At 62.6% G+C, this 57,671-nt stretch carries 50 protein-coding genes and 1 pseudogene (2 of these 51 running past the window's edge); 7 read left to right on the top strand and 44 right to left on the bottom strand.

What is annotated here, in order from left to right:
* The 28 genes and pseudogenes from J2X56_RS20020 to J2X56_RS19885 form a co-directional block, all read right to left on the bottom strand.
* Positions 1-656, bottom strand: the 5' portion of a protein-coding gene (locus J2X56_RS20020) for a lysylphosphatidylglycerol synthase transmembrane domain-containing protein (protein ID WP_034337895.1). It extends 340 nt beyond the left edge of the window; the window shows 656 of its 996 coding nt (coding positions 1-656); it begins with the start codon at positions 654-656; its stop codon lies beyond the left edge, outside the window.
* Between the two features lie 16 nt (positions 657-672).
* Positions 673-1,662 (bottom strand): glycosyltransferase family 2 protein, encoded by a 990-nt coding sequence (locus J2X56_RS20015; protein ID WP_121042775.1) that lies wholly within the window; start codon positions 1,660-1,662, stop codon positions 673-675.
* Positions 1,663-1,882: 220 nt separating this feature from the next.
* Entirely contained in the window at positions 1,883-2,656 is a 774-nt protein-coding gene (locus J2X56_RS20010) for a glycosyltransferase (RefSeq protein ID WP_310162001.1), read from the bottom strand.
* A gap of 46 nt (positions 2,657-2,702) precedes the next feature.
* On the bottom strand, positions 2,703-3,710 hold the full coding sequence (locus J2X56_RS20005) for a glycosyltransferase family 2 protein (RefSeq protein WP_310162000.1): 1,008 nt from the start codon (positions 3,708-3,710) through the stop codon (positions 2,703-2,705).
* On the bottom strand, positions 3,710-4,624 hold the full coding sequence (locus J2X56_RS20000; RefSeq protein ID WP_371925497.1) for an NAD-dependent epimerase/dehydratase family protein: 915 nt from the start codon (positions 4,622-4,624) through the stop codon (positions 3,710-3,712). Before J2X56_RS20000 ends, J2X56_RS20005 begins: the two co-directional genes overlap by 1 nt.
* On the bottom strand, positions 4,567-5,601 hold the full coding sequence (gene gmd, locus J2X56_RS19995) for a GDP-mannose 4,6-dehydratase (protein WP_039789353.1): 1,035 nt from the start codon (positions 5,599-5,601) through the stop codon (positions 4,567-4,569). The genes J2X56_RS20000 and gmd overlap by 58 nt, the downstream gene beginning before the upstream one ends.
* Before the next feature lie 37 nt (positions 5,602-5,638).
* Positions 5,639-8,125 carry a hypothetical protein gene (locus tag J2X56_RS19990; RefSeq protein WP_310161997.1) on the bottom strand — a complete coding sequence of 829 codons (2,487 nt, stop codon included), beginning with the start codon at positions 8,123-8,125 and terminating at the stop codon, positions 5,639-5,641.
* A 5-nt stretch (positions 8,126-8,130) separates the two neighbouring features.
* A complete protein-coding gene (locus tag J2X56_RS19985; RefSeq protein ID WP_134135602.1) occupies positions 8,131-9,720 on the bottom strand; it encodes an FAD-dependent oxidoreductase in 1,590 nt (529 codons plus the stop codon).
* Positions 9,717-10,991, bottom strand: a complete 1,275-nt coding sequence (locus J2X56_RS19980) for an NAD-dependent epimerase/dehydratase family protein (protein ID WP_310161996.1) — start codon at positions 10,989-10,991, stop codon at positions 9,717-9,719. The genes J2X56_RS19985 and J2X56_RS19980 overlap by 4 nt, the downstream gene beginning before the upstream one ends.
* Positions 10,988-11,779, bottom strand: coding sequence for a PIG-L deacetylase family protein (locus tag J2X56_RS19975; protein ID WP_121042761.1), 792 nt, complete (start codon positions 11,777-11,779; stop codon positions 10,988-10,990). Before J2X56_RS19975 ends, J2X56_RS19980 begins: the two co-directional genes overlap by 4 nt.
* Positions 11,769-12,629: a GNAT family N-acetyltransferase gene (locus tag J2X56_RS19970; protein WP_121042759.1), complete on the bottom strand. Its 861-nt coding sequence runs from the start codon at positions 12,627-12,629 to the stop codon at positions 11,769-11,771. Before J2X56_RS19970 ends, J2X56_RS19975 begins: the two co-directional genes overlap by 11 nt.
* Positions 12,630-12,641: 12 nt before the next feature.
* Positions 12,642-13,064, bottom strand: coding sequence for a GtrA family protein (locus J2X56_RS19965; RefSeq protein ID WP_134135605.1), 423 nt, complete (start codon positions 13,062-13,064; stop codon positions 12,642-12,644).
* An 8-nt stretch (positions 13,065-13,072) separates the two neighbouring features.
* Positions 13,073-13,231, bottom strand: a pseudogene (locus tag J2X56_RS27050) (DapH/DapD/GlmU-related protein); the annotation flags it as partial.
* A gap of 397 nt (positions 13,232-13,628) precedes the next feature.
* A complete protein-coding gene (locus J2X56_RS19955; protein WP_121042753.1) occupies positions 13,629-14,699 on the bottom strand; it encodes a glycosyltransferase family 2 protein in 1,071 nt (356 codons plus the stop codon).
* Entirely contained in the window at positions 14,696-15,679 is a 984-nt protein-coding gene (locus J2X56_RS19950) for an acyltransferase (protein ID WP_039789341.1), read from the bottom strand. The genes J2X56_RS19955 and J2X56_RS19950 overlap by 4 nt, the downstream gene beginning before the upstream one ends.
* A gap of 23 nt (positions 15,680-15,702) precedes the next feature.
* Positions 15,703-18,870, bottom strand: coding sequence for a glycosyltransferase (locus tag J2X56_RS19945; protein ID WP_134135606.1), 3,168 nt, complete (start codon positions 18,868-18,870; stop codon positions 15,703-15,705).
* 94 nt (positions 18,871-18,964) lie between these two features.
* Positions 18,965-20,341, bottom strand: a complete 1,377-nt coding sequence (locus J2X56_RS19940) for an ABC transporter ATP-binding protein (RefSeq protein WP_134135608.1) — start codon at positions 20,339-20,341, stop codon at positions 18,965-18,967.
* The gene (locus tag J2X56_RS19935) at positions 20,331-21,152 is read right to left on the bottom strand and encodes an ABC transporter permease (protein WP_121043076.1); all 822 of its coding nucleotides are present in this window, start codon (positions 21,150-21,152) and stop codon (positions 20,331-20,333) included. The genes J2X56_RS19940 and J2X56_RS19935 overlap by 11 nt, the downstream gene beginning before the upstream one ends.
* A complete protein-coding gene (gene rfbD / locus J2X56_RS19930) occupies positions 21,139-22,053 on the bottom strand; it encodes a dTDP-4-dehydrorhamnose reductase (protein WP_121042747.1) in 915 nt (304 codons plus the stop codon). The genes J2X56_RS19935 and rfbD overlap by 14 nt, the downstream gene beginning before the upstream one ends.
* The gene (rfbC, locus tag J2X56_RS19925; RefSeq protein ID WP_310161972.1) at positions 22,050-22,595 is read right to left on the bottom strand and encodes a dTDP-4-dehydrorhamnose 3,5-epimerase; all 546 of its coding nucleotides are present in this window, start codon (positions 22,593-22,595) and stop codon (positions 22,050-22,052) included. The genes rfbD and rfbC overlap by 4 nt, the downstream gene beginning before the upstream one ends.
* Positions 22,596-22,671: 76 nt before the next feature.
* Complete coding sequence (gene rfbA, locus J2X56_RS19920; RefSeq protein ID WP_039789334.1) at positions 22,672-23,577, bottom strand: glucose-1-phosphate thymidylyltransferase RfbA; 906 nt, start codon at positions 23,575-23,577, stop codon at positions 22,672-22,674.
* A complete protein-coding gene (gene rfbB / locus J2X56_RS19915) occupies positions 23,577-24,656 on the bottom strand; it encodes a dTDP-glucose 4,6-dehydratase (protein WP_034337994.1) in 1,080 nt (359 codons plus the stop codon). The genes rfbA and rfbB overlap by 1 nt, the downstream gene beginning before the upstream one ends.
* A gap of 197 nt (positions 24,657-24,853) precedes the next feature.
* The gene (waaA, locus tag J2X56_RS19910; RefSeq protein ID WP_209568135.1) at positions 24,854-26,134 is read right to left on the bottom strand and encodes a lipid IV(A) 3-deoxy-D-manno-octulosonic acid transferase; all 1,281 of its coding nucleotides are present in this window, start codon (positions 26,132-26,134) and stop codon (positions 24,854-24,856) included.
* Position 26,135: 1 nt separating this feature from the next.
* Positions 26,136-27,005, bottom strand: a complete 870-nt coding sequence (locus J2X56_RS19905) for a Kdo hydroxylase family protein (protein WP_134135615.1) — start codon at positions 27,003-27,005, stop codon at positions 26,136-26,138.
* A 166-nt stretch (positions 27,006-27,171) separates the two neighbouring features.
* Positions 27,172-28,149, bottom strand: coding sequence for a lipopolysaccharide heptosyltransferase I (gene waaC / locus J2X56_RS19900; protein WP_134135617.1), 978 nt, complete (start codon positions 28,147-28,149; stop codon positions 27,172-27,174).
* Between the two features lie 58 nt (positions 28,150-28,207).
* On the bottom strand, positions 28,208-29,578 hold the full coding sequence (locus J2X56_RS19895; RefSeq protein ID WP_209568137.1) for a phosphomannomutase/phosphoglucomutase: 1,371 nt from the start codon (positions 29,576-29,578) through the stop codon (positions 28,208-28,210).
* A 60-nt stretch (positions 29,579-29,638) separates the two neighbouring features.
* Complete coding sequence (locus J2X56_RS19890; protein WP_204726143.1) at positions 29,639-31,639, bottom strand: nucleoside-diphosphate sugar epimerase/dehydratase; 2,001 nt, start codon at positions 31,637-31,639, stop codon at positions 29,639-29,641.
* A gap of 41 nt (positions 31,640-31,680) precedes the next feature.
* Positions 31,681-32,241 carry a sugar transferase gene (locus J2X56_RS19885; protein WP_039789887.1) on the bottom strand — a complete coding sequence of 187 codons (561 nt, stop codon included), beginning with the start codon at positions 32,239-32,241 and terminating at the stop codon, positions 31,681-31,683.
* A 111-nt stretch (positions 32,242-32,352) separates the two neighbouring features.
* Between J2X56_RS19885 and J2X56_RS19880 the strand changes: the two genes are divergently transcribed.
* Positions 32,353-33,177 carry a symmetrical bis(5'-nucleosyl)-tetraphosphatase gene (locus J2X56_RS19880; RefSeq protein WP_310161965.1) on the top strand — a complete coding sequence of 275 codons (825 nt, stop codon included), beginning with the start codon at positions 32,353-32,355 and terminating at the stop codon, positions 33,175-33,177.
* Here J2X56_RS19880 and J2X56_RS19875 read toward each other — a convergent pair.
* The 16 genes from J2X56_RS19875 to polA all read right to left on the bottom strand — a co-directional run bounded on the left by J2X56_RS19875 (position 33,107) and on the right by polA (position 51,828).
* Positions 33,107-33,907, bottom strand: coding sequence for a lysophospholipid acyltransferase family protein (locus tag J2X56_RS19875; protein WP_310161962.1), 801 nt, complete (start codon positions 33,905-33,907; stop codon positions 33,107-33,109). The two genes, J2X56_RS19880 and J2X56_RS19875, sit on opposite strands and share 71 nt — an antisense overlap.
* A 136-nt stretch (positions 33,908-34,043) precedes the next feature.
* Positions 34,044-35,330 (bottom strand): dihydroorotase, encoded by a 1,287-nt coding sequence (locus J2X56_RS19870; protein WP_039789323.1) that lies wholly within the window; start codon positions 35,328-35,330, stop codon positions 34,044-34,046.
* 62 nt (positions 35,331-35,392) lie between these two features.
* Positions 35,393-36,352 (bottom strand): aspartate carbamoyltransferase catalytic subunit, encoded by a 960-nt coding sequence (locus J2X56_RS19865; protein ID WP_008334861.1) that lies wholly within the window; start codon positions 36,350-36,352, stop codon positions 35,393-35,395.
* On the bottom strand, positions 36,345-36,857 hold the full coding sequence (gene pyrR / locus J2X56_RS19860) for a bifunctional pyr operon transcriptional regulator/uracil phosphoribosyltransferase PyrR (protein ID WP_121042729.1): 513 nt from the start codon (positions 36,855-36,857) through the stop codon (positions 36,345-36,347). The genes J2X56_RS19865 and pyrR overlap by 8 nt, the downstream gene beginning before the upstream one ends.
* Entirely contained in the window at positions 36,854-37,240 is a 387-nt protein-coding gene (gene ruvX / locus J2X56_RS19855; RefSeq protein ID WP_008334858.1) for a Holliday junction resolvase RuvX, read from the bottom strand. Before ruvX ends, pyrR begins: the two co-directional genes overlap by 4 nt.
* Positions 37,241-37,254: 14 nt before the next feature.
* A complete protein-coding gene (locus J2X56_RS19850) occupies positions 37,255-38,013 on the bottom strand; it encodes a YqgE/AlgH family protein (RefSeq protein WP_198516533.1) in 759 nt (252 codons plus the stop codon).
* A gap of 90 nt (positions 38,014-38,103) precedes the next feature.
* Positions 38,104-39,519, bottom strand: coding sequence for an amidohydrolase family protein (locus tag J2X56_RS19845; protein WP_310161952.1), 1,416 nt, complete (start codon positions 39,517-39,519; stop codon positions 38,104-38,106).
* 28 nt (positions 39,520-39,547) lie between these two features.
* The gene (locus J2X56_RS19840; RefSeq protein WP_039789316.1) at positions 39,548-40,351 is read right to left on the bottom strand and encodes an ABC transporter permease; all 804 of its coding nucleotides are present in this window, start codon (positions 40,349-40,351) and stop codon (positions 39,548-39,550) included.
* Entirely contained in the window at positions 40,335-41,207 is an 873-nt protein-coding gene (locus J2X56_RS19835; RefSeq protein ID WP_034330925.1) for an ABC transporter ATP-binding protein, read from the bottom strand. The genes J2X56_RS19840 and J2X56_RS19835 overlap by 17 nt, the downstream gene beginning before the upstream one ends.
* 17 nt (positions 41,208-41,224) lie before the next feature.
* The gene (locus J2X56_RS19830; RefSeq protein ID WP_039789311.1) at positions 41,225-42,256 is read right to left on the bottom strand and encodes an aromatic ring-hydroxylating dioxygenase subunit alpha; all 1,032 of its coding nucleotides are present in this window, start codon (positions 42,254-42,256) and stop codon (positions 41,225-41,227) included.
* A gap of 114 nt (positions 42,257-42,370) precedes the next feature.
* The gene (locus J2X56_RS19825) at positions 42,371-43,357 is read right to left on the bottom strand and encodes a 2-oxoglutarate and iron-dependent oxygenase domain-containing protein (RefSeq protein ID WP_310161935.1); all 987 of its coding nucleotides are present in this window, start codon (positions 43,355-43,357) and stop codon (positions 42,371-42,373) included.
* Positions 43,358-43,426: 69 nt separating this feature from the next.
* The gene (locus tag J2X56_RS19820; protein ID WP_245202086.1) at positions 43,427-44,416 is read right to left on the bottom strand and encodes an ABC transporter substrate-binding protein; all 990 of its coding nucleotides are present in this window, start codon (positions 44,414-44,416) and stop codon (positions 43,427-43,429) included.
* Between the two features lie 61 nt (positions 44,417-44,477).
* Complete coding sequence (locus tag J2X56_RS19815; protein WP_209568146.1) at positions 44,478-45,497, bottom strand: PDR/VanB family oxidoreductase; 1,020 nt, start codon at positions 45,495-45,497, stop codon at positions 44,478-44,480.
* Between the two features lie 401 nt (positions 45,498-45,898).
* Positions 45,899-46,783 (bottom strand): dienelactone hydrolase family protein, encoded by an 885-nt coding sequence (locus J2X56_RS19810; protein WP_134135630.1) that lies wholly within the window; start codon positions 46,781-46,783, stop codon positions 45,899-45,901.
* Between the two features lie 211 nt (positions 46,784-46,994).
* Positions 46,995-48,692: a methyl-accepting chemotaxis protein gene (locus J2X56_RS19805; RefSeq protein WP_310161929.1), complete on the bottom strand. Its 1,698-nt coding sequence runs from the start codon at positions 48,690-48,692 to the stop codon at positions 46,995-46,997.
* 373 nt (positions 48,693-49,065) lie between these two features.
* Complete coding sequence (gene polA, locus J2X56_RS19800; protein ID WP_209568150.1) at positions 49,066-51,828, bottom strand: DNA polymerase I; 2,763 nt, start codon at positions 51,826-51,828, stop codon at positions 49,066-49,068.
* Between polA and J2X56_RS19795 the strand changes: the two genes are divergently transcribed.
* The 6 genes from J2X56_RS19795 to J2X56_RS19770 form a co-directional block, all read left to right on the top strand.
* The gene (locus J2X56_RS19795) at positions 51,829-52,575 is read left to right on the top strand and encodes a TIGR00730 family Rossman fold protein (protein ID WP_121042707.1); all 747 of its coding nucleotides are present in this window, start codon (positions 51,829-51,831) and stop codon (positions 52,573-52,575) included. It begins immediately after the preceding gene.
* A 210-nt stretch (positions 52,576-52,785) separates the two neighbouring features.
* Positions 52,786-53,481 carry a hypothetical protein gene (locus tag J2X56_RS19790; RefSeq protein ID WP_121042705.1) on the top strand — a complete coding sequence of 232 codons (696 nt, stop codon included), beginning with the start codon at positions 52,786-52,788 and terminating at the stop codon, positions 53,479-53,481.
* 147 nt (positions 53,482-53,628) lie between these two features.
* On the top strand, positions 53,629-54,066 hold the full coding sequence (locus J2X56_RS19785; RefSeq protein ID WP_134135634.1) for a hypothetical protein: 438 nt from the start codon (positions 53,629-53,631) through the stop codon (positions 54,064-54,066).
* Between the two features lie 185 nt (positions 54,067-54,251).
* A complete protein-coding gene (locus tag J2X56_RS19780; protein WP_310161922.1) occupies positions 54,252-55,205 on the top strand; it encodes a homoserine kinase in 954 nt (317 codons plus the stop codon).
* An 11-nt stretch (positions 55,206-55,216) separates the two neighbouring features.
* Entirely contained in the window at positions 55,217-56,020 is an 804-nt protein-coding gene (locus tag J2X56_RS19775; protein WP_121042703.1) for a BPSS1780 family membrane protein, read from the top strand.
* 159 nt (positions 56,021-56,179) lie between these two features.
* Positions 56,180-57,671 carry the 5' portion of a methyl-accepting chemotaxis protein gene (locus J2X56_RS19770; protein WP_310161919.1) on the top strand. 71 nt of this gene lie beyond the right edge of the window, so only the first 1,492 of its 1,563 coding nucleotides appear in the window; its start codon is at positions 56,180-56,182; its stop codon lies off the right edge, out of view.

Here is a 57,671-nt window from a genome sequence, read left to right as displayed (position 1 = left end):
ATGGTCGGGCCACGCGACATCGACTCCAGCGTGTCGAATGCCTTGCCGATTTCATCGCCAAGGCGCTTGGCCAGCCCCGGCAACACCTTGGCCAGCAAGGCCAGGAAGAAGCGCGCCAGCGGACGCATGGCGTGCGGAAACAGCAGCACCGCCATGATCGCCAGCGCCATCAGCAGCAAGGCACCGGCACCCAGATCGACATAGCTGTGCAGGCGCGCGCCCACCAGCAGGACCGCTGCACCCAGCATGACGATGACCATCAGCAGGTCCAGCAATCGCTCCACGAACAAAGTGGCCACCACCGTCGCCGCCGAGGTGCCCAGTTGCTGATTGAAGGCGACCATGCGCATCAGATCGCCGGCCCGGAACGGCAGGACGTTGTTGGCGGCAAAACTGGCGAGGAAGGGGCCAGCACAATCGGACCAGCGCAAGGCCGGTCGCGACACGCGCAGCATGGAGGTCCAGCGCGCGATGCGGCAGGCGTAACCGACCGCGAAGATCAGCAAACCAAGCAGGATCAGGCTCTTGTTGGCGGCCAGCAGCGTCGTGCTGAGCTGATTCCAGTCGGTGTGGCGCAAGGCCAGCCAGCCGAAGACCAGCGCAACGCCTACGCCGACGGCAAGGCGGATCAGCTGTTTGGCGGAAAATCGATTCATCAAGGGGGCATCCCGCTCAGGCCGATGCATCGACGACCGCCACCACCGGGCTGCGCGAGCCCTCGATGCGGGCCTCGGGTGCATATCCGATGTATTCCGACACCACGTACAGGGGCCGACGCTTGATCTCGCTGTAGATGCGGCCGATGTATTCGCCCAGGATGCCGATCGACACCAGTTGCACGCCGCCGATGAACAGGACCGCAATCATGAGCGCGGTCCAGCCCTCGACCCAGACCTGGGTGAAGATGCGCAGGAACAGGGCATAGAGGATGCCGAGAAATGCCAGGCCCGCAGCGCTCATGCCCAGTCCGATGGACATCTGCAGCGGCTTGCTGGAGAAGGACAGGATGCCGTCGGTGGCGAACTTGAGCATCTTCTTGAGGGGATACTTGGTCACGCCGGCCACCCGGCGCGCGCGCGCGTACGGCAGGGCCATCTGCTTGAAGCCGACCCAGCTCACCATGCCGCGCACGAAGCGGTCGCGCTCCGGCATGGCGCACAAGGTGTCGACCACACGGCGGCTCATCAGACGGAAATCGCCGGTATCCAGGGGAATGTCGACTTCCGACATCTTGTTGAGCAAGCGATAGAAAGCACGGGCAGTGGCAATCTTGAAGGCTGACTCGCCTTCGCGTTCGCTCCGCACGGCGTAGACGACGTCATAGCCTTCGCGCCAATGGGCCACCATCTGATGTACCACGGCCGGCGGATCTTGCAGGTCGGCATCCATGAGCACCACGGCGTCCCCGCGCGCAGCGTCGACGCCAGCCGTCACGGCGATCTGGTGACCGAAGTTGCGCGACAGGCAGACCACCCGCACCCGGGCATCTTCACGGGCGATGGCCTTGAGTTTTTCCAGCGTACGATCACGGCTGCCATCGTTGACGAAGATGAGTTCAGCATCGAGGCCGTCCAGCTCATCCATGAGCTTGAACAACTCCAGCTTGGTGAAGTCGATCACCTCTTCTTCGTTGTAGCATGGCACAACAATTGACAACAACATTTACTCCCCCCCTTGTGGGCTCCCGCCCTCTTCCAGCCATGCATCCCGCCCGGTATCCATGCGCAGATGCCTATCTTTTTGCAGAGTTTTCCCGCAAAACCCAGTATTTTAACCACGCCGGGTGAGAATTCCGAAAAATTCACGGCAAAAATGTCCCGCCGCACCGCTCTTTGCAACTGCGTGCAGAGAAGACCCGCCAGAAGCGCGTCGGAAGAGCTTTTCAACGAGTACGCTGTTGCCGCAAGGAACGATAGGCCGGGGAAGTGAAAAAGCGAATGACGCTGCTGATATGCCAGCGCAGGTAGCGCAGCTTGCGGTGACTGTCGCGCTGGGCGTTATGTTCGACCGGTACGGCGCGCGCCACGCGTACTTCGTGCCCGGCCAGCCTGGCGCGCGCGCACAGATCCACATCCTCGTAGTACATGCGATAACGCTCGTCGAGCCCGCCCAACTGCTCCATCATGGTTTTGGGCAGCATCATGAACATGCCTGCCACCCAGTCCGGATAGGCCACCTGACCACGCGTGGGAATACTGTCATTGGCAAGGTGGACGCCAAACAGCCGGGCGAGATAGCGTTTGAACGGTTGCAAGGGAGAGGGAAAGTGACGCGCACTGTCTTCTTCCTGTCCTTCAGCATTGACGATCAGCGGTGCGACGATGGCAGCCGGCACCATGCGCGAGACCTCCAGCAGGGCGTCAAAGGGATCGTCATGAAAGCGGATATCCGGATTGAGGATGACGAACCATTGCCCGCTTGCATGCGCCACGGCCGCATTCTGATTGGCGGCAAAACCCTTGGGTTCAGGATTGTTGGCCACGACCACCGGGAACGGGAGGTCCGCCAGCAAGTCGTCGAAGGATTCCGGCAAATTGACCGTCAGGATCACTTCGATATCCGTACGCCCCAATCGCGCCAGATCGGCCAGCAGCAAGGCAATGTGCGCGCGGTGACCGTGACTGACGACTGACAGGGAAATGAGAGCTGGGGACATGGAGCGGTCTCGCGTACGGACGGGCAAGGAGTGAAGGCGCAGACGCTCAGCGCATCAGCACGTCGCGCAACGCACTGAGCGGACCGCGGCCGAAACGACGGTAATCACTGGTAGACACGGCATGCCTGAGGACAGCCAGAATGCGCAACGGCAGATACCGCGACAGGCCGGCACGAAAACGGGCAAAGCGCAGCCAGTCAGCAAGCATCGCGGCCAGGTCCGGGGTCAGGCGGCCCTCGCGTTCGAGGCGTGCCTTGAGCTGTTCAACACGGGTCAGCCGCAGCAACTGGAACTTGCTTTCGGGGAGCGCCATCACGAACCTGAAGCGCTTGACCAATCTGGCCAGGCCTGGTGCTTCCATGCCGATGGCATTGCGTCCATGCTGACGATATTGGACCGTGCTGCTTGGTTCGGAGCGCATCTTGCCTGTGGCAGCTGCGAGAATGGCCAGCCATTCATCGTGCACCCAATCGGGTGAAAACGGCAGGGCCAGGGGCAGCAGATCGCGGCGGAACACTGCCGCGGCTCCGGTGACGATATTGCGCCGGCACAGCACGTCCAGTGCGCGGCCTTGCGCCACCCAGCCGCGCTCTTCCTCACTCAGACCGAGCGACTGGAACAGCGAAGCCTGCATGTCGACGCCTTGCGCATCGACCAGCCGGGCGTCGCTGTGCAGAAGGGTCAGCGCCGGATCCTGCTCGAATTGCTGGCTGAGCAGACTGATCTTGAACGGCAGCCACACGTCATCCTGATCACACAGGAAGATCAGGTCCGTCTGCAGCGACTGCACTGCAGCCTCAAAATTCTTGACCACCCCAAGGCGGGGCTCGTTCCTGACCAGCTTCACGTCGATGCTCTGGCGCGCAGCCCATTGCTGCAGGTATTCCCAGCTGCCGTCATCGGAGGCATCGTCATGAATGGCAATCTGATCGGGCAAGCGGTCCTGCTGAAGCAGGCTGTCGAGCTGCTGCGGCAGGTAAGGCATGCCGTTGCAGGTGCACATGGCAATTCCGCACGTCAGCCTTGCCGGACCTGCCAAGGACTTCGCCACCATCAATGCGCCACCGGGCTGGTGTCCAGCATCCATTGCAGCGTCGCGCGCAGGCCAGGATGATGCAGGGGGCCTATGGCCTGTTCCAGCAAAGCCGGGCTGCCGCACAGCGTGCGCACCTCGGAGGCACGGACGAAGGCCGGATTGACGCGCACTTCCAGACTGTGTCCCGTGATCTCTTGCAGCAAGGCGATGACGGCGCGCAACGTCACGGGCTGGCCCGAGCAGACGTTGTAGCACTGCCCTGGCGCGCCCTTGTCGAGCAGGGCCAGATAGGCGTCGCATACCGTACGCACATCATTGAATTCGCGCTCGACATCGAGGTTGCCCAGTTCCACCACGCTGGCCCGGCGGGCAAAGTGGTCGACCAGCTTGGGAATGACGAAGGACGCGTGCTGCCCTGCCCCGGTGTAATTGAAGGGACGCGCGAACACGATCGGCAAGCGGTCGAGGTAGTTGCGCGCCATGTATTCCATGGCCAGCTTGCTCATGGCGTAATGATTCGCAGGAGCCGGGGGCTGGCTCTCGCCAATCGGCGATACATCGCAATTGCCATAGATGTTGGCGCTGCTGGCCAGCAGCACTGCCGCCGGACGCTTCGGCACGCGCGCCAGAGCATCCAGCAGATTCATCGTGCCCAGCACGTTGACATCGTAAAACGCACCGGCATCCGCGTGGCCAACGAACGCAATGGCCGCCAGGTGGACCACCGCATCCGCCTGCGCTTGCGCAAGCTGATGCTCCAGTCCCGCCTTGTCATCCAGTTGCCCGGTCAGGGCGATCACTTCATGTCCGCGCGCAATGGCACTGGCAGTGAAATGCCTGCCAGTGAATCCATCACTCCCGGTAAGGAATATCTTCAAAACGAAGTCCCCGCCTGATTGCGACGCACATCGGCTTCCACCATCAGCGCGCACAGCTGCTCCAGCGTGGTCTGCGGCTGCCAGCCCAGGATTTCGCGGGCGCGGGTGGGGTCACCGATCAGCAGCTCGACTTCGGCCGGACGGTAGAACTTCGGATTGATGCGCATGACGGTCTTGCCGGTGGCCACGTCCACTGCAGTCTCCTGCTCGGCGGCACCGCGGAACTCAAGATTGATGCCCACACCCTTGAAGGCCATCTGCACGAAGTCGCGTACGGTCTCGGTACGGTTGGTGGCCAGCACGAAGGTATCGGGCTCGTCCACCTGCAGCATGCGCCACATGCCTTCCACGTATTCCTTGGCAAAGCCCCAGTCGCGCTTGGCGTCCAGGTTGCCCAGTTCCAGGCAGTCCAGCTGGCCCAGCTTGATCTTCGCCACCGAGTCAGTGATCTTGCGGGTCACGAATTCGCGGCCGCGCAGCGGGCTTTCATGGTTGAACAAAATGCCGCTGGTACCGAAGATGTTGTAGCTCTCACGATAGTTGATCGTCATCCAGTGCGCGTACAGCTTGGCCACGCCATACGGGCTACGCGGATAGAAAGGCGTGCTTTCGCGCTGGGGAATCTCCTGGACCTTGCCGAACATTTCCGACGTCGAGGCCTGGTAGAAGCGGATGCGCGGATTGACCAGGCGAATCGCTTCCAGAATGTTGAGCGCACCCAGACCGGTGATGTGGGCGGTGGTGGTCGGCTGTTCGAAGCTGACGCCGACGAAACTCTGGGCGGCCAGGTTGTAGATTTCGTCAGGCTGCACCTTTTGCACCAGGGACAGCGTGGTGCCCAGGTCGGTCAGGTCGAATTCCACCAGATGCAGGTTCGGATGATCCTGAATGCCCAGCTCGTTGATGCGCCAGAAGTTGACCGAACTGGTGCGTCGATAGGTGCCATAGACTACGTAGTTCTTTTCAAGCAGAAGTTGCGCCAGGTAAGCGCCGTCTTGTCCTGAGATGCCGGTAATGATTGCGGTTTTCATAGTCTGAGGGATAGCTGAGTCTGGATTGATAAAGGATTTATGAGGGGGTCTTGAAGGAGATCTCGCCTACGGTCACGGGACGCTCATCGTGCGAACTGCCGAACACGATGCCCTGAACCGTCCCGGCAGGAATCGCCACAGCGCGGTCAATTATAGTGTTTTCACCGTGACAAGAATGCACTTCGATGTCGGTGCTGCTCATTTCACCGCGGGAATTGATCCAGTTAACCTGGGATCGGAACTGTGTTCCCTCAGGGCAAGACACCTTCACGTGCAACAGGCCACGGCGCTGTCCTTTCACGTCGATGGTCTGATAGACCGGATGCGTGACGGTAGCGGTCACGCCGCCTTTGACCACGGCATTCCCGTTGAGATCCCACTTGGGACCAGGTTGATCGAGCACCGGTCCTGCGACGCGCTCGACCCGGAACAGGCCATCGGTCTTGACCAGACCGACGCGCATGCCATTGAGACGGAACAGCTCGGTGGTCACCGACATGATATCGGCCTCATGCGATTCGTTTTGCCCCACCGGGTGCACGATGACCTCGATGTCGAAATCGCGCAGCAATTTCTTGAAATTGGTGTCGCGCTCGGGCGAGGAGAAGAACGGCCACGAATGCCAAGAAAACGCGATGGTGCCTGCCGGGTAATGACTGTAGACCGGATCGGTGCCAACGATGAGAATCTGCTTGCTGCGGATACTGTCCATCTGCTGCAGGATGTCCCCGATGATCACCGCGGGCTTGCTGCGCTCGAGCATTGCACGATGGGCATCACGATCCACCAGCAAACGCGGAGAGAACTGCATCAGCGGCCAGTAGACCACCGGATAGCGCGCCAGGCTGACCAGGCACAACAGCAGCACCAGCGCGGATGCCGTCAGCGCTGCCTTGGACAGGCGTGCCAGAGCCCAGGCACCGAACACGATGAACCACGGAAGCATCTGGTACACATAGCGCAAATAGGCCTGCGTCTGGAACACCAGCGCGCAATAAAAGGTGGTGGCCAGCAAGCCGCCCAAGACCCACCAGTGACGCGTCAGGATGGCGGTGAGCAAGGCGAGCGGGATGAGCACCAGGAAAACGATGCCGATGGCACCATCCGCACCAAACTCGCCGTACCCCATGGACTTGATGCTCGCATCCCAGAACATGCCCGGTCCCAGCGGGTGCAAATAGAGCGGATTGGCAAACGCCTGCTCGTTCTTGAAGACGCTGCCGATGGTGAAGAACGGCGATTTGAAAATATTGTTGTAGAAGGGGAAGAGCGGATTGCCCGTCTTCAGATAGGCCACGACGTAGGGCTGGCAGCTGACAAGCAGGAACACGGCGACCGCCGCCGCCACCACGAGGAAGGTCGGCCGCTGGAACTTGCCCTGGCGTGCCAGCAGGCACACTGCCAGCAGCAGGATCGGCAGCAGCGGCGCGCCCAGCAGCTTGGAAGCACACAGGTAACCGGCAATGGCCCCCAGATACAGCCAGGCACCATGCGGCTTCTCGCTGGTGCCGGTCAGCTCGGCCAGACACAGCAGGAACAGGAAACCGATGACGGGCTCCACGAACATCGAGCCGGACACCAGCATGCTCAGCGGCAAGGTCAGCATCAGGGCCGGTGCGGCCAGCGCGGCGACCCCGCCAATGCGAGGGGCCAGGATGCGGAACGACAGCCAGGCCGTCGCCAGCACGAAGGAGGTATCCATCAACTTCGCCGCCTGTTGGCCATCCAGGAAGAAGGGCGGCAACGTCAACCAATTGGCACCGAACGGCATCACCGACCAGATGTACTGGGTCACATCAAAGTCCCAGCGCCTGGCCGCCAAAATACGTACCGGCAAGTTCAGGTGCATGGCCAGCGCATCGTGTCCCAGCTCGGGCAGCATGGTCACGAACAGCACCAGCGAAATGCCGGCCAGCACCAGGGACAGCAGCAGGGATTCCTGGAGACTACGCCGCCGGCGGACCAGCAGGTCGCGCAGGGGCGAGGGCCGGCCGGCGGTGCGCCACACGCCGAGACGCCAGCTGGCCAGCAGGGCCCAGCCGCTGAAGAGCAACAGATAGAGCGTCGGTGTATTGATCGGGAAATGCGCCATGAGACCGATGAGACTGCCGGTGATCACGAATCCGAAGCCGCTGTTGCGAACACTCCAGACGGTGGCCGAATCATCCTTCCACCACGACAAGGTCCAGGCACCGATCAGGGTGGCGCAAGTCCAATACCAGATCACGGCGACGAAGGGTCCGAGTCCCGCCAGTGCCACGAACAGCGACGCACATGCACCCAGCAGAAGCAGGAATGGCAAGCCTGCGGCCAGGCCCGCAAAGCACAGCACCAGCAGCGTGCCGACGGTGTTGTAGAAAGAAACACCAACGGCGGGGGAGACCCAGATCTTCTGCTGCCACCAGCCTTGGGAGAGCGTTCCCCAGAGTGCCACGGCCGCCAGAATGAATGCGACGATGGTCAGCAGCACGGGTTGTGCGACGCCCGGGGATCCCGGTTTGCGATCAGGAAGAGAGGGGTTCATGACGTTCATGCGGAGTGAAGACGCTGCAATGCGGCCCGGGCGATACGATCGGCGTTGGCCATGATGGTCAGCGTATGGGATTTTTCTGTCAGGTTGGGCAGGCTTGCGCCGTCGACCACGAACAGTCCGTCGAGCCCGGCGAGTTCCCCGATGGCCGAGGTCTCACCGGCTTGCGGCCGCTCACGCATCGGCAAGGTACCCGCGTAGTGAATGTCGCCGCCCGGCTGTCCGGCCGTGAAACTCATCGGCAACATGTAGGCCCCCAGGCGCGCGTAGGCGCGGCGCAGGCTTGCCGCGGCCTGCTTCAACAGGGTCGGAACGTCTTCATGGTAAGCGCCCCGGATGTGCAGGCGTCCGTCTGGCGTGAGATGTGCCTGGTTCGCGGAGAGATGCCCGGGAAGGAACATGTTGCCCACCACGCAGGAACTCATCAGCGAACGCAAGACGTCCACCGCCAGCCTGCGACGCAGCGGCAGATGGCGCGCGAACTCGGTCATGGGCAGGCCGACGGTCGAGAAAGTCGAACCGAGTGCGGTCACATCCTCCCGCAGGGTCTGGACAAATGCCAGCTGCCCGTAGCCGAAGGCGTCGGCGCGTGGCTTGCCCAGGAAAGACGGCATCCAGAGAATGAAGGCGGCCGTGGGGCAGGACAGCAGCCGCACCGGTGCTTCGTGCTTCAGGGCAGACAATGCCAGCCGGGTGGTGGCGACAGTGCCCGCAGCCAGGTGCACCTGACGCGCGCTGAAAGTCTTGCGCTGACGGTCCTGCGGATCCTCCCCGTACACCTGCCAGCCCTGCCCTGCATCCTGCCGGAGCGACTCCACCTGCAAGCGTGCATGGCGGAAGTTGGGGAATTGACGCAACGTCGCCAGATCTTCACTGGCGGAATACAGCGAGCGACGCTCACAACCAAACAGGCAGTTCCCGCTGCGATTGCATCCCTTGCGCGCACCACGGTCCTGGCTCAGCACGGCCACGGGAAAACGCCCGAGCCTGAAACCCTGCCGCAGCAGATCAGCACCATGTCGGCGATACTTCTGGTCCAGTGCCGTATGCAGCTTGTCGAGCGTGATCTCGGGCTGTGCTTCGCCCTGCATGCCGAAATAGTCAGTGAGTTCATCCTGTTGCGAACGGCTCACGCCAATGCGTTCCACCACGGTGCGATAGGAATCGTGCATGGCATCGCTCGGGCAGGGAAACGCCGCCAGCTCCTGGGGAGACAGTTGCGCCACACCGCAGCCCCAGGCATTGGACAAGCCGCCGGGAGCCAGCGACCCCAATGCAATGAATCCCTGTGAATCCACTCGATTGACCTGCGCAAAGTCTGCAAAGACGTGCGCATGGGTCGGCACGCGCAACTTGGGAGAGATGGCCTCGCGCATGCCGAGGGCATGGAAGCGCTCGCCGACCATCCACTCCCACTGCCGCGGATCGGTCGCACGTTCTTCCAGAAAGCTGCGTGTCGGGCGCCGCACGTCTTCCTGGCGTCCGCCATCGACCATCAGCACTTTCACGCCTGCCTCGACCAGCGGAAACGCCGCCGATACGCCGGCCGGGCCACTTCCCACGATGATGACGTCAAACTCCGGGCTCACGGGAAACTCCTGTTGATGGCGTCACGCAAGAACAGCGGCATGCTCACCGGGCGGGCAATCCGCCAGAACACTTCCGATGCGACGGCACACGCCAGGCCAAGACCATAGCGCAGCATTCCCGCCGGTTGCCGGATGCCGATGAAACGCTCTGCACCCGCCTGCGTTGCCTCTGCCAGCAAGGTGGCCGCGTCCAGTCGCCATGCCAGTTCCTGCCCGCGTTCGCTGGCCAGGAAGGCGCGATCATCGAGCAAGGCCAGCAGCGCCGGATGACGCAGCGTAAAGCCTGGCAGACCCAGAGCGCGCCCTTCCCGGAAGCGCCCGATGGCAGCGATGTAGCGTTCGACGAGATCACTGTCGGGACGGCGATTGAGTACGTAGCACAGCATTGCCGCGGCTTCGGCGGCGAGCTGGTCGCCGGGCGCGGCGGGCTGCATGCCGCTCTCCAGCGAACGCAGTTGCAAGCCGAGCAGCGCCAGGCTGCCACGGGTATCCATGACCGGTAGGGCAAACAGGGAATCCAGACGGGACAGACCGAGCCGATTGCTGCGCTCAGCGCCCAGCAGTCGCACGGCCAATCGGACCAGTGCGGTCGGCACTGGCACGAAAAATCGTGTCTTGCGCACATGGCTGGCGGCAATCGCGCGCAGGAAAGTTGTGAAACTCAGCGCTTGCGACTGCGCGATCAGATGCACTTCGGGTGTCGCATCCGGCAGCTGCGCGATGCGCAACAGCGCCAACGCGAGATCATCGACATGGACCGGTTGTATCAATGGCGCAGGCAGAAATGCGGGCAACATCGGGAGCCGGTCCACCAGATTGACCAGCAACCCGAACAGTCCCATCGCGGCGCCGCCGTACACCTGGCCGGGACGCACCACGCTGCCGCCACGCTGCAGCACGAGCTGCTCGATACGCCACTTGGTGCGTCCATAGGCGGTAGGCGCATCCTCGCGCGCCGTCTGGCTGGAAACGAACACGAAGTGCGCACCCACGGCGGCAGCGGCGTCGAGCAGGCGCAGGGCGGCCACCATCTCGGCGTCGCCATCGGCTTCGGTCGCCACGCGCGGATTGAAGGCAAGATGCACCACGGCCTGCACATCGCCCGGCAGGGTCAGGGCGTCCGTATCAAAAAGATCGTAACGAAGCCATGCGCCGGCATCGGCCGCCGGTGCGGTCCGTGTCAGCAGCAGCGGATGATGCCCTTGATGCAAGGCCAGAGCCGCCAGCTGCCGACCGATGTAGCCTGTGGCTCCGGTGATGGCGATCTTCATGGCCGCAGCTCCTTGACATGGCCAATGCTGGACGCGATGAAAGGGCGGGCCGCACGGAAAAAGTCTTCCTGACTGCAGAATCCGCGACGCTCATACAGGGGGGGCCCGTCATGTGCTGCCTCGTGGATGCGCGCGAGCGAACAGGGCTGCAGCAGCTGCGTACCACGGACCACATAATGAAGGAACAAAAATGGAAAAAGTCCCACCCAGGTCTTCGCCTGCGAGGGATACAGGAAACAGTAGCGCATGAAGCGCAGGCGCTCGGTCCACGACATGCGCCGCGCCATGACCTCGCCGTTGGCGGCCAAGGGCGCAAACAGCTTGAACCAGGGTCCGCTCAGCCCGGCCCCGGTGTAGAGCGTGAACTGGCGGGTCTGCGGCAGGCAATGCGAGGACTTTGCCAGCGCCAGGCCAATCAGATGGGCGGCGTCATGATCCTGATGACCGCCTTCCCAGGCCAGCAGGTAAAGCAGCTCCGGCTGGCCAATGCGATGGCACAGCGCAGCCAGCTCGGCCAGTACGGCCGGCATGTGCTCGACCAGTTTGCTGTCCGGCACGCCCAGCTTCTCTCCGATGAAATGCACGCTGCTGGCCGCTACGCCCAAGCGTCCGAGCACATCGAGGCTTTCGGCATTGCGATCGGGACGCGGCCCACCGTCGAGCGCACCTGAGGTCAGATAGACGACCGAGACGCGATCGCCGGCCGCCAGCAGTCTCGCGATTTCGGCGAAGACACCGAACTCGTCGTCCTGATGCGCGAACAGGAAAAGGGCGTGCTTAGAAGGCATCGAAGTCCAGGAACGTGATGTAACACTTGTCCAGGGACAGCTTGTCGGTATTGTCCACCAGATTCTTGTAGATCAGATTCAGCGGTGACGGCTTGAGACGCTCGGGGATAGGCTGGAAATTGACACCGAAGCGGTACCCCGGAATGTTGCCCACGAACACCTTGGCCGAGAGCAGCCCGGCACCCAGTCCATTGGGCTGGACCTTCTCGTGGGCCGCCGGCGGCAGCACCGCCAGCGCCGTCATGCCTGGCTTTCCTGCCGAGGCAAACACGCGCAACTGGCCATCGGCACCGCGCTGGAGCGCGACCGGATTGACCGGGCTCTTGCTGCGCCATTGCAGGGCGGCTTCGCCCCACTCCTGAAACAGGTCCGCCTGGGCCAGCCCTTCTTCGCAGGCTCGCGCGTTGAGCGCACCTAGTCCCACCCGGGCCTGCAGCGGGCCCACCAACTGGAAGCCCATCTGCCGCACCCAGCCTGGCGTCGCCGCCGCATTGGCCACACCGATGACAAACTCGAATCCGCGCAAGGCGCCGAATTCGCACATCTTCAGTCCCAATCGCTTGAACAGGTGCTTGCCCTGGAAATCCGGATGGACCGCAACGTTGACCGCCACCAGCCCGCGCACCTGCCTGCCACGTAGACGATAGCGGCCCGGCAGCGCAATCACCTGTCCGATCACCTTGCCATCGCAGACGGCATCGGCACCCAGTGCCCGGCCTTCCGGGTTATCGATGTAGAGCCAGTTCAGATACTGGCGGCGCAGCTTGTCTGCTTGCGGAAAACAGGCCTGGTACAGCGCGATGTAATCATCCATGCGCGCGGTATCGGATTCGATCAGTTCAATTTCCATGGTGTCTCGGGTTCAGTTCTTCTCGTTGGCATCGACACTGCCAACGGCGGCCGCAGCGCCGGATTTCTTGCGGGTAAAGGTAAAACTTGACGTCACCCAGAAGGTCACGATGAACAGCAGCACGTCAGCAATTGCTTTGGCATAGACCGGATGCGGAATGACCAGCATCAGAAGGTACAACACCACCGACGAGATCGGGGTATAGAGCAGCGCCAGCCCGAAATACTTGGTCGCATGGGCCATCTGTCCGTCGGCTTCCTTGATCTGGTAGGTGAAGCGGCGATGCATGAAGAAACCGCAGATGGCCGCCAGGATCTTGACTGCCACGTTGGCCCAGATAGGATCGACGCCCATCTTCAGCAGCACATAGTAGCCGCCCATGTCGATCACATAGGCCAGCACTGCCACGATCAGGTATCGCACCAGGGTGCTCATGCTGCATCCCTCTTGCGCAGCATGCGTGCGGGCGCGCCGACCATGACTGCATATTCTTCCGTATCCTTGGTTACTACGGCATTGGCACCGATCACGGTGCCCCTGGCAATGGTGACTCCGGGCATGATGACGGCACCGGCACCGATCCAGACATCGTCACCGATGACGATCTTCTTCGGAATGCTCTGGCGGGCAAACACCGGCGGCAGTGCACCTTCAATCGGATGCTGTCCCGAGGAGATGGTCACGTTGCTGCCGATCAGTACATAGGAACCGAATTCGATACCACCCACCCCGTTGATGTAACTACCCGAATTGACGCCGAAGTTGCTGCCCATGGTGATGCGGTCGGCATGCACGATGGTCACGCGCGGCTGAATCCAGGCAAAGCCGGCGCAGCGCTTGAAGAAGACCTTGCTCACCAGGGCGCGCAGGATCACGCCACCGGTGGTGGGCACCAGCGAAAAGATGCCGAAGAAAAGCGACTCGAACTCCAGCCTGAGCATGGTGCCGAGTGAATATCCCTTGGCTTTTTCTTTCAGGAATCGCAGATATTTCATGAGATCACTGCTCCGTGGCCGGGAGCTTGTCCTTGGCCGGCTTGCGCAGTCGTTTCAGACGCCCAAGGTGGCGCGCACGCTTGGGCACCGTCGAGATGTCGTGACCAAGAAAGGCCAGCAGCAACTGCAAGCCGGTCAGGATGGGCAGCGCGGCCATCATCACCACGCCGGCCGGCGTGGCGGTTCCGGAACCGGCCGCAACCAGCCAGTGATAACCGCCATAGATTACGCCGAAGCCGAGCAGCAGCAGGCCGATGGGCAATTCCAGCGAGGCCAGCGTCAGGTCGCGCAGGTAATAGTTGTAGAAGATGCGTTTGCCGAAGTTGCGTGCATGCTTGACGAGGAATTCGCCGACGATCTTTGAAATCTTGAGGCCACTGACCTCATCCCCATACTTGGCCGCCATGGGAATATCGATGACGGCCGCGCGCAGCGTATTGAGGCGGAACAGAATGTCGGTCTCAAAGAAGTAGCGCCGGCTGATCTTGTCATAAGGCAGATGGCGCGCCACATCCGCATGGATGGCAGTGAATCCGTTGGTGGGATCGAACAAGTCCCAGTAGCCGGTGGAGAATTTGGCCATGAGCGACAGCACCGTATTGCCAAACAGGCGCATCGGCGGCATCGCGCCGATCTCTTCGAGATCGTAGAAACGATTGCCCTTGGTGTAGTCGGCAATGCCATCGACGATGGGCTGGACGAAGTAGGGAATCAGCTCCGGATCCATCTGGCCATCACCATCAACCTTGACGATGACATCGGCCCCGCCCTCGACCGCAGCCTGGTAGCCGGTCATCACCGCACCGCCCACGCCCTGGTTCACTTCATGCCGCAGGATCCGCACGCGCGGGTCAGTGCAGTGCTGGGCGACGAAGTCACCTGAGCCGTCGGGGCACTTGTCGTCCACCACGTAGATCTGGGCGACATCCGGACCCATCGCCTCGATCACGCCCAGGATGTGGCGCGTCACACGGTAACTGGGAATGACGACGGCAACGACGGCATCGAAGCGGGCACCGTCACCGGCTTCGGTCACGGGTGTCACATCGCGCACGGTGGCTTGAACTTCGGTCATGCTTGTTTCATCCTTTCAATACGTTTCTTCTTCAAGCCCGCCAGGGGCCGATCGACCAGACGGATCACCAGCCAAGACACCAGCAGGGTGATCACGAAGGCTACGCAGAAGAAGGGGAACGAACGCATCTGCATGCCTGCGGCCACCAGCCAGATGGCGGCGGTGGTATGAAACAGGTAGACCGGATAGGAGAGGTCACCGAGGAACTGATCCAGCCATCCCGGCTTGCTGGGTGCCAGCGACAGGACCACCCACGCCGACAGCAGCAGGGATACATACAGGCCATAAGTCCACGGCCAATAAGGGAAACGCAGCCAGACCAGGCAATGCAGCCCCCAGGCCAGCAGGCTCAGCCAGGGCGCACGCAGGCGCGACAAGGGTTCACGATACTGCGACAACAAGGTGCCTGCGGCAAAGGCCATGAAACAGGTCAGGAAGCCCGAGTAGCGATCCCCGAAGGTCTCCAGGCCAAATCCGTATTTCACGTTCAGCGCAGCACTCAGAATGAATGCCAGCCAGGCTGCGGAACGGTTCATGGCCATCAGGGGCATCAAGACATAGGCCCCGATCTCCACCGCCAGCGCGCCAGCCACCGGCACGAACAGGCCCGGCGTCGGAATGGGCAGCAGGAAGGCGTTGGACAGCCACTCCAGCGCGCCGTGCGGGCGCACGAACTGCGGGTTCAGCGCCGAGGGCAGCACGCCGATGCGCGGCAGAATGTAGAGCGTGGCCGCACCGGCCACCACCGCAACCGCATAGGCCGGATAGATGCGCAGGAAGCGGTTGAACGCATAGTCGCGCAGGCCGCCTTCTTCGTGGCCGTACTTGAAGCACAGCACATGCGTCATCAGATAGCCGCTCAGGATGAAGAAACCCCATACCGCATAGGCGGCAGGACCGTGAATCATCCCTTCCCACAAGTGGGAGATGGCCACCAGCACGGCCAGCAAAAACCTCCAGGTACCCAGTCCGACTTTCACGTATTCCCCCTATCCGCTTTTTATCAGTTTGATGTCGGACGCCACAGCGACAGCGGCCGCTTGCTCTGGCGGACCGGCAGATCGACGCTGTCGAGGATCTTCTCGAAGGCCTTCCATGCCGCGCGCGCTCCCCATGCCTGATCAGCGAAACTGATACCGGCTGCGCTCATGGCGGTCCACAGGGCCTCATCGGTGTAAAGCTGGCAGACCTGATCCGCCAGCGCCTGTGCATCATCAGCGACCAGGACGTCGCGGCCGGACACCAGGCCCATGCCTTCGGTGGCGATGGTGGTGGCCACGCTGGGCAGGCCGACGGCCATGGCACTGCCGATCTTGCCCTTGATGCCGGCACCGTAGCGCAAAGGCGCAACGTTGACACGCATGCGGTCCTGCAGGGGCTGCAGATCGTCAACAAATCCCGTGATGATCACGCGCTCGCTGGCCAGTGCCTCAATGCTGGCAGGCACGTTGCTGCCGACCACATGCAGGCGCACGTCGGGCAACTTCTGGTGAATCAGCGGCAGCACCTCGGCCACGAAGTACTCGACGGCGTCCACGTTGGGCGTGTGCTGGTAGCCGCCCACGAAGATGATGTCCTGGCGCTCGGCAAAGCCGACGCGGGTACCCGGCACATCCATGATCAGGGGCAGCACGTGCACCGGTGCTTGCGGCAACTCCTGCTTGAGCAGCGCCTGCTCGGCCGTACTCACGACGATGCTGGCGTCGGCGCGGCGAATGGCATCATGCTCGATGAGCTTCATCTGCTCGACGTCGCGCTTGTTGTCGATGCCGGCAACGGCGGCCTCGCGCTGCATGCGCAGGTAATGCAGGTCCACGGTGTGATAGATCAGCTTGGCATGCGGGCAATGGCGGCGCACGGTTTCCAGATGCTTCTCGATGACGCCCGGGCGAATCAGCAGCGCCAGGTCATAGCGGTAACCGCACTGCTTGACGTGCGCCTCCACCGACGGGCAGTAAGGTTCATAAAGCACCTCGACACCATAGGCCTGCAGCTCATCGGTGTATCCGGGCAGATACAGATGATTGTCCTCGGCCACGAAGGTGACCTGGAAGCCCATCTCGCGCATCAGCAGCATGAGATTGAAGATGATCACCGATCCCGCATCGCGGTCGGGCGTCGGCGTGCAATGATCCACCACCAGTACGCGGCGCGTGGCCGTGCGGTCCTTGGCACGGTCGACGTCCACGCCGTTGTCCTGGTAGGTCGCCAGCAAGTCCTTCCAGCGCTCGTATTGCTTGCGCATGTTCTCGACCTGATAGGCCTTGACGCCAGAGTTGAGGTCGGTGCCGTTGCTTACGCCTTCATAGTGGACGATCACGGACTGCGGCTGGTAGATCACCCGATAGCCGCGACTGCGGATGCGCAATGCCAGATCGGAATCCTCGCAGTAGGCCGGCAAGTACAACTCGTCAAAACCGCCCAGCTCGGCATACAGAGCGGCCGGCACCACGATCGAAGCGCCCGAGCAGTAGTCGGTTTCGCGGGCGTAGCAATAGACGGGGTCGAGCTGGTCCTTGTAGCGGCCGAAATTCCAGGCGCTGCCATCCTTCCAGATGATGCCCCCGGCCTCTTGCAGCACGCCGTCAGGGTAGACCAGCTTGGAACCGACCAGGCCGGTCCCCGGGAACTGGTCGAAGGTGGCGATCAGGGTATCGAGCCAGCCTGGCGTGACTTCGGTATCGTTGTTGAGGAAATACAGGTACTGCCCGCGGGCCTGCTTGGCACCGAGGTTGCAGGAGCGCAGGAATCCCTGGTTGGTCTCGTTGAGGACCAGGCGAATGCCCTTGACCTTCGCCAGGATGTCACGCGATTCGTCAGGCGAGCAGTCGTCCACCACGATCACCTCGAACGGCAGGGCCGGCAGATGGCGCTGGATCGACGCCAGGCAGCGCAGGGTGTAGTTGTGCTTGCCGTAGATGGGCACGATGACCGATACCACCGGCTGCGCGTGCTGCGGCAACTCGATGGTGGTGGTCTGCCACGGGAACTCGGTATAGGGCGTTCCCTTGATGGCGCGTGCCTGGTTGCCGACACGGCCGCGATCGACACGGGTCAGCAGACGCCAAAGCGCCGGCAGATACTTTTGCACGAAGCGGCGATGTCCCACCCGCGCTTGCGCCGAGAACGGAATGCTGCGATAGATCCAGCGCGCCCCGCCAAAACCATACCCGCTGTAACGGCGAATCTGGGCGCCGGGTGTCATCACCCATCGGCGAGCTTCGCGCAAGGGCAAGGAGGCCTTCCAGGAAATACTGGTGGTCACCGTAGTGAAGGCTTCCTGCGCGGCCTCCAGCTCGGCATTGAGGCGCTTGATGTGTTCGGCGCGTTCCTCCAGCTGATGGGCACGCTCATTGAGGATGCGATCCCGGTCCTTGACGGCGGCTTTCCACTGGCGCAGCAGTTCGGATCTGAGTGGATCCTGCTCGAACAAGCCGGTCGACAGCGCCGGCAGCTCCACATCCGAAGCCAGCGCAACCCAGTAGAGCGGACGCGGCAGTCCAGTGCTGGGACGGATCTCGCGATCCTGCATTTCGTAGTGGATCGACTCCGACGCCCCGGCCTCCGGGAAGATCGCCGAACCGTACACCAGCCGTTGTCCAAAGTAGCGGGTGTTCTTGTACCAGCCCGAGAGCAGCTGCTTGAACTCCTGTTCGTAGAGCTCCTTGACGTGGTACGGGTTGCTGTAGTTCGGCACTTCCGAATAGAAATGCTTGTCGGGATTGGAAATCAGCAACAGGCCATCGGGACGCAGCACGCGCTTGAACTCGCGCATCATTTCTTCGTGCTGCTCGTGATGTTCGATGGTCTCGAAGCTGACGATCAGGTCGACGCTGTGATCGGGCAGCGGAATGGCCGCACAATTGCCCTCCAGATAGCGCAGGTTGGGACGCTGGTAGCGTGCGCTGGCATGGGCCACGGCTTCGGGTGCGATATCGACGCCCGTCACCTGGCGCGCCACTTCCGAGATCAGGGCGGAACCATAGCCTTCGCCGCTGGCGATATCCAGCACATCCTTGCCGACGGCCAGTTCGCGCGCCTGCAGATAGCGGTGCCAATGTTCGAGCTCGATATTGCCATGCTCTTCCGGGACAAAGCGTTCGCCCGTGAATTCCAGGCCCGATTGCTGCGGCGTGCCGGACTGGCTGTCATTTCTGGATTGCACGTTCATTATTGATCATTTCGGCTACGGCCAATTGCAACGGGATGGCCATGGTTTGAAGAAAGGGATGCGGTATTGCGCAGGAGGGCTGCGGCGCGCATGGTCAGGCCGGCTCCAGCACGATGGCCTGCATGGGTATGCCCACCAGTCCGCTGGAAACACTGCTGGACTCGGACTTGAAGATCAGGGCGTCATGAATCCAGTGCAATTGTACATGCTCGTCCTGCGTGCCCTCGGCCACGGCGACGTTGATCGAATACTGGCCATTGGGCAAGATCGGCATGCGAAACTCGAAGCGCGCCTGCAGCTGCTCACCCGCCGCGCACGGTACCGGGTCGGACTCATAGCTGAGATAGGTGTTTTCCCCAAACAGCGTCTGTCCCAGCTTGTCCTTGACGAAGAAACCGACGATCGGCGAGCGCAAGGAATCGACAGCCGTGATGCTGATGGCGAGCGTCACCGCCTCGCCGCCCACCACCCAGTTCAGACGCTCGCCATCCTCACCGACGAAGCTCACATCGGTAATGGCGGCACCGCCGCTGCCCAGGGCTGCGGCCTCCGGATCGAAGGTGAAGACCTGCAGGTCATTGCGCAGGTTGCTGGCATTGATCTTGTCACGCCGCACATCCACGCTCGGACCTTCAGCGCGAATGCTGGACCGCGCCACCTTGGCGACGGCGCTCTTGCCCTGCTGGGCCTCATAGAATTCCTGCAGGTACAGATCGCAGACATGGCGTGGCTCGCCTGCCGAGCGCATGTGACCGCGGTCGATCCAGACGGCATGCGTGCACAGGTTCTTGATCGAGGCGGTGTCATGGCTGACGAACAGCACCGTACCGGTCTTCATGAAACCGCGCAGGAAGCGCATGCATTTCTGGGTGAAGAAGGCATCTCCTACAGCCAGCGCTTCATCGATCACGAGGATGTCGGCATCGACGTGGGCGATCACGGCAAAGGCCAGGCGCACATACATGCCGCTGGAATAGGCCTTGACCGGCTGGTCCATGAAATCGCCGATATCGGCAAACGCCTCGATGTCCTTGAAGCGGGCTTCGATCTGCTGGCGCGTGAGTCCCAGCAGCTGTCCGTTCATGAAGACATTTTCGCGTCCGCTGTATTCCGGATTGAAACCGGACCCCAGCTCCAGCAAGGCTGCCACGCGCCCCGTGACCTCGACCGATCCGGCGCTCGGATTGAGCGTGCCGCAGATGATCTGCAGCAGGGTACTCTTGCCCGAGCCGTTGCGGCCGATGATGCCGACCGTTTCGCCCTTGCGAATTTCCAGCGAGATATCGGACAGCGCATGGTGCTTGCGCGCCAGCTGATGCGCACGCTGGCCCAGGCGTTGCCGCAAGCCCGGCACCGGCACGATTCTGGCCAGGCCCGCCAGTACCGCCTGGGTGAGCCGATCGGCAGGACGCTCGTAGGTGTTGAAGCTCTTGCTGACACCGGAGACGCGGATCGCAATATCAGAGGACATCCGCGAAACCCTTTCTGGCCTTTTGAAAACAGAAATAACCGAACCAGGCCGTCACTGCGGCGACGGCCGCATACACCAGCCATTCGCGCCAGTCGGGCGCATGGCCGTAGATCAGCACCTGGCGCGCTTGCTCGATGGGAATCGCCAGCGGATTCAGCCGCGCCAGCGAACGCCACTGCTCCGGCAATGCAGAGGTCGGAAAGAAGATCGGCGACAGGAACATGAGGCCGGTGAGGAAGATGCCGATGGTCTGGCCAATGTCACGCAGATAGACGCCGGTGGCCGCCAGCAGCCAGCTTGCCCCGGCAATCAGCATGGCCAGGGGCAGCAGCACCAGCGGTATGTACAGCGCCGTCACCGGCACATGGCCCGCCACAGTCCATTCGAAACCAACCAGGACCAGCAGGCTGACTGCTGCATGAAACAGCGCCGACAGGAGATTGACGCAAGGCAGGATCTCCAGCGGGAACACCACTTTCTTGACGAAGTTGACGTTGTTGAGCACCAGGCTGGGCGCCTTGCCGATGCATTCCGAAAAGAAATTGAAGACGATCAGCCCGGCAAACAGCACGATGGCGAATTGCGATTGCGACTCGTCGCCGGTCCCGCCCCACTTCGCTTTGAAGACATGGCTGAACACCAGCGTGTAGATGGTCAACATGAACAAGGGCGTCACGAGACTCCAGAAGACGCCCAGCAAGGAACCCTTGTAGCGGCCGATGGCCTCGCGACGCGCCAGTTCCAGCATCAGGACGCGATGGTTCCACAGTCCGGACAACATCGAGAGGGGCGTGCTCTTATGCTTGATCATGGTGCGCAAACAATTCTGCCAGGCAGCGATCGACGTCATCCTGCCAGGCAGCGATGGGCAGGCCGAAGGTCTGCGTGAATTTTTCCAGCGACAGGCAGGAATTGGACGGGCGCGGTGCCGGTACCGGATAAGCCGATGCAGGGATGGCCTCGATGTCGGCTGCCTTGATGTTCAAGGGCTGCCCGGCTTCGGCTGCACGCTCGATGACGTATTGAGCGTAGCCATGCCAGTTGGTCCGGCCTCCGCCGGTGAAATGGTAAATGCCCGCCGTATCGGCCACGCGCGCGGGCGTGCCGGCGTTGTCGCCTGCCATCAAGGCATCGCGGGTAGCTTCAGCAATTGCGCGGGCGAAGGTCGGCGCACCGAACTGGTCCGCCACGACACGCAGGCTGGTGCGCTCGCTGGCAAGACGCAGCATGGTCTTGAGGAAGTTGCCGCCGTGCACGCCATAGACCCAGCTGGTCCGCCAGATCCAGAACTTGTCGGTAGCCGCGGCGATGGCCTGCTCGCCCGCCAGCTTGGTCTTGCCGTAGACGCTCTGCGGATCGGTCGGATCGGTTTCGAGGTATGGCCCGGCCTTGCGTCCGTCGAAGACGTAGTCGGTGGAATAATGAATCAGTGCCGCCCCCAGAGCGCTGGCCTCTTCGGCCATGACGGCAGGTGCCTGCGCATTGATCGCGTGCGCTGCCGCCTGCTCGGTCTCGGCGCGATCCACTGCGGTGTAGGCCGCGGCATTGATGATCACATCGGGGGCTTGCGCGCGAATCAGACTGCGCAACTGCCCGATATCGGCCAGGTCCAGCGTCTGACGATCAAACGCCGCGACCTCGGCCACGCCACGAAACGCACGGACCAGTTCACTGCCAAGCTGACCGTTCTTGCCGGTCACCAGAATCTTCATTCAAATACCTCCGCATCGGCCAGCAATGCGCCGACCGCGTCCTTCGCCGACAACACGGGCTCGCTATCCAGCGGCCAGTCGATCCCCAGCGCCGGGTCATCCCAGCGAATGCAGCGCTCATGCTGGGGCGCCCAGTAATCGGTGGTCTTGTAGAGGAATTCAGCGTAGTCGGTGGTGACCACGAAACCATGGGCAAAGCCCGGCGGAATCCACAGCTGGCGACGGTTTTCGGCAGACAGCCGCACGGCGGTCCAGCGTCCGAAATGCGGCGAACTCTTGCGGATGTCCACGGCGACGTCATACACCTCGCCCATGATCACGCGCACCAGCTTGCCCTGCGCCTGCCGGATCTGATAGTGCAGCCCGCGCAGGACATTGCGTGCCGAGCGCGAATGATTGTCTTGCACGAAGTTGACGCGCTGACCAGTCGCTTCTGCGAAGCGCTGCTCATTGAAGCTTTCATAGAAAAACCCGCGGTCATCGCCAAACACCTTGGGTTCGATGATCACTACTCCGGGCAGGTCTGTCGTCTGGATTTGCATGCTGCGTCAATGGGCTAGGGAAAAATCAAAACGGACCCCATCGGGATCCGCATGGCTGATGTCCGATGGGCGTGGACTAGACGATATCTCCGCGCAACAGTCTGAACAGATACTGTCCGTAGGCGTTCTTCTTGAGAACCTCGGCCTGGCGCTCAAGCATTTCGGCGTCGATGTAGCCCTTGCGGAAAGCGATTTCCTCCGGGCAGGCCACCTTCAGTCCCTGGCGGTGTTCGAGGGTGGCGATGAATTGCCCGGCCTCAAGCAAGGAATCCTGCGTACCGGTATCGAGCCATGCCATACCGCGCCCCATCAGTTCCACATTCAGGGTACCCGCTTCAAGGTAGGCACGGTTGACGTCGGTAATTTCCAGCTCGCCGCGGGCGGAGGGCTTGATCGATGCCGCGATGTCACACACCTGCTTGTCGTAGAAATACAGCCCGGTCACGGCGTAGTTGGAACGCGGTGCGGCCGGCTTTTCTTCGATGCTGACCGCGCGCCGCTGAGCGTCGAACTCGACCACGCCATAACGCTCGGGATCATTGACATGATAGGCGAAGACGGTCGCACCACTCTCGCGCGCCGCAGCGTGCTTGAGGTTGCGCTCGAAATCCTCGCCGTGATAGATGTTGTCACCCAGAATCAGTGCCGAGTTCTCGCCGTTGATGAAGTCACGGCCGATGATGAAGGCTTGTGCCAGGCCATCCGGTGTAGGCTGCACCGCGTAGTTCAGCGACAGGCCCCACTTGCTGCCGTCACCGAGCAGGTCGCGGAAACGCGGCAGGTCCTGCGGTGTCGAGATGATGAGGATGTCGCGAATCCCCGCCAGCATCAGCGTGCTCAGCGGGTAATAGATCATGGGCTTGTCATAGACCGGCAGCAACTGCTTGGACACCACCGTGGTGACGGGGTACAGGCGCGTGCCCGAGCCTCCCGCGAGAATGATGCCCTTCTTGGTGCTTGCCGATTGGGTAGCTGTGCTCATTATTGTGCTCCGGCGATTTGCTCACGGCCATGGTAATTGCCTTCGATCCACTTGCGGTATTCGCCCGAACGCACGTTGGCTACCCAGTCCTGATTGGCCAGATACCACTCGACCGTCTTGCGCATGCCGGTCTCGAAGGTCTCGGCCGGGGTCCAGCCCAGTTCGCCGGCGATCTTGGCGGCGTTGATGGCGTAGCGACGATCATGGCCGGGACGATCTGCCACGAACACGGCCTGATCAAAATACTTGCCGCTGGCCTTGGGCGAAAGCTCATCCAGCAGGCCGCACAAGACCTTGACCACGTCCAGGTTGGCCTTTTCATTGTTGCCGCCGACGTTGTATTCCTGCCCGGGACGACCGGCCTCCAGCACGCGGCGGATGGCCGCGCAGTGATCAGTCACGTACAGCCAGTCTCGCACTTGCATGCCGTCACCGTAGATGGGCAGCGACTGCCCCGCCAGGGCATTGGAAATGACCAGGGGAATCAGCTTCTCGGGGAAGTGATAAGGACCGTAATTGTTGGAGCAATTGGTCACCAGGGTCGGCAAACCGTAGGTGTGATGATACGAGCGCACCAAGTGGTCGGAAGCCGCCTTCGAGGCCGAATAAGGGCTGTTGGGCGCATACGGCGTGGTCTCGGTGAAGGCCGGATCCTCAGGGCTGAGCGAGCCGTAGACTTCATCGGTGGACACGTGCAGGAAACGGAAATCGGATTTTTCCTGTCCGTCCAGCCCGTTCCAGTAGGCACGAGCTGCCTCCAGCAGGGAGAAGGTACCGTTGATGTTGGTGCGAATGAACTCGCCCGGACCATGGATGGAACGATCCACATGGCTTTCGGCGGCGAAGTGCAGGATGGCGCGCGGACGGTACTGCAGGAACAACGCCTGCACCTGATCCTGATCGCAGATGTCACCTTGGACGAAAATATGGCGGGGATCATCCCCCAGGCTCTTGAGATTTTCAAGATTGCCTGCATATGTCAGCTTGTCGAAATTGACGACAGACTCGTCATTGGACTTCAGCCATTCCAACACGAAATTGGAACCGATAAAGCCCGCCCCCCCGGTGACAAAAATCATTTCACGACCCTGATAAATTTACGGCAAATAGCAATGGACTCGTTAAGTTGCATTTAAGACAACCCCAAAAGCCAACGACCGAGAATTATCTCAGAACTGGTGACCAATTGCGAGATTGGCCGCTTGACAGGCGTTCCCGAAAGCAACAACTCCTTGCGCCTCGTAAAGTTACGAGTTCTGAAACGGACTTCACGCGCTCATCTAGCCAACAGGGGTGCCAGCAGTTCTGTTGTTTTATGCGAGGCGCCCTGATGCGCGCCGGCGAAGCCATGCGCCGCATGCGTCATGGCAGCGATCCGATCCGGATCGGCAAACAGCGCGCTCGCCATGTCCCACAATTGTTCAGCTGAAGAGATGCGACAAGCCGCACCGGCCTTGATGGCCTGGTCCGTGATACTGAGGAAATTGAAGGTGTGCTCGCCGACCAGCACCGGCTTGCCCAGCGCCAGCGCCTCAATCAGGTTCTGCCCCCCCAGCGGCAACAGACTGCCGCCAATGAAGGCCACATCACACAAGGCGTAATAGGCGAACATTTCGCCCATGGAATCGCCCAGCACGACATCCACCTGATCCCAGTCAACGCCCTGCCCCAGGGCGGCACGCCGGCGCAAGCGCAAACCCTGTGCCTGTACCATTCCGGCCACCTCATCGAAACGCTGCGGGTGGCGCGGCACGATCACCGTCAGCCAGCCGGTCCTCCCCAGCTTGGCCAGCGCATCCAGAATCAAGGCTTCCTCGCCCTCGCGCGTGCTGGCACAGAGCAGGATCTTGCGCTCCCCGATGGCGCGCTTCCATGCAAGACCGCGATCGACCATCTCGGCCGGCGGCTGCACGTCGAACTTGAGGCTGCCGGTCACTTCGACGTGCCGCGCCCCGAAGGCACGCAGGCGCTCAGCGTCGGCCGGCGACTGGGCCGCGACCACATCGATCGCCTCGGCCGCCGGACGCAGCAGCGCGGCAAAACGCTGGCCGCGCCGAAGTGAACGCTCCGACAGGCGGGCATTGGCCAGCATCACCGGCACCTGGTGCCGGCGGCATTGCCTGATCAGGTTGGGCCAGACTTCGGTCTCCATCAACACGCACACCACAGGCCGGAAGTGGCGCAGGAAACGCGCGCACATCCATCCCGTGTCGTACGGCAGGAAGCTCTGCACCACGCGCGCACCGTGCTTGCCATAGACCTGAGTTCCCGTCTCGCGGCCGGTGGCGGTCATGCAGGTGAGCAGAATGGAATGCTGCGGATATTGCTGCAACAAGGCGTCGATGAGCGGCTCGGCGGCACGTGTCTCGCCAACCGAGACGGCATGCACCCAGATGAAACGCGCCTGTGGGCCAGACAGGCGCGCCTCTTGCGAATAGAAGCCAAGGCGTTCGCCCACATGCGCCCGGTAGCCCGGTTCCTTGCGGCCGCGCCGCCACAGGCGCAGCAGTACCAACGGCAGCACCAGCCACCAGACGAGTGAATACAGCAGCCGCATCTCAGACCAGGGGATGGCCGACCAGGCGCGTCAGAATGGCCAGCGGACTGGATTGCGGATCATATTGCTGGTCCGGTGCCAGGTGCAGGGTCTGTTCCATCATGTACTGGCCCGACATGACCGCGTGCGAGGCCTGGTCCGAGAAGCAGATCCAGACGGAGCCGGCGGCAAAGGGCATGGTGACCTGCTGGGCATCCTGCTGGTACTGCATGTCGCCCTTCATGCCGTCATGCAATTGCAGCATGAGGTGATCGTATTCGCTGCGGAAGGACTTGGTCACATGCAGCGCCTTGAGCACGCTGGCCTGCCAGCGCACATAAGGTTTGGCACGCGGCAAAAAGCGCTGCGCCACGGTCTCGAAAGGCTCGCCCACGCGCCAGACGCGCGGCACGCCATCGGGATTCACATTGGTAAAGACGCGCAGGATGCGTTCGCCGTAATTGGGCCGCGAAGGAAAGGCGTCCACGTGCATGCGGCGGTCATCGGCACGCCACGACTGGGCCCGCGTCTCCACCTGCATCGGGCGGTAGCTGGTCGGAGCAATGCGCAAGGCATCGCGGTATTTGGGCAACAAGGTATGCACCAGCGACAACGCCTGCTCGCGGAAGCGGCCAATCATCGCGGCCAGCGCCAGCTGCTGCTCGGTGGCGCCGGCGGCACCCTTGATGTGTCCGCGTGCATCCAGGCTGATGTTGCGCGACTTGGGCGCGCGCACGGCCGGATCCAGCAGCTTGCGCTCGGAGTCCATCAACTGGAAAGCCAGCTGCGGGAAGTACAGCACCTTGCCGGCTTCCAGCGCAGTGATCCAGTCCTGATTGGGATACTCGACCTGCCATTCGGTCAGGCCAATCTCGATAATTTGCGATTCCATGGCGCGTATTATGCCCGCAAGCGCTCTGCCCGTGTGGCCAACCCGGTGGCCCTGGCACGCCTGCAAGGCAGGCCGGATGCGGCTTGTCACGCAAAGTTGATGCTTTGAACAGGGCGTTTGATCTGCTTCAACGCATACCCAAGTCCGCCCCAAGGGACAATCAAACTCAGGCCAGCAGGCGCAGCGCGGCCGTCAACACATCCTCTTCGGACGGCGGCGCGCCCAGATCGCCCAGGTTGATGATCGCCGGCGACCAGTTGCCCTCGGTCTTCCAGCGCGGCGAGTCACAGTAGAGTTCGATCGTCGGCTTGCCATAGGCGGCGGCGATGTGGGTCAGGCCGGTGTCGAGTCCGACCACCAGCCGCGCCTGCTGCACCAGGGCCACGGCCTGCATCATCGGCAGCGCCGGCAGCACGGTGGCACCGGGAATGCCGGCCGCCAACTGGCGTGCCGCCTCCTGCTCGCGGGCACTGCCCCAGGGCAGCAGGATCTGCAATCCGCGCGCGGCCAGGGCCTGGCCCAGCTTGATCCACTGCGCCTGCGGCCACTGCTTGGCAGCACGGGCGGTACCGTGGAAGAAAACGACATACGGCTGCTCCGGCATCCAGGCCCAGCGCACAGGCTCCGGCGGCTGCAGGGCAAAGTCGGGCTGCCCGTCCAACTGATAGCCCAGCGCAGCCGCCGCGACCAGCCTGGCGCGCGTGACGGCGTGCGTGCGCAGGCCGACCGGGATGCTCTGGTCATGGAAAATGCGGGAGATTGGTTCATATCCCGAGCCTTCGGTCGCATTGGCCAGGCCGATGCGGCGGCCCTGCGGTGCCAGGCGCGCCATGCGCATCACGACGCTGGTCTTGAGCAGGCCCTGAGTATCGAACACGAGGTCATAGCGCTCGGCCTGCAGCTCCCGCCGGAATGCCCCGATCTCGGCGCGCGTGGCCGCCGAGAACAGGGTCTTGCGCCAGCGCCGCAGGGCGATCGGGATGATCTTGCGGACGTGGGGATTGAGGCCGACCAGGCTGGTGTAGCCCTCTTCGACCGCCCAGTCGATCTGGGCCGCGGGGAAATGACGATGAATGTCCGCCACCATCGGCATGTTGTGGACGACGTCTCCCAGCGAGGAGACACGGACGATAAGAATGTTCAAGGCTGACCCACGTTGGCGTGACTTTATTGGTGGGCCAGCATCTTACCTCATCGGCCCATCAGAACGGCAGTGTCACATCAGGACGCGCGGCCAGGATGACCTTGCGGAATTCGCCCTGGATGCGCTCCAGTGCCTCGGGCGTCTCGGCCTCGAAACGCAGCACCACCACCGGCGTGGTGTTGGAGGAACGGGCCAGGCCGAAGCCGTCGGCGTACTCCACGCGCAGGCCGTCGATGGTGATGATGTCCTGGGCACCGTCGAACCTGGCATCGCTTTGCAGCTTGCCGATGAGCGCGAAGTTCTCGCCTTCCTGCAGCTTCAGCTGCAGTTCCGGGGTGCTGACCGATTGCGGCAGGGCGTTGAGCACGGCCGACGGATCGCTCTGGCGGGCCATCAGTTCCAGCATGCGCACGCCGGCGTAGAGGCCGTCGTCGAAACCGAACCAGCGGTCCTTGAAGAAGATGTGGCCGCTCATCTCGCCGCCCAGCGGCGCACCGGTTTCGCGCAGCTTGGCCTTGACCAGCGAGTGGCCGGTCTTCCACATCAGCGGCTGGCCGCCGCGTGCGGTGATCCAGGGCGCCAGGTGGCGGGTGCACTTGACGTCGTACAGGATTTCCTTGCCCGGGTTGCGGGTCAGCACGTCTTCGGCGAAGAGCATCAGCTGGCGGTCCGGGTAGATGATCTGGCCATCCTTGGTCACCAGGCCGAGGCGGTCACCGTCGCCATCGAAGGCCAGGCCGAGTTCGTTGTCGGTTTCCTGCAGGCAGCGGATCAGGTCCTGCAGGTTTTCCGGATGAGCCGGATCGGGGTGGTGGTTGGGGAAATTGCCATCCACTTCGCAGAACAGCTCGGTGACTTCACAGCCCAGCGCGCGATAGATTTCACCGGCAAAGGCACCGGCCACGCCGTTGCCGCAGTCCACGGCGATCTTCAGGGGACGGGCCAGCTTGACGTCCGAAATCATGCGGGCGATGTAGGCGGCCTTGATGTCATGCGTGCTGTAGTTGCCGGCACCCTGCGGGAATTCGCCCTTGACGATGGCCTGGTACAGGCCCTGGATGGTCTCGCCGTGGATGGCTTCACCGGCCAGCACCATCTTGAAACCGTTGTAGTCCGGCGGATTGTGGCTGCCGGTGACCATGATGCCGGACTGCGTGTCCAGCACGTGGGTGCCGAAATAGACCATCGGCGTGGCGACCATGCCGAGATCGATCACATCCACCCCGACCGCCTGCAAACCCTTGGCCAGCGCGGCCGACAGCGAGGGGCCCGAGAGCCGGCCATCGCGCCCGATCACGACCTTCTTCTGGCCCTTGGCCAGGGCGGCGGCACCGAAGGCCTGACCGATCTGGAAGGCGACCTGGTCGTCCAGGGTTTTGTCGATGATGCCGCGGATGTCGTAGGCTTTGAAAATGGAATTGGAGATCATGGAAATCAGGTCCTCAAGTACGGATACGGGTTGGAGGGAATACGGATTCAGAGCGAGCCATCATGATTTGCTGACCACCTCAAGACGCGGGCTCTCCAGTCGCTGCGCGGCCTGGCGGCGCTTCTCGACAAAGGCCCAGTCAACGATCTCGGCTGCCGGCTGGTAGCCGCTGACCAGCTTGTGCAGCAGCGCGCGGATGGCCCCGATGTCATTGGCCTGCAGCGCGTCATGGAGATGGCGCAGTTCCTCGGCCAGACGGTCCCACGGGATGAAATCTTCATGCGCGGTCATGATGCGCGGATGCGCGGTCGGCGCCGGCTGTTCGCCGATGAGCAATTCTTCATACAGCTTCTCACCCGGGCGCAGTCCGACCGTCTGAATTTCTATGTCGCCGTCCGGATTGTGCTCATCGCGTACCGACAAGCCGGACAACTCCACCATGCGACGCGCCAGATCGAGGATGCGGACCGGCTCGCCCATGTCGAGCACGAACACATCACCGCCTTCGGTCATCGCACCGGCCTGGAGGACCAGTTGCACGGCCTCCGGAATGAGCATGAAGTAGCGCGTCACCTCGGGATCGGTGAGCGTGATCGGACCGCCGGCCTTGATCTGCTCGCGGAACAGCGGCACCACCGAGCCGGAAGAGCCCAGCACATTGCCGAAACGCACCATCGAAAAACGCGTCAGGTTGCGCGTCCCGGTGCCATTGGCTTCCTGCCCGAGGAAACGCGGCACCACCTCGACATCGGAGAGCGACTGCAAGACCATTTCCGCCATGCGCTTGCTGGCCCCCATGATGTTGGTCGGGCGCACCGCCTTGTCGGTGCTGATGAGCACATAGTCGCTGACCTGGTTTTCAATCGCTGCCCGCGCCACGCAATAGGTCCCGAAGACGTTGTTGGTCACGCCCTCGACCGGGTTGTGCTCAACCAGCGGCACGTGCTTGTAGGCCGCGGCGTGGTAGATCGTGCGCGGTTGCCAGGTACGGCAGACCTGGCTGATGCGATCGAAGTGGCAGACGTCGCCCAGCAGCGGGATCAGTTCAGTGCCGGGCGAGACGCTGGCCTGCCGCTGCTGCAGATCGCGGTGAATCGTGTAGAGGTTGTATTCATTCTGCTCGAACAGCAGCAGCTTGGAGGGCCGCGAGCTGAGGATCTGGCGGCACAGCTCACTGCCGATGCTGCCGCCGGCCCCGGTGACCAGCACCACCTTGTTGGTGACGTTGCGGCCTACCAGCGCGGGATTGGGCAGCACCGGCTCGCGTCCCAGCAAATCGAGGATATCCAGTTCATGGGCATCGGTGATGGCCACTTTTCCTTGCGCCAGGTCTGCCAGATCGGGGACCGAGCGGATATGCACATGGAACGGCCGCAACTTCTCGATGATTTCCTTGCGCCGGGCCCGGCTGATGGAGGGCAGCGCGAGCAGGATATCGGTGATCGCAAAGGTCTCGATCAGACGCTCCGCCTCGCTGGCGGGATAGACGCGGCGGCCGTTGATGGTCTTGCCATAGAGTTCGCGGTTGTCTTCCAGGAAACCGAACAGCACCAGCTGGTGCTGCCGCTCCATGGCTTCGGCAATCTGCGCGCCCACCTGGCCGGCACCGTAGACCAGCAGACGCGACTGGCGCAGATGCTTGCGCTTGGAATCGACCTGGCTCAGCCACAGCCGGGCAAAGGCGCGGCTTCCGCCCACCATCACCAGCAGCAGCAGCGGCTGCAGGACGCCGAGCGAACGCGGAATGCCCGGCAAGGCCAGCCACACCAGCAAGGTGAACAGCAACAGTCCATAGAGAGCGACGGCCTTGGCGATGGTCACGATCGCGGCAATCCCGGTGTAGCGGAACACCGAGCGGTACAGGCCCATGCGCACGAAAATCGGCAACATCAGTACCGGAGCAATCTGGTAGACGTGCCACTGGTAACCCTGCGGCCAGTGCAAGCTGTCCAGGCGCAGGGAAAAGGCGATCCAGGTCGCCAGCAAGGAGATCAGGACATCGATGGTGGCAACGATGGCTTGCTTGTTCAACCGCGGCAAATCCAGCACATGGCGTCTCATGACTGCCAATCCTTCATTTTTATTGGTTCCTTGCAAGATGTTCAGTGAGAAATACCATCCCGTCCGAGCACTTTGGCCACCGTCATCCAGAGGATGCGCAGGTCGAAGAAGAAGGACTGCTGTCTCAGGTATTGCTCGTCGAACTGGACCTTGACGGGAATCGGCAGTTCATCGCGCCCATTCACCTGTGCCCAGCCCGTCAGGCCCGGCTTGAGCCTGTGTACCCCGCGTTCACTGCGCAACGCGATGAGATCATGCTGATTGTAAAGCGCCGGCCGGGGACCGACCAGCGACATGTCGCCTCGCACGATGCTCCACAGTTGCGGCAGCTCATCCAGGCTGGTCTTGCGCAGCAGTCCGCCGATGGGCGTCAGGTGTGAACCGGAATCGGTCAACAGATGCGTCGCCACCGCCGGGGTTCCCGTTTTCATCGACCGGAATTTGGGCATGCTGAAGATCCGGTTATCCTGCCCTACCCGATCCGACCAGTACAGGACCGGTCCGCGCGAGGTCAGCTTGACCAGGATGGCCACCAGCAACATCGGTAGTGCCAGCACCAGGCAGGCCGCCACAGCAACAAAAATGTCAAAGAAACGTTTCATGATCAAAATAGGCACAACCGTGCAAATGCCGTCGTATGATAACTTTTATGTATGACAGCCGCTAACATTTCCTTGCCCATTCTTGCAGGCACAGCAAGCTTTTTACTTCATATGCATTCTTCTTCCCCTATCTATGCAATCGGCGACCTGCAGGGTTGTGCCGGTTCCCTGGAACAGTTGCTGGCCAGCCTCCCGGACACCACCCCTTCACTGATCTTCGCCGGCGACCTCATCAACCGCGGCCCCCAATCCCTTCATACCCTGCGCACCGTGATGCAGATGGGCGAGCGCGCCCAATCGGTGCTGGGCAACCATGACCTGCACCTGCTGGCCGTGGCCTGCGGCATCCGCCCGGCGCACCGCGACGACACCCTCGACGATATCCTCAACGCCCCCGACCGCGACGAGCTCATCGACTGGCTGCGCCACCGCCCCCTGGCCATCCACGAACAAGGCCACCTGATCGTGCATGCCGGCGTGCTGCCCCAATGGGACCTGCAACAAGCCCTGGCGCTGGCCAACGAGGTGGAAACCATGCTGCGCAGCAACCAGTGGATGGACTTCCTGCGCCACATGTACGGCAACCAGCCCGATCGCTGGAGCGATGACCTGACCGGCCACGAGCGCCTGCGCTGCATCATCAATGCCTTCACCCGCCTGCGCTTCTGCCAGGCGGACGGGACGATGGACTTTGCGGTGAAGGAAGGCGCGGCAGCGGCGCCGGAGGGACTGATGCCCTGGTTCGAGGTGCCAGGGCGGAAGACCGAGGACGTGACCGTGGTCTTCGGTCACTGGTCCACACTGGGACTGGTGATGCGCCCCAACCTGATCGCTCTCGACACCGGATGTGTCTGGGGCGGCAAGCTCAGTGCGGTGCGACTTGAGGATCGGGCGCTGTTCCAGGTGCAGTGTCCGCAGGCGCGGCGGCCGGCCTGAGCGATTCCGGCGAGTATCCCAGTCCGGTGGCAATGACTTCACGCGCGGTGCGCGCGAGGTCGCGGCGATGCGCGCCTTCCGTGCTGATCAGGGGCAATTGCTTCAGTTCGGCCGTCATCCCCTTGGACTTGAGGATGCTCATGATGCTCTCGGCGATGGACATGTCCCCGATGAAATCAGCCGCCGCATGCAGCCGGCCCTCGCCATCCACATAACGCAGCGCATACGGCTGCACCGGGGCTTTGGCATCGATGGCGGCCTCGAACAGGTTGGCGTGGAAAGGCAGCAGCGTGCCCTGTGCGGCCGTCGTGCCTTCAGGAAAGAAGGCGACGTGCTCGTCCTTCTCGATGCTTTCCACCAGGCCTTTGAAAATGCGCCGCACGTCGCTGGCCTTGCCGCGCGAAATGAAGATGGTACCGGTCTTGGCGCACAGCCAGCCGATCAGCGGCCAGCTGCGGATTTCCGACTTGGCCACGAAACGGCAGGGCTGCAGTGAATTGACCACGAAGATGTCCAGCCAGCTCACGTGATTGGACACCAGCAACGAACGCGGAATCGGCAGCGGGCTGTCGATCTTGATGGCGATGCCGCAGATGCGCAGCAGCTTGCGCGACCAGCGCCGGATGTGCGCCTCCCGCCCCTTCTCGGAGGTGAACGGGAACAGGAAGGCACAGACCGCCATGCCCTTGAAGAGATGCGCGATCAGGCGCAGCAAACGGAAAACGAACATGGCGTATTCGGGTCTTGATGAGGTCGTGATCGAATCGTCGTGACGAAAAACGGCTTGATCGAAATTCAAGATCGAAGTTGCCCGCAGTCAACCATCGATCAAGAAAAAATCAAACTGAAAATCAAGCGACAGGTTTTCAGCGCTCGAAGGCAATATGCCCCGAGACGATGGTCGCCTTGACCACGCCCGGCAGCTCATAGCCCAGGAACGGGGTGTGCTTGCCCTGGCTCGCCAGTGCCGAGCCCTGCACCTTCCACAAGGTATTGGGATCAAACAGGCACAGGTCGGCCACGCTGCCCACGGCCAGGTTGCCGGCCTTCAGGCCCGCCACCTTGGCGGCGCGATGGGTCACCTTGGAGATGGCCTTGGAGAGCACTTCCTTGCCCTCGCCTTCAGTCTCCAGCGCCCACTTCAGCGACAGCGACAGCAGCAGTTCCAGGCCGGTTGCGCCCGGCGAGGCTTCGCCGAAGGGCAGCAGCTTCTCATCGTCATCGACCGGGGTGTGATCCGAGCAGACGGCATCGATGGTGCCATCCAGCAAGGCCGTGCGGATTGCTTCACGGTCGCGCTGCGAACGCAGCGGCGGCGTCATGCGGGCATTGGAATCGAAGAAGCCGATGTCCAGGTCGCACAGATGGATGTGGTGTACACCCACATCGCAGGTCACCGGCAGGCCTTCGCTCTTGGCCTGGCGCACCAGCTCCAGACCGGCGGCCGAGGACATGCGGCACAGGTGGACGCGGGCACCGGTGGCGCGCATCAGTTCGAACAGGGTATAGAGCGCAATGGTCTCCGACATCACCGGCACGCCCGACAAACCCAGGCGCGAAGCGGCAGGGCCGCTGTGGGCGATGCCGGTGCGGCCCAGGTGCGGGTCCTGGGGGCGCAGCCAGACGGTGTAGTTGAAGGTCTTGGCGTATTGCAGGGCCGACAGCAGCACGGTGGTATCGGTGATCGGCTCTTCGGCTTGCGAAAAGCCGATGCAACCGGCTTCGGTCAGCTCGGCCATTTCGGTGAGCGCCTTTCCCTTCAGGCCGGCGGTGAGCGCGCCCAGCGGATAGACGTGGGCCTGATTCAGCGAACGGGCGCGGTGCTTGAGCATTTCCACCAGGCCAGGTTCGTCCAGCACCGGGTCGGTATCCGGCGGGCAGACCAGGCTGGTCACGCCGCCCTGGATGGCGGCCTGCATTTCGGATTCCAGCGTGGCCTTGTATTCGTAGCCGGGCTCGCGCAAGCGGGCCGACAGGTCCACCAGGCCGGGAGCCACGATCAGGCCGGTAGCGTCGATGGTCTTGTTGGCCACGAAGTCAGCCGGGGCCTGGCCGACGCCGACGATCTTGCCGGCGGCCACATACACATCCTGCTGGGCATCGATGCCGTTGGCCGGGTCGATCAGGCGGCCGTTCTTGATATGCAGTTTCATCAGTTCTTGTCTTCTTAACGGATCGTTCAAAACGTCGCGGTGACGGTCGTCGTCACCCGGGTTCAATTGCCAGCCACGATGCTCATGACCGCCATGCGCACCGCAATGCCGAAGGTCACCTGCGGCAGGATCACGGCCTGTGCGCCATCGGCCACGGCGGAATCGATTTCCACGCCGCGGTTCATCGGGCCGGGGTGCATGACGATGGCGTCCGGCTTGGCCAGGGCCAGGCGTTCCGGGGTCAGGCCGTAGCTCTTGAAGAACTCCTGCGCCGACGGCAGCAAGGCACCGCTCATGCGCTCGTTCTGCAGGCGCAGCATGATGATGACGTCCACATCCTTCAAGCCCTCTTCCATGTTGTGGAAGACCCGCACGCCCATCTGCTCCAGGCCGCTGGGCAGCAAGGTGCGCGGACCGATGGCGCGCACTTCAGGCACGCCCAGGGTGGTCAGCGCGTGAATGTCCGAGCGCGCTACGCGGCTGTGCAGGATGTCGCCGACGATGGCCACACGCAGGTTGGTGAAGTCTTTCTTGTAGTGACGGATGGTGTACATGTCCAAGAGACCCTGGGTCGGGTGCGCGTGGCGGCCGTCACCGGCGTTGACCACGTGGACGTGCGACTGCTTCGTATCGATCAGGTGCTTGGCGATCAGGAAGGGCGCGCCCGATTGCGCATGGCGCACCACGAACATGTCGGCGTGCATGGCCGCCAGGTTGTCGATGGTGTCCAGCAGCGACTCGCCCTTGCTGGTACTGGAGGCCTGGATATTGAGGTTGATCACGTCCGCCGAGAGGCGCTTGGAGGCGATCTCGAAGGTGGTGCGGGTGCGCGTGGAGTTCTCGAAGAACAGGTTGAAGACGCTCTTGCCGCGCATCAGCGGCACCTTCTTGACTTCGCGGTCGCCGATGCTGACGAAGGACGAGGCAGTATCGAGGATGTGCGTCAGGATCGAGCGCGGCAGGCCCTCGATGGTCAGCAGGTGTTGCAGTTCGCCGTTTTTGTTGAGTTGGGGATTAAGCATGGACCACCGTAAGGGAGAAGCGGCCGTCGTCGGCGCGTTGCAGTTGCAGGTTTTCTTGTTTGCTGAGTTCGACCGAGGCCGCGACGAAATCGGCGGCAATGGGCAGCTCGCGGCCACCGCGGTCCACCAGCGCCGCCAGCAGCACGCGCGCCGGACGGCCATAGTCGAACAGTTCGTTGATGGCGGCCCGTGTAGTGCGGCCGGTGTAGAGCACGTCGTCGACCAGCAGGATGGTGGCGCCCTCGACATCGAAGGGAATTTGGCTGGGCTTCACGTCAGCGCGCAGGCCCTTCTCGGAAAAATCGTCACGGTAAAAGGACACGTCGACGAAGCCCAGGCGCTCGGCCAGGCCCAGTTCGGTAGCCAGGCGTTCAGCCAGCCAGGCACCGCCGGAGTGGATGCCCACCAGCGCAACCTCGGTTGCGCCCTGCAGGCCGGCTTGGATCTGCTGTACCAAGGTTTGGTACAGCGCTTCTGCATCAAGCTGGGAAGGTGTTGTGCTCATGAATGTGCGTCGTCAAAGTATTGCTGCAAAATGATGGCGGCCGCCTGGTCGTCGATCTGTTCGCCGCGCTGGTGCTGGATGACCGCCGAACTGTAGCGTTCATCCACCAGCGTGACCTCGAGCCCGTAGCGGCCGTGCAACTGGTTGGCAAAGCGGCGGCAGCGCACGCTCATCTCGTGCTCGGCACCGTCCGGATGCAGGGGCAGGCCGACCACGCAGCGCGCCGGTTGCCACTCCGCAATCAGGCGCGCAATCGCCGCGAACTTGCCGTCGTTGGTCGCTTCGCTGATCACCGCCAGCGGCTGCGCCTGCTTCAGGCCGGTATTGCCCACGGCCACGCCGATGCGCTTCAAGCCGAAGTCGAAGGCCAGGATGGTATCCAAACGTCCCCGCTCCCTCAGGCCCGGCCGGCGTCGCCGGACAGCATCACCGGATCGATGCCCAAGAGGGCCAGCGCCGCCGTGAAGCGTTGCTCCACCGGCAACTCAAAAATGATGGCAGGGTCAGCCTTGACCGTCAGCCAGCCATTGCGGCCGATCTCGCCTTCGAGCTGGCCCGGGCTCCAGCCCGAGCAACCCAGGGTGACCAGCACGCGCTCGGGGCCATCACCGTGGGCCACCGCTTCGAGCACGTCCTTGGAGGTGGTCAGCGCGACCTCATCGGTAACCTGCAGGGTCGAGGAATATTTTTCCGAGGTCGAATGCAGCACGAAGCCGCGCTCCACCTGCACCGGGCCGCCGAACATGACCGGGCGGCGATACAGCTCGGGCATGGCATCGGGGGTGTCGGGCCGGATCTCCAGCTTGAGGTTGATGCGGTCGAACAGCACATCCATGGTCATGTCGGTGGGCTTGTTGATGACCACGCCCAGCGCGCCGTTGTGGTTGTGCTCGCAAAGATAGACCACGGTGCCGCCGAAGATCGGGTCCAGCATGGACGGCATGGCGATCAGGAAATGATTGGTCAGGTCCAGTTCCAGCGGGGGACGGACCTCGTCAGCGGCATCGTCGCCCTCGGCCTGGCCGCTGGCATCGGAGCCGGCAGCGTGGCGGGAAGGGGCGTCGGAATGGAATGGGTCGAAAGCGCCAAAGGAATCCACGGATTCGTCGAAATCCTCGGCTGAGAAACTGAAGGGAGAATTGCGTCTCTTGATCATCCCGGCATTTTAGCAGTTTTGGCCGGGATCCCATGTGGCTCGTGGGGCAGCGCGCGCAAAGCCGGCCGCATGCAGCCGGCTTTGCCAGCCTCAATTGCCTTCGAGCATCTTTTTGACAGCCTGCCTCGCCTGCGCACCGAGTTCGGCCAGATCCACGCCGGGGATGGCGTCATCGCGGACCACGGCGCGGCCACCGACCCACATTGCCTTCAGGAAAGGCCGGCCACCCGAGGCCACGGGGCCGATGGCCGGATCATGCAAGCCAAAGTAGCGCGGATCATCCAGCCGGTACAAGGCAATGTCAGCTTGCTGACCCACCTGCAGGCCCTGCAGTCCGTCCAGGCCAAGCACCCGGGCGCCACCGGTCGTCCCCCAGCGCACCACATCCTCCACCGTCGCTTCATCGGCACCGCCTTCGAAGGCCCCGCCCCGGAACGTCGGAGTCGCCTCCTGGCCGCGCCGGGCGCGCTGCATCAGCCAGGCGGCGTGCGTTTCCGAGATCATGTCGGCCGCCTCGTTGGAGGCCGCACCATCCACGCCAATGGACACCGGCACGCCCGCTGCCTCCAGCGCACGGATCGGGGCGATGCCACTGCCCAGGCGACCGTTGCTTTGCGGGCAATGGGCGATGCCCGTTCCGGTACTTCCCAGCAAGGCAATTTCTTCGGCATCAAGCTTCACCAGATGCGCAAACCACACGTCCGGCCCCAGCCAGCCGATGCGTTCGCAGAATTCCACCGGGCGGCAGCCATGCATGGCGTGTGCGCTGTCCTGGTAGCCGGCCGTCTCCGAGAGATGGCTGTGCAGCCGCAACCCCGACTCCCGCGCGGCATCGGCGATGGCGCGCATTTCCTCGGGGGCCGCCGAATACAGCGGCGTGGTCGGTGCCATCACCACGCGCCGCATCGAAGCGGGCGCAGGATCATGGAAGCGCCTGGCCAGGCGCTGCATGTCGGTCAGGAACGCATCGAGCGTCTCGGGGCGCAGTGCACTGGGCAACTCTGCCTCCAGCTGCCGCGTGCGGGTGGCGGTGCCCCGGCACAGGACGAAACGCAGGCCCAGCTTTTCCGCTTCCTCGAACAGGATCTCCGAGGTATCAAACGGCATGCCGGGGTAATACAGGTAGTTGTGATCGGCAATCGTGCCGCAGCCCGAGCGCATCAGTTCGACCATGCCGATGCGCGCAGCCAGGCGGAACAGCTCGGCATCGAATTTGGCGCGATAGCGATAAGGGGTGGCCGCCAGCCAGGGCGTGAGCGTGGCATTGATGCCCAGCGGATCCCCCTTCAACAGCGACTGGAACAGGTGATGATGGGTATTGACCCAGGCCGGATAGGCCACGCAATCGCCGGCATCGATCACGTTCTCACCAGGCAGTGCGTCGAGCTTTCCGATGGCGGCAATCACCCCATCGGCCACGCGGATGTCGGGACCGGCGTGGCGCGCGGCCTCGCCGGGCAGGCCGGTCAGGATGGCCTGCAGGTTGCGGATCAAAAAAGTGTTCATGACAGGTCGGCTCCTTGGACAGTCGTCATCATGCCATCTCGCTCTCATGCCAGCCGGCCAGCATGGCGCGCGACAACGCACTCATCAGCCAGAACAGCAGGATGCCGGTCAGCGTGATGAGCAGCAGGGCCGCAAACAGACGCGGAATGTTGAGCTGGAAACCCGCCTGCAGGATCTGGTAGGCCAGTCCCGATCCGGTGCCACCGGTGCCCGCCACGAACTCGGCCACCACCGCCCCGATCAGCGCCAGCCCGCTTGAAATACGCAGGCCGCCAAAGAAATACGGCAAGGCACTGGGAATGCGCAGGCGGCGCAAGGTCTGCCAGCGCGTGGCCTTGTTGAGCCGGAACAGGTTGAGCAGGCCCGGATTGACGCTGCGCAGTCCCAGCGTGGTGTTGGAGATGATGGGGAACAGCGCCATGATGGTGGCGCATACCGTCAGCGCGGCCGTGGTGTCTTTGACCCAGATGATGATGAGCGGAGCGATGGCGACGATGGGCGTGACCTGCAGGATGATCGCGTAAGGGAAGAGACTGACCTCGATGAAGCGGCTCTGCACGAACACGAAAGCGATGGACACGCCCAGGATCACCGCCAGCACGAAGGCCAGGAAGGTGATCTTCAGCGTGACCAGCAGCGACTCCATCAGCATGCCCCAATCGGCCACCAGGGTCTTGGCAATCAGCGCGGGCGTGGGTACCAGGTAAGGCGGCACCTCCAGCAGCGTGCAGACGATCTGCCACATCAGCAGCAGGGCGATGCCAATGGACAGCGGCGCGACCACGCGCCAGAACCCGGGACGATTGACCAGCGGATCAGTGTTGGGCTTCATGGCCGTCTCCTTGCTGGTTGGCCAGCGTGAGGTAATCGGAAAGCGTCTTGCAGTACTGCATGAAGGGGGCCGAAATACGGAAAGCTTCATCGCGTGGACCGTCCACCTCGATGGCCACATCCGCAATCACCCGCCCGGGGCGGGCTGCCATCACGATCACGCGCGAGGACAGGAACACCGCTTCATAGATGCTGTGGGTGACGAAGACCACGGTCAGGTCCTGCTTGCTCCAGATGTCGCGCAGGTCGGCATCGAGCTTGTTGCGGGTGAATTCATCGAGGGCACCGAAGGGCTCATCCATGAGCAGCAGATTGGGTGAGGTGGCCAGCGCACGCGCAATGGAGGCACGCATCTGCATGCCGCCCGAGAGTTCGCGCGGCAGCACCTTGTGGAATTTTTCCAGGCCCACCAGTTTCAATGCCTCGGCCACCCGCGCATCGGCCTGCGCGCGCGGCACGTGGCGCAGCTCCAGCGGCAGCCTTGCATTCTGCTCCACCGTGGCCCAGGGCATCAGGGTGGCTTCCTGGAACACCATGGCCAGCGTGCGTTCAGGCGTGCCCACCGTGGCCAGGTTGCCGCCCCACCAGCGGATGTGGCCGTGGGACGGTTCTTCCAGCCCGGCAAACATCTTCAGCAAGGTGCTCTTGCCACAGCCCGACGGCCCCAGCAGCGAGACGAACTCGCCGCGCCCGATATCGAGCTTCACCTCGTCCAGCGCGCGCGTGCCGTTGCGATAGGTCTTCTCCACCCGCTGTGCCGACAGCACCGGCGGCGTACCCGCCTCGGCAGCCGCTGCGGCCGCCCTCTCCTGCTCCCATGCCGCGGCCTGCGACATGGCGAATTCATCTCTGTCCATGGGATCTCCTGGCGGGTTCATGCAGCGGGGTGGATGCGGAACACTTCGGATTCGCCGTGCTCTTCCAGCAATTGCAGCAGCATGCGGCGCATGATGAGGCCGGGACGATCCGAGGCCATGTGAAATTCCTGGCGGCGGCGCACGTCGATGCAGGCATCGGGGTCAGTGGCTTCCAGGATCTCGCGGTCTTCCACCAGGATGGGGGCATCCCAGGCGATCAGTTCGGCTTCGGAACACTCTTCTTCGGTATCGTTGCGATAGAGCCATTGCGACAGCATGATGGCACCATCATCGATGGGCGTGGCGCAGTTGTAGATGATGTGATGGCGGCCGCTCTCCGGATAGGTGCAGCCAAAGCGGCGCACGAAGGGCAGGTACCAGCGGTTGAACATGTGGCGCACCGTGGTGTCGGCGGTGCTGCCGGTGACGCGATGGCTGGCCGGGACGTTCTTGATGGGCACGCGGGTTTCGGCTTCGAAGCCGTAGTCGGTTTCCTCGATCTCGTATTTCTCCGGCTTGGGCTGGTCATACAGGCCGAAGGTGGCGCGATGCACGTAGCTGAAGTGCGAATTGTCGAAGGAGTTTTCCATCATGCGCAGGGCACTGGTCTCCCAGCGCTCGTAGAACTGGAAGATGCGCCGATAGCCGGGCGCGCCATCCTCGGGAAACTCAGGGATATCGCGCAGCGGTTCTTCCAGCGCCACCCACACATATCCGTAGCGCTCCTTGCAGAAATACGACTTCACGCAGGCGCCTGACGGCACGCTGCCATCCACGCTCTGCGGCACGCGCACGCAGGCGCCCTCGCCGTTGAAGGTCCAGCCGTGATAGCCGCAGACGATGTTGCCGTTTTCCACGAAGCCCTTGGACAACCTGGCCGTGCGATGGCAGCAGCGGTCCTGCAAGGCGGCGGGCGAACCATCCTCCTTGAGCCAGACCACCAGCTTCTCACCCAGGAGCGTAAAGGGCTGCGGACCGTCCTTCAATTGCGTGACGGGCATGAGCGCGTACCAGAACTTGCGCAAGACTTTTTGTTGAGTTACCAGCATGAGGCTGCTCCTTCTGCTTGGACTGCGACCGCCATGGTTCGCAGTGGTCCGGCCGGCGTGCCAACACGGTCGCCTTCGCCGAAATACATTGGCTTCGAGGTGTCATGCGGCAGCTCAGGCCGCCGCCACCGCCCCGAAGGTCTGCTTCACTTTCATTTCCAGGTAGTCACCGATGGTGCAGGGTGCGTAGCGCGCCGGGCGTTCATCGCTGCAGCAACTGGGCAGGCAGGCCACCACGGCCGCCTGGTCGCCATCCTGGAAGAACGGCAGCGAATAGCGCGGTGCACTGCCCGCATTGAGCACGCGGTGCGCATTGCTGTGATACAGGTCATTGCTCCAGCGCTGCAGCAAGTCGCCGATGTTGACCACGAAACTTTCCGCGATGGGGGGCGCGCTCACCCATTGGCCATCGGCATTGCAGATTTCCAGTCCGCCGATGTCGTCCTGCGCGAGGATGGTGACCAGGCCCCAATCGGTATGGGCACCGGCACCGATCTGGTTGTGGCGTGCACCGTCAGGCTGGGGCGGATAGTGCAGCATGCGCTGGGTGGCGATGGGTGCCTGCAGCACCGGCTCGAAGAAATCCTCGGGCATCTCCAGCGACAGTGCGATCACGCCCAGCAGGCGATGCGACAGGGCGCGCACGGCGTCGTAATACAGCCGTGAGTGCTCTTCGAAACCCGGCAGATCCTGCGGCCACAGGTGGTGGCCATAGCGCAGCAGGCCGCGTTGTACATACGGATGATCGGGCGCGATGTCAAAGCCGAACTGGAAGCCTTCCTTCAGGTCAGCGGGCGATCCTTCATCGAGGGCCTGCGCGCCCATGCGCTCGTATCCGTAGCCGGACGGAGAATGCCGCATGTCGATGGCCGATTTGCTAGACTGGGGCAAGGCAAAGAAACGCCGCGCCCAGTCGAACTGCTGCTCGACCAGCGAGGGCGCGACACCGTGATTGACGAGGTAGAAGAAACCCACGTCGCGCGAGATCTTGTGGATCTCCCAGGCCAGCGCCTCGCGGCGGACCAGTTCGGGCGAGAACGCATCGGCGAAATCGATCACCGGAATGCGGCGCGCGGTCATGGGTACTGTGTAGGGAATCATGGCGTCCTCACGCTAAAGGGATCGCTGCTGCGGGCAGCAAAAGGCAGCAGCGACCAGCGGGTCACAACATCAGGGCATGACCTTCATGTCCTTGACGAACTGGGTGGTGTAAGCCTTGTGATAATCGGTGCCCGCCTTGAGCAGGCCGGTGGCGACCATGACGTCATAGGTTTGTTTCCAGCGCTCATCGGTCATCACGCCGATGCCCAGCTTGGCCGCATCACCACCAGTGACGACCTTGAGTTCCTTGAGCTTGCCCAGGGCATAGGCCAGTTGCTCATCCCCCATGTTCTTGTTGTCGGCCTTGATGAGGGCATTGGCCGGTGCCGGGTCTTCCAGGTAGCTCTTCCAGCCTTCGGCGGTGGCCTTGACGAAGCGCTGCACCAGGTCAGGCTTGGTAGCCACTGTCTTCTGGAGCGTAACGATGGTGGTGCCATAGGGCGGATAGCCTTCGCTGGCGAAGAGGAAGAACTTGCTCTTCACGCCGGCCTTGTCGGCCTGGAACAGTTCGGACGAGGGATAAGCCTGCTGCGCGATGTTGGGATCGGCAAAGAAGGGCTGCAGGTTGAAGGTGTAGGCCTTGGACTGCGCATCGGTGTAGCCGTACTTGGACTTGAGCCACGGCCACCAGCTCGACTGGCCCGAGCCCGCGACCAGGATGGTCTTGCTCTTGAGACCACCCAAGCTGCTGACATCATCATGCGTCATCATGCCCTGCAGGTCGGACTGGAAGGACGTACCGACGGTCACCAGCGGCAGCCCCTGCTCGATCCCCTTCATCACCGTGAAGTCATAGCCCATGCTGAAGTCAGCCTGCCCGGCCACCAGGATCTGCATGTTGTTGACCTGCGGCCCACCCATCTTGATGGTCACATCCATCCCATATTTTTTATAAATACCTTTGGCCACCGCCTGGTAGAAGCCGCCGTGCTCGGCCTGCGCATACCAGTTCGACAGCAGCGTGACCTTGTCCTCGGCGTGGGCCAGGCCCGTCGCCGACAGGGCAGCCGCGCCCAGCCACAGCGCGGCCAGGTGCCGCAGGAATGTCCGCTTTTGCATCGATTGCTTCTTCATAGCCTTCCTCTCCAGGTGGGTTGAACTTGCTTTGCGTGCTAACCAATTACAGATCCAGAACCAATCGCGTGCCGGCACAGCGCGATACGCAGGGCAGGATGCGGCGGCCGCTCGCGCGTTCGGCGTCAGAGAGCACGCTGTCGCGATGCAGGGGCTGGCCTTCCAGCACGGTGCTCTCGCAACTGCCGCAGAAGCCTTCGCCGCAAGAGGTGCCGATGACCACGCCCACTTGCGCGGCGGCAGCGACGATGCTCTGGCCGGGCTGCACCTCGCAGCGCAAGCCGGAACGCTGCAGGACCAGTTCGAATACACGTTCTTCGGCATGAGCCTGCGCAGCAGATTGCGGCTCGGCATTCGCCATCAGAGGCGCAGCGAACCATTCGAAATGAATGTCCTGCTCGCGCCAGCCCGCCAGTTGCGCATGCCGGCGCGCGGCATCGATGAAAGGTGCAGGTCCGCACACATAGAGCGGCGACGAAGACGGCACGGCGGCAAGTGCCGCTGCAATGGCACGCTCGGTCTCGATACCGTCCAATCCCAGATGCAGCGACATGCCTTGCGAACAGGCGGCCAGTTCATGGAAAAATGCAGCGTGTGCCAGGCTGCGCGCGAAGTAATGCAGGCGATGACGCCGGCCCTGCGCAGCCATCTCGGCGGCCATCGCATGCAGCGGCGTGATGCCGATACCAGCGGCCAGCAGCAAGGGCGCGCGGGTGTCGGCGATGAGGGGAAAGGCATTGACGGGAGACGATGCGCTGATCGCCATACCCGCCTGCACCTGTTCATGCAGGAAGGCGGATCCACCGCGCGAATCGCTCTCGCGCTTGACGGCAATCACGTAGCAGTCGCGCTGTTGCGGCGTATTGCAGAGGGAATAGGCACGCACCAGACCGTCTTGCAAATGCAGGCGCAGGTGCGCGCCCGGCGTCCAGGGCGGCAACGCGGCACCCTCCTGCGCCACCAGTTCAAAGAGACGAATCCCTTCGGCCGCGTGGCGCACTGCCCTCACCCGCAAAGGCAGTGTGGTGTCGGCACTACCATTGAAACGATCGGTGACAGCGTTCATCGCCCACCTCGGATGGCATTGCCGGAAAGGGAATCGATCAGGGGGAGTATTGCGAAAAACGGCAACGCAGAATGAGAAGGCGCTCGGGCAATGTGCATGGTCTCGTGTCCTGTCAAAAGAGAGGGACCACCGGAAGGCTCCGATGGCGTCACGAGCAATGCCCCGCAAGAAGGTAAGTGTCTTCGTTACCGACTGCTAGCCGCTTCTACTCAATCGCTTCTTTAGCAAACGGCGTGCCAAGGCCGGAAGCGCCGTAAACCCATGTGTTCTTTCTGCGGTTCAATGAAAAAGGGACGGAGAATTCCGTCCCTTTGCCTGCGCGCTGCACATCTTGGTGCGCCCTGCCTTGATCTGCATCAGAAGCGCACCAACAAGAAGCTCGCCAAATTATTGCATCAGCATCAGGCTACGCCATGCTGCTTGAAGAAGGCCACGACCTTGCTCCATGCATCCTTGGCATCCGCCTCCACATAGCTGGGACGGTAGTCGGCGTTGAAGGCGTGGCCCGAATTGGCGTACACATGGAATTCGGATTTGTTGCCCGCCTTCTGCAGGGCTTCCTTCATCTGCTCCACGGTGGAAACCGGGATGCCCTGGTCCTTTCCGCCGTAGAGGCCGATGACCGGCGTCTTCAGTGTCGGCGCGATATCGATGGGCTGCTGCGGGAACAGCGCGGTCTTGTCGCCCACCAGGCGGCCATACCAGGCGGCCCCGGCCTTGACCTGCGGATTGTGGGCGCTGTAGAGCCACACGATGCGGCCGCCCCAGCAGAAGCCGTTGATACCCAGGCGCTTGATGTCGCCGCCGTTCTCGCCGGCCCATTTCACGTAGGCATCAATGTCGCCCATGACCTGCGCATCGGGCACCTTGGAAATGATTTCCTTCTGCAGCTCGGCAATGGAGGTATAGGCCATGGGATTGCCCTGGCGCACGAAGAAGTCCGGTGCGATGGCCAGGTAGCCCAACTTGGCGAAACGGCGCGCGATGTCGGCGATGTGCTCATGCACGCCGAAGATCTCGGAGACCACGATGATGACCGGCAGTCCGGTCTTGCCCTCGGGCTGGGCGCGATAGGCCGGTACGCGCTGGCCGTTGACGTCGATGGATACCTCGCCTGCGGTCAGGCCCTGGGTATCGGTCTTGATCATGGTCTGCGCGCACACCGGCAGCACGGCGGCGGCAAAGCCGGTGCCCAGCGCGGTCTTGAGGAAGGTGCGGCGATCAGCGTTGCCGGACAGGTTGCTCTGGCCCAGCAGGCTGTTGAAATCATTGCGAAGGTCGTTCATCGGGTTCTCCATCTTGGTGGCACTTGGCCTCGTTGTGGTGGAAGTGATGGTGATGCGGGGGAGCGCCAACATGAAAAAGCGGTCCTTGCAGACCGCTTTCATGGCACCGGACAAGCTGGCATTTTTCGCACTCAGGCTTCATCCCCTGCCGGAGTCTAACCGCAATCGGCAGAACGTGTTGAGCGCGGCTTGGCCAGGTTTTGACCCTGCTTCATCCCTGCACCGCCAGTGCCGCATTGTCGCCCGGCAGCTCCGGCGCACCGGGCGTGACGTCGATGACGCGCTCAGCCGAAGCCGGTTGTGCATAAGTTGCAGAAGTGGACGAAGTCACGCGCGCCTGTGCCGCATCGATGCGGAACACGCTCACCAGTTGCTGCAAACCGGCCGCCTGTTCCTGCAGCTGGCGCGCTGCGGCCGCTGCCTGTTCGACCAGGGCGGCGTTCTGCTGGGTCATGTCGTCGATCTGGATGATGGCCTCGTTGACTTGTTCGATGCCGCTGCTCTGCTCGCGGTTGGCGTGGGTGATCTCGGTCATCACGTCGGTGACGCGGCGGATGCTGGTGACGATCTCGGTCATGGTGTTGCCGGCCTGCTCGACCAGCTTGCTGCCATTTTCCACCTTGCCCACCGAGTCGCCGATGAGCACCTTGATTTCCTTGGCGGCCGAGGCCGAGCGCTGCGCCAGCGAACGCACTTCGGACGCCACCACCGCAAAGCCGCGCCCCTGCTCGCCCGCACGCGCCGCTTCCACCGCCGCATTGAGCGCGAGGATATTGGTCTGGAAGGCGATGCCATCGATCACGCTGACGATATCGGCCACCTTTTGCGAGGAGGCATTGATGGACTGCATGGTCTCCACCACCTGCGAGACGATGCTGCCACCCTGCACCGCCACGTCGGAGGCAGCCAGCGCCAGGTCGTTGGCCTGGTGGGCGTTCTCGGCATTCTGCTTGACGGTGGAATTGAGCTGCTCCATGGAGGAGGCGGTCTCTTCCAGCGCGCCAGCCTGCTGCTCGGTGCGGCCGGAGAGGTCCAGGTTGCCGCGTGCGATTTCAGTCGAGGCGGTAGTGATGGTTTCAGAACCGCGTCGCACTTCCGAGACGATCGCCGCGAGCTTGTCGCGCATCACGCGCATGGCCGCCAGCAGGCTGTCGTTGTCACCGGCGTGGGTATCAATCACGACAGCCAGGTCGCCTTCGGCAATCTGGCCGGCGATCTGCACGGCGTAGTCCGGTTCGCCACCCAGCTTGCGCAGGATCTGGCGCGTGATCCAGATCGCCGCCAGGATCGCGGTGACCACGCCGATGGCGCTGATGAGCAGCATCAGCAGGCGCGCACGGGCATAGGCGGCGGCGCTGCTGTCGGCGGCTTCGCGGTTGAGTTTGTCTTCCAGTGCGGCCAATGCCTTCAGTTCGACCTGCCAGGATTTCTGCACCGGCAGGTATTGCTCCTTCAGGAATTGCGCCAGTTCATAGGCTTCGCGGCGCTTGCCGAATTCGACGGCTTCGTTGATGAGCTTCTCGGCGGTAGCGGCCTGCGCCTGGATCTTGGGCAGGGCCGCCTTCTCTTCCTCCGAAGTGTCGGCGGAGTCGGCAAAGAGCTGTTGCAGCTTCTGCGCGGCGACCTTGTATTTCTGGGTCTGGCCTTCGATGTATTGCGCCTCGATGTCCACGTCCTCGGGCGCGGCCGGCAGCATGAGGTTGCGCAGCGAGATGGAGCGCTCGCCCACCGTCTCCAGCATCTCCTTGACCAGTGCGCTCTCGGGATTCTTGACCTCCACCACATGCGTGAAGCGTCCCTGCACCTGGTGCATGTTGTAGATGCCGAAGCCGGTCACCAGCACCAGCAGCAAGACCACCCACGCAAACCCCAACCCCAGGCGCGTACCTACCTTCATTCCTGACTTCATGACGTCTCCTCCCATGTGTTCATCGGAGGCCGGACGGAAAGACGGAGATGATGACGGCCACGGACCGCATGCGGTCATGGCCGGTGATGAATGTGCTTGTCCCCTGCTTCCCTGCCTCAGCCTCGGTTGCCCGGACCCCGTCCGGTACCACCCAGGGCGTCATCCCGTCTTTGTTCGTCTGCGGTTGCGACGCCGGTCTGCTTGTCTTGTCATTCAGGTGCTGGCTTGGTCGGGGCACTGACGCCTGCTGACCACTGGGGTCAAGTCACGGCGTCAGCTTGCCTTCCTGCCAATCTTGCTTTTTTGCCTAATCGTTCACGCCCCTGCACTATCGCACAGCGGAAAGCCGCGTTTTCCTGTCACGGTGTGAAGATTAATGCGCTTCGTCCCAATTCTTACCGATTCCGACCTCGGCAAGCAAGGGAACTTTCAGCTCCGCAACATTTTTCATCAATTCAGGCAGCTTTTCACGCACCACCGCCAGCTCCTCCTGGGGCACTTCCAGCACCAGTTCATCGTGGACCTGCATGATCATGCGGCTCTTCATGCCAGTCGACTCCAGCCAGTCCTGCACGGCAATCATGGCCAGCTTGATGAGGTCAGCCGCGGTGCCCTGCATGGGCGCATTGATCGCCGCACGCTCGGCGCCTTGTCGGCGCGGACCGTTGGGCGAGTTGATCTCGGGCAGCCACAGGCGGCGGCCGAAGACCGTTTCCACGTAGCCGCGCGCCTTGGCCTGCAGGCGCGTTTCATCCATGTAGCGCTTCACGCCCGAGAAGCGCATGAAGTACTTGTCGATGTACATCTGCGCGGCAGAGCGTTCGATGCCCAGGTTGCCGGCCAGGCCGAAGGCGCTCATGCCATAGATCAGGCCGAAGTTGATGACTTTGGCATAGCGGCGCTGCTCGGACTCAACCTGCTCGGGCGCGATGCCGAAGATTTCGGCGGCGGTGGCCTTGTGGATGTCTTCGTTGTTGGCGAAGGCCTTCAACATGTTCTCGTCTTCGGAGATGTGCGCCATGATGCGCAGCTCGATCTGCGAATAGTCGGCCGAGACGATCACGCAGCCTTCGGGTGCGACGAAGGCTTCGCGGATGCGGCGTCCTTCGGGCGTGCGGATCGGGATGTTCTGCAGGTTCGGTTCGTTGGAAGACAGGCGACCAGTGACTGCCACCGCCTGTGCATAGTTGGTATGCACGCGGCCGGTGGCCGGGTTGATCATCTTGGGCAGCTTGTCGGTATAGGTGGACTTGAGCTTGGCCAGGCCGCGATAGTCCAGCAGGACCTTGGGCAGCGGATAATCCTCGGCCAGTTTCTGCAGCACTTCTTCATCGGTGGACGGTGCGCCCGAGGCGGTCTTCTTGACCACCGGCAGCTCCAGCTTGCCGAACAGGATCTCGCCCAGCTGCTTGGGCGAATTCAGGTTGAAAGGCTGGCCGGCCAGGTCGTAGGCCTGCTGTTCGATTTCGAGCATGCGTTTGCCGAGATCGTGCGATTGCTGGCCCAGGCGCTCGCTGTCGATCAGCACGCCATTGCGTTCGATTTTCTGCAGCACCACCGAGGTCGGGACTTCGATCTTCTCGTAGATGAAGCGCAGCTTGTCATCATGCTCGATCTGCGGCCACATGGCGTGATGCAGGGCCAGTGTGACTTCTGCATCCTCGGCGGCGTATTCGGTGGCGCGTTCGATGGCCACTTCATTGAAGCCGATCTGCGACGCACCTTTGCCGCATACCTCGGCATAGGTGATGGTCTTGCGCTCCAGATGACGTGCAGCCAGGCTGTCCATGTCATGCGGACGATGTGATTCGAAGACGTAGGATTCCAGCAGCGTGTCGTGCTTCACGCCGGCCAGACGAACGCCGTAGTTGGCGAAGATGTGGCTGTCGTATTTCAGGTGCTGGCCGAGCTTGGCCTTGCTGGCGTCTTCCAGCCACGGCTTCAGTTTGGCGAGCACGTGCTCGCGCGACAATTGTTCGGGTGCATCCTGGTAGTTGTGCGCCACCGGAATGTAAGCAGCACGGCCCGGCTCGCAGCACAGCGAGATGCCGACCAGCTCGGCCTGCATCGCATCCAGCGAGGTGGTCTCGGTATCGACGGCCGTCAGTTCGGCGGCGTTGATGGTGGCGATCCACTGATCCAGTTGCGCATCGGTGAGCACGGTCTCGTACTCGACCTTGGGCGCAGGAGCAAAGAGGCCACCCTGGGCCGGCGCTTCCAGTGCTGCAGCGGCGCTGGCACCGACCAGCGGGGTCTTGGCACCCGCCGGCTCGCTACCCTCGCCCAGTTCGCGCAGCCAGGTGCGGAAGTTGTAGCGGGTGAAGAGATCCTTGAGCACTTCCTTGTCGACCGGCTGCATGGTCAGCGATTCAAGGATGGACTTCATGTGCTCCGACAGATCGCAATCGGTCTTGACCGTGACCAGCACGCGGCCTTGCGGCAGCCAGTCCAGGGCCTTGCGCAGATTCTCGCCGACCACGCCGGTGATCTTGTCGGCGTTGGCCATGACGCCGTCGAGCGAGCCATAGGCGGAGAGCCACTTCACGGCGGTCTTGGGGCCGCACTTTTCGACGCCGGGTACGTTGTCGACGGTGTCGCCGATGAGGCTCAGGTAATCGACGATGCGCTCGGGCGGCACGCCGAATTTTGCAGTCACGCCGGCAATGTCGAGAACTTCATTGCTCATCGTGTTGACCAAGGTAACGTGTTCGTTGACCAGTTGGGCCATGTCCTTGTCGCCGGTGGAGACGATGGTGTCCAGTCCGGCAGCGGTGGCTTGTACCGAGAGCGTGCCGATGACGTCATCGGCTTCGATGCCCTCGACCATCAGGATCGGCCAGCCCAGGGCGCGCACGGCGGCGTGGATCGGTTCAATCTGCAATGCCAGGTCTTCCGGCATGGATTTGCGGGTGGCCTTGTAGTCGGGATAGAGATCATCACGGAAAGTCTTGCCCTTGGCGTCGAACACACAGGCAACGTAACTTGCGGGATAATCGTTGCGCAGTCGGCGCAGCATATTGATGATGCCGTACAGCGCACCGGTGGGCGCGCCTTCCGCGTTACGCATATCGGGCAGTGCATGGAAGGCCCGATAGAGGTAACTGGAACCATCAACTAACAACAAGGTTTTTTGCATATGGAACAGAGAGGAAAAAATGTCCCGCGTCTGCGGGAGGTGGGGGACATCGAACGCGCGACGGCCAAGAAGGCGCGCGAGTCGTGGCATGTACTCACGATTATGGCAGAATTCATCGAATCGACCGAACGTCTCTCCGAGCTGCGTCCTGCCGTTTCCATCTTCGGTTCTGCCCGGATCAAGCCCGACAATCCCCATTATCAACTGTGTGTGGAGATCGCCCGCCTGATCTCCGACGCCGGCTATGCCGTCATCTCCGGCGGCGGCCCCGGCATCATGGAGGCTGCCAACAAGGGTGCCTACGAAGGTGCTTCGCCCTCGGTGGGCCTGAACATCGAACTGCCGCACGAACAGCACGGCAATGCCTGGCAGGACATCTCGCTGTCCTTCCGCCACTTCTTTGCGCGCAAGGTGGCCTTCGTGAAATATGCGGATGCCTACGTGGTGCTGCCGGGCGGCTTCGGCACGCTCGATGAGCTGACCGAAGCACTGACCCTCATGCAGACCGGCAAGTCGCGCATGATGCCGGTGATCCTGGTGGGCAGCGAGTTCTGGGCCGGCCTGGTGGACTGGATCAAGACCCGCCTGGTGGACGACGGCATGATCTCGCCCAAGGACGTGAACCTGCTGCAGGTCATCGATGAACCTGCCGACGTGCTGGCAGCCATCCAGAAATTCCACGCCGAGAAGTCCAAGCCGGCGGAAACCCAGCAGGAGGCAGAACGCCAGAGCGGGATGTATCTGTAACGCCGCACTTCATGAGCACGACGAGGCCGGACCGCAGCGATGCCGTCCGGCCTTCTCTTTTTACCGGACCAGAACCGGCATGGCATCAGCGATAGATGCAAGAAAGTTCACTTCCCCTCACCAACGTACGATTTGAAACAACAACGCAAGAATTCATGATGCAGGGCAACTTCATGAAGATTCATCCCACTTTCTTGCACCTTCTCTCTCATGCCGGTCGCCCGCGCCTATTTCACGCAACTCTTCCTGGGCACGCTGTACGCGGCGCTGTTCCTGTGCCTGATACCGATGGCGACCGGTGCGGCCATGCTGTTTCTTCCCGCCCCACAGTGGCAGCCATGGCACCCCGACCGGTGGCAAGACAGCCTGCACGCGCACCGTGAAACCCTGTACTGGCTGGCGGCCCTGCTCATGGCCGCCACCCTGGCCTGGTTCTGCTGGGGCATGGGCCGCGTCATCGGCCAGGCCCAGCCGCGCTGGCAGCCAGCCTACTGGACCACCACCTTGCTCTACATGCTGGTGATGAGCTATGGCGTGGCCATTGCCGTGGTCACCAGCACCCGGCCCCATTACCAGCAATGCCAGATGTACACCGAAAAGCTCAACGGCGGCCTGCGCCACTATCGGGGCGAAGACTTCCTGGTCGAACTGTGCGGCACCGGCAGCGGCGACAACCGGCACGACCAGATCCGCCTGCGCATCTTCGATGAGCAGGGCCAGTGGCGCGCGGTACGTTACTTCACCGTGCAATGGGGCGGGCACTATCCCCTGCTGATCGACTATGCCCGCGACCACCTCGCCTACTTCGATGCCAGCAAAGGCGAAGATGAAGAATTCGTCAAAGTGGTGGCCATGCCCCCTACCCTGGCCGACTGGCTGAGCACCCGCATCCCGCTGCTGGACTAGCCCCGGCGATGGATCCGGCTCAACACGGCCACGCGCGCTCGCATTTGCCTGTTGTCTTATTGATCATTCCCATGAAGAAACGCGACGGCCAGACCTTGATGGTTTGCTACAATGAAGAAAACAACACCCCTTTTTCTTCATAAGATCATGAAACCATCCCAACTCCGGTTCAAAGAGACCCTGGCAGCGCTGCTGCTGTGCGCATCGGCTGGCCTGGCCGCGCCGCTGGCGCTGGCACAAACTCCGCCCGCAGGCCTGGCTGCCCAGCCCGCTCCGCCGCCGCCCGAACTGGAGAAGCTGGAAGAAGGCGAACCACCGGCCGTGACCATCCGCAAGCCGGGCGAAGACAGCCGCACGCAGGGCAACAGCATCAAGGAACGCCGCGACCACGGCCAGACCAAGGAAATCGAAGTCAAGTCCGGTCCCAGCACCTACTACGTGCGTCCCAATCCGCAACTGGGCGGTTCCACCCCCGGCGATGCACAAAGCCCGCCGCCTAGCTCGGCCCAGTGGAAGGTCGGCGAGTTCGACTGGGGTGTCAAGAAGCCTCAGGAAGGCGACACCGACGGCACCACCAAGAAGTGATTTCGCTGATCGCGCGCGTCGCCAGACGGTGATGGCGCGCGATCGACAGCGATCAACCGAATCACCCGGCCGCATTGCGCAGCCGGTTCAGGAACGGGATGGACGGCGCATCTGCCCTCCCCCTCGCGCAGCCGCCGGATTTGGCGGCAGCGCGCCCCAGCCAGCATCCTCTTTTCATTTTCGTCATGGCAGTCTTTACACCGGTCAGTCTGGAACAACTCTCGGACTGGATTGAACAATTCCCGCTTGGCCGCGCCACCTCGATCAAGGGCATCTCCTCGGGCATCGAAAACAGCAACTTCTTCATCGGCACGGAGCAAGGCGAATACGTGCTGACGCTGTTCGAGAAGCTGCACATCGAACAGTTGCCCTTCTATCTCGAACTGATGCGCCACCTGGCGCAGCGCGGCATCCCGGTGCCGGCGCCGGTGCCCAACGACAAGGGCGCCATCGTCAACCTGCTCAACGACAAGCCGGCAGCCATCGTCAGCAAGCTCGAAGGCCAGTCGCAGCTGGATCCACAGCCGGTGCACTGCGCCGCGCTGGGCGACATGCTGGCGCGCATGCACCTGACGGCCAAGGATTTCAAGATCCTGCAGCCCAACCTGCGCGGCCTGGCCTGGTGGCTGGAAACCACTCCGGCGGTGCTGCCCTTCCTGCCGGCCGAACTGGGCCAGCTGCTCGCCAGCGAAGTGCAGTACCAGAAGGACTTTGCCGCCACCGCCGACTACCGCGCCCTGCCGCGCGGACCGGTGCATGCCGACCTGTTCCGCAATAACGCGATGTTCGTGGGCGAGCAGCTGTCGGGCATCTTCGATTTCTATTTCGCAGGTTGCGATACCTGGTTGTTCGACCTGGCCGTGACCGTCAACGACTGGTGCGTGGACCTGGACACGGGGGTGCTCGACACTGCCCGCAGCGAAGCCATGCTGGCCGCCTATCGTGCCGTGCGTCCGTTCTCGGACGCCGAACGCGTGGCGTGGCAGCCGATGCTGCGCGCTGCCGCGCTGCGCTTCTGGCTGTCGCGCCTGTACGATTTCTATCTGCCGCGCGAAGCCGAAATGCTCACGCCGCATGATCCCACGCACTTCGAACGCATCCTGCGCCTGCGCATCCAGGATGCGCCACCGACGCTGTAAGCACTGGAGCCATGGAAAAGATCCCCGCACACACCGGCTGGTCCTGGGTCAAACAGGGCTTTGCCCTGTTCAGAAAGCAACCGGCCGAAATCTCCACGCTGTTCTTCGCCTACATGTTCCTGATGCTGGCGCTGGGCATCATCCCGGTGCTCGGCCAGATGCTGCCGCTGATCCTGATCCCGCTGTTCTCGATGTCGTTCATGCAGGCCTGCGCGCAGATCGAGCGCGGTGAACGGGTGTTCCCCAATCTGCTGTTGATCGGTTTCCGCAGCCCGGCGCGCAATACGCTGTTGAAGCTCGGCCTGCTCTATCTGCTGGTGGCCACGCTGGTGGTGGCGGCTTCGGCGCTGGCCGACGGCGGCACCTTCTGGAAAGCCATGATGGGTGGCGGCCTGTCGACCGAGGAACTGCAAAGCGCCGCTGGCAGCATGCGCATTGCCATGCTGGTGGCGGCCGCCCTCTACGTGCCGGCGGCCATGGCGTTCTGGTATGCAGCCCCCTTGATCATGTGGCAGCAGATGCCGCTGGGGAAGGCACTGTTCTACAGCTTCTTCGCGGTACGCCGCGCCGGGCGTGCGTTCCTGGTTTTCGGCCTGGCCTGGATCGTGATCGCCATCGTGGTGCCCACGGTCATCAGCATGGCCATCACGCTGCTGACCGGCAGCATTACGGCGGTGTTCTTCATCCTGCTGCCGATCTCGATAATATTGACGGTCATCATGTACTGTTCGTTCTATCCGACCTACACTAGCGTCTTCGGAAAGCCCCGCAGAGGGTCCGACAGCCCGCACAACGGAGACAATCCCATCGTCTGACGCGTCATTCCCGTCAGACAGGACCTTGCGCCAGGCTGTCGCTGCCTGGCGCGCCCGGTCCGATGTGTTCGCAAGGGAGAGGCGAACAGCATCCGCTCCACCGCCCGCCCCCGCCAGCTGGACTTTCCATCACCACAGCTTCTTACACGGGGGTATCAGATGCGCATGAACATGCCGGTCACGGGGCAGGAACGCCTGCTCATCGATGGCAAGGCCATCGTTTCCAAGACCGATCTCCAGGGCAATATCACCTACGTCAATCCTTACTTCATCGAGATCAGCGGTTTCGAGGAAGAGGAATTGCTGGGCGCGCCGCAGAACCTGATCCGCCATCCCGACATGCCGCCCGAGGCCTTCGCCGACATGTGGGCCACCATCAAGGGCGGCACACCCTGGACCGGACTGGTCAAGAACCGCAGCAAGAGCGGCGACCATTACTGGGTGCGTGCCAACGTGACGCCCATCCGCGAAAGCGGCCAGGTGGTCGGCTACATGTCGGTCCGCACCAAGCCCGAACGCGCGGCGGTGGAAGGCGCCGAGAAGCTCTACGCAAGCATGCGCCGTGGCCAGGCCAAGGGCATTGCCCTGCATCGTGGTGAAGTGGTGCGGACCGGACTGGCCGGATGGCTGGGCAAGCTCGGGCGCATGCAGTTGAATACGCGCCTGAACTGGTCGATGGGCGTGATGCTGGCGATCCAGATCGCCGTCGTACTGGCCGGCATGATGACGCTGCACCAGTGGTGGATCAGCGCACTGGCGGCCGCGTCAGCCCTGCTGTCCATCGTGCAATGGATCGCCCTGCGCTCCGCGCTCATCAAGCCGCTGCAGCAGGCCCTCGATATCACCCACGCCATCACCGGAGGCGATCTCTCGGTGCGCATCGAGACCGGCCGCCATGATGAACTGGGCCGCCTGCTGGCCTCGCTGCGCCAGATGAACGTGAACCTGACCGCCATCATCGGCGACGTGCGATCCAACGTCGAGACCATCAATATGGCGACCCGCGAAATCGCCACCGGCAACATGGATCTCTCACGCCGCACTGAACAGCAAGCCGCGAATCTGGAAGAAACGGCATCGAGCATGCACCAGCTCGCCGGCACCGTGCGCCAGAATGCGGATCACGCGAGCCAGGCCAACGAGCTGGCCGGGACCGCATCATCCATTGCCATGCGCGGCGGCGATGCCGTGGCCAGCACCGGCACGACGATGAACGAGATCAGCGAATCCTCCAACAAGATCGTGGACATCATCAGCCTGATCGACAGCATCGCCTTCCAGACCAATATCCTGGCGCTCAATGCCGCGGTGGAAGCGGCGCGCGCCGGCGAGCAGGGACGCGGCTTTGCGGTGGTGGCCTCGGAAGTGCGCATGCTCGCGCAGCGCTCGGCAGCGGCGGCCAAGGAGATCAAGCAGTTGATCGACGACTCGGTGGCCAAGGTGGAAGTGGGCAATCGCCAGGTCGAGCAGGCCAGCAGCACCATGCGCGACATCGTGGCTTCGGTGCAGCGGGTCTCGGGCATCATGAGCGAAATCAACGAAGCGACCCAGCAGCAGAGTGCCGGCATCAACCAGGTGCATGAAGCCATCACGCAGATGGATGCCAGCACCCAGCAGAATGCCTCGCTGGTCGAAGAAGCGGCCGCAGCGG

Source organism: Herbaspirillum sp. 1173 (assembly GCF_031455335.1).
In the GTDB taxonomy this organism is placed as follows: Bacteria; Pseudomonadota; Gammaproteobacteria; order Burkholderiales; family Burkholderiaceae_D; genus Herbaspirillum; species Herbaspirillum huttiense.
Note: the sequence above shows the minus strand (reverse complement) of the source record. Positions and strands in the feature narration are given on the sequence as shown.

Coding starts and splice junctions, on each gene's coding strand:
- J2X56_RS20015 (WP_121042775.1), bottom strand. CDS start 1,662: ATGTTGTTGTCAATTGTTGTGCCATGCTACAACGAAGAAGAGGTGATC.
- J2X56_RS20010 (WP_310162001.1), bottom strand. CDS start 2,656: ATGTCCCCAGCTCTCATTTCCCTGTCAGTCGTCAGTCACGGTCACCGC.
- J2X56_RS20005 (WP_310162000.1), bottom strand. CDS start 3,710: ATGGTGGCGAAGTCCTTGGCAGGTCCGGCAAGGCTGACGTGCGGAATT.
- gmd (WP_039789353.1), bottom strand. CDS start 5,601: ATGAAAACCGCAATCATTACCGGCATCTCAGGACAAGACGGCGCTTAC.
- J2X56_RS19990 (WP_310161997.1), bottom strand. CDS start 8,125: ATGAACCCCTCTCTTCCTGATCGCAAACCGGGATCCCCGGGCGTCGCA.
- J2X56_RS19980 (WP_310161996.1), bottom strand. CDS start 10,991: ATGAAGATCGCCATCACCGGAGCCACAGGCTACATCGGTCGGCAGCTG.
- J2X56_RS19975 (WP_121042761.1), bottom strand. CDS start 11,779: ATGCCTTCTAAGCACGCCCTTTTCCTGTTCGCGCATCAGGACGACGAG.
- J2X56_RS19970 (WP_121042759.1), bottom strand. CDS start 12,629: ATGGAAATTGAACTGATCGAATCCGATACCGCGCGCATGGATGATTAC.
- J2X56_RS19965 (WP_134135605.1), bottom strand. CDS start 13,064: ATGAGCACCCTGGTGCGATACCTGATCGTGGCAGTGCTGGCCTATGTG.
- J2X56_RS19955 (WP_121042753.1), bottom strand. CDS start 14,699: ATGACCGAAGTTCAAGCCACCGTGCGCGATGTGACACCCGTGACCGAA.
- J2X56_RS19945 (WP_134135606.1), bottom strand. CDS start 18,870: ATGAACGTGCAATCCAGAAATGACAGCCAGTCCGGCACGCCGCAGCAA.
- J2X56_RS19940 (WP_134135608.1), bottom strand. CDS start 20,341: ATGTCCTCTGATATTGCGATCCGCGTCTCCGGTGTCAGCAAGAGCTTC.
- J2X56_RS19935 (WP_121043076.1), bottom strand. CDS start 21,152: ATGATCAAGCATAAGAGCACGCCCCTCTCGATGTTGTCCGGACTGTGG.
- rfbD (WP_121042747.1), bottom strand. CDS start 22,053: ATGAAGATTCTGGTGACCGGCAAGAACGGTCAGCTTGGCAGTGAACTG.
- rfbC (WP_310161972.1), bottom strand. CDS start 22,595: ATGCAAATCCAGACGACAGACCTGCCCGGAGTAGTGATCATCGAACCC.
- rfbA (WP_039789334.1), bottom strand. CDS start 23,577: ATGAGCACAGCTACCCAATCGGCAAGCACCAAGAAGGGCATCATTCTC.
- rfbB (WP_034337994.1), bottom strand. CDS start 24,656: ATGATTTTTGTCACCGGGGGGGCGGGCTTTATCGGTTCCAATTTCGTG.
- waaA (WP_209568135.1), bottom strand. CDS start 26,134: ATGCGGCTGCTGTATTCACTCGTCTGGTGGCTGGTGCTGCCGTTGGTA.
- J2X56_RS19905 (WP_134135615.1), bottom strand. CDS start 27,005: ATGGAATCGCAAATTATCGAGATTGGCCTGACCGAATGGCAGGTCGAG.
- J2X56_RS19895 (WP_209568137.1), bottom strand. CDS start 29,578: ATGATCTCCAATTCCATTTTCAAAGCCTACGACATCCGCGGCATCATC.
- J2X56_RS19890 (WP_204726143.1), bottom strand. CDS start 31,639: ATGAGACGCCATGTGCTGGATTTGCCGCGGTTGAACAAGCAAGCCATC.
- J2X56_RS19885 (WP_039789887.1), bottom strand. CDS start 32,241: ATGAAACGTTTCTTTGACATTTTTGTTGCTGTGGCGGCCTGCCTGGTG.
- J2X56_RS19880 (WP_310161965.1), top strand. CDS start 32,353: ATGCATTCTTCTTCCCCTATCTATGCAATCGGCGACCTGCAGGGTTGT.
- J2X56_RS19875 (WP_310161962.1), bottom strand. CDS start 33,907: ATGTTCGTTTTCCGTTTGCTGCGCCTGATCGCGCATCTCTTCAAGGGC.
- J2X56_RS19870 (WP_039789323.1), bottom strand. CDS start 35,330: ATGAAACTGCATATCAAGAACGGCCGCCTGATCGACCCGGCCAACGGC.
- J2X56_RS19865 (WP_008334861.1), bottom strand. CDS start 36,352: ATGCTTAATCCCCAACTCAACAAAAACGGCGAACTGCAACACCTGCTG.
- pyrR (WP_121042729.1), bottom strand. CDS start 36,857: ATGAGCACAACACCTTCCCAGCTTGATGCAGAAGCGCTGTACCAAACC.
- J2X56_RS19850 (WP_198516533.1), bottom strand. CDS start 38,013: ATGATCAAGAGACGCAATTCTCCCTTCAGTTTCTCAGCCGAGGATTTC.
- J2X56_RS19845 (WP_310161952.1), bottom strand. CDS start 39,519: ATGAACACTTTTTTGATCCGCAACCTGCAGGCCATCCTGACCGGCCTG.
- J2X56_RS19840 (WP_039789316.1), bottom strand. CDS start 40,351: ATGAAGCCCAACACTGATCCGCTGGTCAATCGTCCCGGGTTCTGGCGC.
- J2X56_RS19835 (WP_034330925.1), bottom strand. CDS start 41,207: ATGGACAGAGATGAATTCGCCATGTCGCAGGCCGCGGCATGGGAGCAG.
- J2X56_RS19830 (WP_039789311.1), bottom strand. CDS start 42,256: ATGCTGGTAACTCAACAAAAAGTCTTGCGCAAGTTCTGGTACGCGCTC.
- J2X56_RS19825 (WP_310161935.1), bottom strand. CDS start 43,357: ATGATTCCCTACACAGTACCCATGACCGCGCGCCGCATTCCGGTGATC.
- J2X56_RS19820 (WP_245202086.1), bottom strand. CDS start 44,416: ATGCAAAAGCGGACATTCCTGCGGCACCTGGCCGCGCTGTGGCTGGGC.
- J2X56_RS19815 (WP_209568146.1), bottom strand. CDS start 45,497: ATGAACGCTGTCACCGATCGTTTCAATGGTAGTGCCGACACCACACTG.
- J2X56_RS19810 (WP_134135630.1), bottom strand. CDS start 46,783: ATGAACGACCTTCGCAATGATTTCAACAGCCTGCTGGGCCAGAGCAAC.
- J2X56_RS19805 (WP_310161929.1), bottom strand. CDS start 48,692: ATGAAGTCAGGAATGAAGGTAGGTACGCGCCTGGGGTTGGGGTTTGCG.
- polA (WP_209568150.1), bottom strand. CDS start 51,828: ATGCAAAAAACCTTGTTGTTAGTTGATGGTTCCAGTTACCTCTATCGG.
- J2X56_RS19795 (WP_121042707.1), top strand. CDS start 51,829: ATGGAACAGAGAGGAAAAAATGTCCCGCGTCTGCGGGAGGTGGGGGAC.
- J2X56_RS19790 (WP_121042705.1), top strand. CDS start 52,786: ATGCCGGTCGCCCGCGCCTATTTCACGCAACTCTTCCTGGGCACGCTG.
- J2X56_RS19785 (WP_134135634.1), top strand. CDS start 53,629: ATGAAACCATCCCAACTCCGGTTCAAAGAGACCCTGGCAGCGCTGCTG.
- J2X56_RS19780 (WP_310161922.1), top strand. CDS start 54,252: ATGGCAGTCTTTACACCGGTCAGTCTGGAACAACTCTCGGACTGGATT.
- J2X56_RS19775 (WP_121042703.1), top strand. CDS start 55,217: ATGGAAAAGATCCCCGCACACACCGGCTGGTCCTGGGTCAAACAGGGC.